The sequence below is a fragment of the Collimonas sp. OK607 genome (assembly GCF_900111995.1).
Lineage (GTDB): Bacteria > Pseudomonadota > Gammaproteobacteria > Burkholderiales > Burkholderiaceae_D > Collimonas.
This window is the reverse complement of record NZ_FOKF01000028.1, coordinates 1-55,995: the sequence shown is the minus strand read 5'-3', so window position 1 is coordinate 55,995 and position 55,995 is coordinate 1. Positions and strand designations below refer to the sequence as shown.

Here is a 55,995-nt window from a genome sequence, read left to right as displayed (position 1 = left end):
TTATTTTTTAGGCGCACCGGTTGCATTGCTGCGCAGTCCTGGCAGCGGACTGGCCTTGCTTCAACGTAGTACGCGCACGGGCCTAGGCGGTCAGCGCGACGACAACGCGCGTTTGTCCTTGCTGATTGTGGTGAATCAAGATCTGTATCAAACCTGGCAAGGCGATGTCGACGATATTTTTAACCATGTCGACGGCTACGTTGCCCAGGCCGATTTGTCGGATTGGAACGAAGGCCGGGAGGCGGCATTCTCTCTGCCGCAAGGCCCGTTGTTGCTGGAGGCTGCCGAGATCAAGCTATGGCTGGCGCGGGCCGCACCGTCGGGCATCGGTTGTGTCGACGGTGGCGATAGTCGGCAAGCGGCATAAGGATTTCAGACGAGCTTCAGGAAATTACACCGCGGTCCGGTGTTTTCGTTGAGAAGCGCAATCAGTTGGTCGGTATTCAGGCGGCCTTTCCCTATCAGCTTTTGCAGCGACTCGAAGGCTCGCACCATGCGCCGATAGATGGAAATCGACGGCAGGTGCGAATGGATGTCGCGTCCCGCGAATTTGGGAAAACGCTGCATATCCTTGATCAGGAATGACGCTATGTTGGCGTGTTCAAATTCGGTATCGCTATCGAATCCCAAGAATTTTACTTCGCACTGACGCGGGGAAATGCTGGCGGCGACCCGGTCCTTGTCCAGCGACTGTAACGCATCGTAGCCGTCTTCGATTGCCGACCACATGTCAAGAATGCGGACGACTTCTTTCACGATAGGCGGATCCGATCTGGCGTTACCGTCATACAGCGCGCCATATTTCCAGCGCAAGCCCCAGGTATTGCCGCTATGCAGTGCGGACTGGACAAACTTCGGATCAACCGCGCCCGCAATGTCCAAGTGCTGATGCACTTCGCACAGCATGGTCAATATCAATTTTTCAGCATCGCTTAATTCCATTGCAATTCCCGTTCAGACTCCTGCATTCGGATTCGTATATACTACAGAATAACTGTACGTTTATACAGTGTTAAAATAAATAAACTCGTAAATAAACTCGTCAATTAAGGTAACTGCCAGTTATTCCGGCGGCGTTGTGCCCCCGTTGTACCCTGTATTCCGACCATGAACAAAACGCTGGAAAACCGTTTCTACTATCTGGACAACTTCGTCACTGTTGTCGAGTCGGTTCGCGCCCGTTATCGCCATTTTCTGAGCAGCGAGGAACAGGCATTCGTCGATGGCTTCGGCAGTTTGCCGCAATCCTCCGCGGCATTGCTGGTGCGGATGGTGATGCGCAAAGGCGAGCTGTTTCGGCTTGGCAAGCTGCGTTACGACGAAATCGGCTGCACGGGAAATGCGGCGGCGCCATTGGTGCAGGCTGGCTGGATAAGCCAGCAGCCGCTGGTGGATATCGAACAGCTTTTCGGCGTGCTCACTAAAGTCGAAATCGCTGCGGCTTTTCCGCTGTTGAGGCATAGCAAAGTAACTCGCAAGAGTGAACAGTTGGCCTTCCTGCGCGAGGCAGGGGATGCGGGGGACGATACAGCGCGCATGCGCAGCCTGGCCGAATGGTGGCCTGATGCCGGCGATAGTTTGTTGCAGTTGTCCAGGCCGATTGCCGCGTTATGCGATCGCCTGCGCCTGATGTTCTTCGGTAATTTATATCAGGACTGGTCCGAGTTCGTGCTTTCCGAGCTGGGCATTTTCAAATATGAACAGTTTGATTTATCTCCCGCCATGCAAGGTTTCAGCAGCCGCCAGGATCTTGACGATTACCTGCACTTGCATGTTTGCCGCGAACGGTTTCTGAACGGCGAGGCGCCACATGCGGTGGTGGCTGAAATCGCCGCCAGTCCATATCCGAACGCCTGGCTGGAAGAGCGCCGCGGCAAGCTGCTGTTCCAGATTGCCCAGTACCATGAACGCAATGGCGAGTTGCCGCAGGCGCTGCGGCTGTATGCCGACAGCAGCCGGCCCGGAGCACGCTTGCGGGTGATCAGGGTGCTGGAGCGTTGGGGCCAGCTTGCCGTCGCGTTTGAGTTGGCGCAGCAGGCTGAACTGCAGGCTGAAAGCGAAGCCGAACAACAGCAGCTGCTGCGCGTCATGCCGCGTCTGCGGCGCGCGCTAGGCTACCCAAAGTTGCCGAAGTCTTCTACCGCAAGCATCATCCAGCACGAGGTCGCCTTGCCACGACCCGATCCCGGCATGTCGGTCGAGACTGCGCTCGGCCAGCACCTTGGCCGTGCAGACGCACCCGCACTCTATGTCGAAAATGCATTGATCAATTCGCTGTTCGGCCTGTTGTTCTGGGATGCCGTGTTCGCGCCGGTGCCGGGCGCTTTTTTCCATCCGTTCCAGAGCGGTCCGGCAGACCTGCACAGTGCCGATTTTCGATTGCGCCGGGCGCAGCAGTTTGAAGATGGGTTTGCCTTGCTTCACAATGGCGGCTACCGAGAGACCATCCGGCGGAATTTTCGGATCAAGGAAAATATCCAGTCGCCATTCGTGTTCTGGGGTGCGATCGACGATGATTTGCTTACCATGACGCTGGAATGCCTGCCGCCATTACATCTGGAAAAGTGTTTTGAGCGGATCCTGCAGGACATCAAGAGCAACCGTTCCGGTTTGCCTGACCTGATCCAGTTCTGGCCGGCAGAAAAGCGCTATCAGATGATTGAAGTCAAAGGGCCGGGCGACCGCTTGCAAGACAACCAGATCCGCTGGCTGGATTACTTCGCCAGCCATGAAATCCCGGTAGCAGTGTATTACGTGCAATGGGCCGGGGAAAGCGTGTGATGGCGCCAGATGCTTCCCCTGCTCGTTACGTGGTCGCGGTACGCGCTCTGTGTGAATTCACCGCAAAGCAGGGCGATCTCGACCTGCGCTTCACACCGTCGCCGACTGCGCAGGAAGGCATCACCGGCCATGCTGTAGTGGCGTCGCGCCGCTCCTCTTCTTATGAGTCGGAAGTCAGCCTGAGCGGCAGCTTCGGCCCGTTGCTGGTGCGCGGGCGCGCCGACGGTTACGATCCGCAGCTGAACCGGCTGGAGGAGGTCAAGACTTATCGCGGCGACCTCAGCCGTATGCCGGATAACCATCGTCATCTGCATTGGGCGCAGGTCCGGATCTATGGCCACCTGCTTTGCCAGAGCAGGCAGCTGGATGAACTGCAGCTGGCGTTGGTCTATTACGATATCGGCAGCCAGAAGGAAACCTTACTGACTGAACATCTGACCGCTGAGCTGTTAAAGCAGTTCTTCGAAGATCATTGCCAGCGCTTCCTGGCATGGGCCGAACAGGAAATGGCGCATCGTGCCGAGCGCGATGTGCAACTGACAGCCTTGCAGTTCCCGCACGCCGATTTCCGTCCGGGCCAGCGCGTGATGGCTGAAGCGGTCTACAAAAGCGCCGTTAGCGGCCGTTGCCTGCTGGCGCAGGCTCCCACCGGTATCGGCAAGACCATCGGCAGTTTGTTCCCGATGCTCAAGGCGAGCCCGGGCCAGGCGCTGGACAAGATCTTTTTCCTCGCAGCCAAGACCTCGGGCCGGGCGCTGGCGCTGGAAGCTGTGACGCGGATCAGGCAAAGTGCGCCGGCGCTACCTTTGCGGGTGCTGGAACTGGTAGCGCGCGACAAGGCTTGCGAACATCCCGACAAAGCTTGTCATGGCGAATCCTGTCCTTTGGCACAAGGATTTTATGACCGCTTACCGCAGGCGCGCAGTGCCGCGATCGAAGCCGGCGCGATGGATCGGGAAAGCCTGCGCCGAGTCGCCGCCGCGTATCAGGTCTGCCCCTATTATCTGAGCCAGGAGATGGCCAACTGGTCGGATGTGATCGTTGGCGACTACAATTACTATTTCGATGTGAGCGCCATGCTGTACGGCATGGCCAACGCCAACCAGTGGCGGGTGGGCGTGCTGGTTGACGAGGCGCACAACATGGTCGACCGCGCGCGCAAGATGTATTCCGCTGAAATGGAATACATCCACCTCAAAGTCTTGCGAAAAACCGCACCGCCGGCGCTCAAGCGCGGACTGGACCGGGTTAGCCGCCAATGGGGTGTTTTGAGCAAGGAACAGGAAGGCGAATACCAGCATTACGCCGAAATACCGGAGGCGTTTGTCGAGGCATTGCTGAGGGCGGTGGCCGATATCACTGACTATATGGTGGAGCATCCGGCCGCCATGGACAGCAACTTGCAGCAATTCTATTTTGACGCCTTGCACTTCACGCGCATGGCCGAGCTGTTTGGCCCGCATTCGCTATTCGATATCACCCTGCAGGGTGCGCACGGCAGTACTGGCAGTACTGTATGCATCCGCAATATCGTGCCGGCGCCTTTTCTTACGCCACGCTTTGCTGCCGCCCGTAGCACGGTGCTGTTTTCGGCAACGTTAAGTCCCTGGCATTTTTACAGCGATACGCTGGGCATGCCGGCCGACACGGCCTGGATCGACGTGCCGTCGCCTTTCACCGCGGATCAGTTGACGGTGCAACTGGTGACCGGTATCTCGACGCGTTTCCTGCATCGGGAGCGTTCGCTGTCGCCCATCGTCGATCTGATCGCGCGCCAGTATCAGCAGCAATCCGGTAATTACCTGATGTTTTTCAGCAGTTACGATTATCTGCAAAAGGTCGCTTCGTTGTTCGCCGAACGTTATCCTGAGATTCTGTTGTGGCTGCAGGCACGCCGCATGGATGAACGGGAAAGGGAAGATTTTCTGGCGCGCTTTACCGAGACTTCGCAAGGCGTTGGCTTTGCCGTGCTGGGCGGTTCGTTCGCCGAAGGCATCGATCTCCCGGGCGCACGCCTGATCGGTGCTTTCATCGCGACGCTAGGGCTGCCGCAGATCAATCCGGTGAACGAACAGATCATGCGGCGCATGGGCGAGACTTTCGGCAACGGCTATGACTATACCTATCTTTATCCCGGCATGCAGAAAGTGGTGCAGGCCGCGGGCAGGGTGATCCGCACGCAGCAGGACCGTGGCGTGGTGTATCTGATCGACGATCGTTTTGCGCGGCCGGAAATCAAGCAGTTGCTGCCGGCGTGGTGGCAAGTTGCATGAGTCAGTCGAATAGCTCTTGCCAGAAACTTTCCTTTTTCTTGGGACGGCGATAGTCGTTGTAATGCGAACCTTGCTGTGGCGCGTGGTACTCGGGCCGCGGTTGTTGCTGTCGTGGCGCAGGCGCCTGCGCGCTGGCCAATTCCTGCGTCGATTGCTGAATGATCTTGTCCAGTTCGCCACGATCCAGCCAAACGCCGCGGCAGCCGGGGCAATAGTCGATCTCGATGCTTTGGCGCTCGCTCATGACGAGCTCTTTGTCTTTACATACAGGGCAGTACATGGGCACTCTCCATATCGTTGAATTTTGGACCGGCAGGTCGTACCGACCCTGCCATGGGGGTTACTCTTTGTTGGCAAAACCCAGCAACTGCAGCAAGCTGGTGAACAGGTTGAATATCGAGACGAACAGGCTGACGGTGGCCATCACATAATTGGTTTCGCCGCCGCGCACGATATTGTTGGTTTCGAACAGGATCATGCCCGACATCAGCAGCACGAACACTGCCGATACGGTCAGCGACAAGGCCGGAATACTGAAGAAAATTGCCGCCAGTCCGGCCACGAAAGCGACCAGCACGCCGACTGTCAACATGCCGCCCATGAAGGACAGGTCACGCTTGGTGACCAGCGCATAAGCGGACATTCCCAGGAAAATGACAGCAGTGCCGGCCAGCGCCATCATCACCGTCAAGCCACCGTTTGGCAGATTCAGGTAATGGCTGATGATCGGTCCCAGGGTGTAGTCCATGAAACCGGTCAGCGCAAATACCAGCCCGACGCCGAGACCGCGGTCGCGGTATTTCGTCACCATGAACAGCAGGCCGAAATAGCCCGCCAGGGTAACGATGATGCCAGGGCTCGGCAAACTGAAAGCTACCGAAGCACCGGCGACGATGGCGCTGAAACCCAGGCACAGCGATAGCAACAGATAAGTGTTGCGCAAGACCTGGCGTGCCGCGCCATCCATCACCGTGGAGGTCGAATATCTGGCGTTGCTGCTTCTGTTTCGGAGAGTGTTGTAATGGTTGTTCATGATGGTCTTTCGTAATTTATTTACGTAAATTCGTTCGTAAAATCAGATCAGAGCGGCTTCAGTTACCGGTACCGTGTACTTGGTATGCCGGATCGATTTCGCTCGCGACAACAGACGGTCTATCGCCTGTGCGGCGCGATGCGCAGCCTGGTCGACCATGGCTGCGATATCGTCTCCTTTTTCGGTGACGACCACGGTCGGCAGACCGGGCAAAGTCAGGTGAAGCTGGCAATGTTTGTCGATGCCGCCCTTAGGTCCGTTCTGGTCGCTGATGCGCACCTTCATTGCCTGGATGCTGTAGTGTTTTCTGTCGAGCGTAAGGCTCAGGCGATGGATTACATACTCGCGCAGTCTGCGGCTGAGTTTTACACCTTTTGCAACGATTGTCGGTTTCATCAAAGACTCCAGTTCGTTTCAGGAGAAATCATCATATAGTCGCGACATATTTTTAAAAAGCGAAGATAATCGAATAATTACTTCTGAAAAACAGAACAATGAAATCATCGGGACTGAATTTTCGGCACCTGCATTATTTTTGGGTTGTGGCCAAGGAGGGCAGCGTCACGCGCGCTGCCGAGCGTTTGGGACTGGCTGTACAGACTGTCAGCACCCAGATTTCGTTGCTGGAGCAAGCGATAGGGAAGTCGCTGCTGGCGCCGCAAGGGCGGCGCCTGGTGCTGACCGAGGCGGGGCGTCTGGCGCTGGGCTACGCCGACCAGATTTTCCTGCTGGGCGAGCAGATGCAGGAAGCACTTGCCGCAGCTGAAGATGAGCCCACCATGCGGCTGGCAGTCGGCATTTCCGATTCGCTGCCGAAACTGATTTCTTCACGCCTGCTGGAAGCGGCGTTGCGGCTGCCGCAGCGGGTAAAACTGGTGTGTTACGAAGATAAGTTCGAATCGCTACTGGGCGACCTGACCCTGCATAAGCTGGACGTAGTGCTGACTGACCGCCCGGCGCCTTCCGGCACGGCATTGCGCGTATTCAGCCATTTGCTGGGCGAAAGCGACATCGCGCTGTTTGGCAGCAAAGAACTGGCGAAGCGTTGTCGCGCAACATTCCCGGCCAGCCTGAACGGCGCGCCGTTGCTGCTGCCTACGCGCAATAACGTGATTCGCGGGCGCATCGACCACTGGTTCGAGTCGCGCGATCTGCGGCCCGACGTGGTAGGAGAATTCGATGACAATGCGTTGCTAAATACCTTCGGCCGTAGCGGCCTTGGGTTATTTCCGGCGCCGTCCGCGCTCGCGGCAGACGTCGAGGAACAGTTTGGCGCGGTGCCGATTGGCGAGCTGGATCAGGTGCACGAACAATTTTATGCAGTTTCGAATGAACGCAAGATCAAGCATCCGGCGGTTGAGGCGATTTTATCGGCTATACATGGGAAAGTTTTTATTCCCGTCAAACGCAAGTGAATAGTAAATGAGCAATGACAAGCGAGCTATAACGTCGCTGACAGAGCACGCCGATGTTCGCCCGGACTGCTCCCGGTCCATTTCTTGAACGCCCGATGAAAAGCACTGGAATCGGCAAAACCAAGACTGATCGCAATATCTTCAATGCTCCTGGTCGAGCCGCTTAAATAGTTGATCGCCAGGTCGCGCCGCAGATTGTCTTTGATCGCCTGGTACGATTGTCCTTCCTGGCTAAGCTTACGGCGCAGGGTCGAGGCCGGCGTACGCAAATGTTTCGACATGTTGTCGAAGTCTGGCCACTCGGCCAGCGGCAGCCTGCGCAAACGGCGTCGAATGGTGGCCGCCAGGCTATCGTGATTGCTATATTTGACCAACAGATTGCCGGGTGCTTCGCGCAGGAAAGGTTGCAGCGAACGCTGGCTTTGCACTATCGGCAAAGCCAGGTACGCGGCATCGAATGTGATGCTGGTTTGCGCCTGGCCGAAGCGTGCCTGGTCGCAAAGCCGAATCCTGTAATCCAGACTGGCGGGGGTTTCCTCGCAACGGAAATCTGCCGACAACAACTGGATGCGGCGTCCGATCAGCCAACTGCCGACGCCATGCACGATCATCAGGAAGGTACCGTAGGCAAACATGCGGCGCGGGCTACCGGTTTCATTGATAACGATGCGGGCCAGGCCGTCTTGTTGCGAAAGCGTTGCCGACATATCGTCCAGCACCAGCCGCAGGAAATCTAGCATGCGCTCCAGGCCTTTGCCGAGGCTGGCGCTATGCAGGGCGCTGCGACATAGCATGTTGAAGCTGCCAACGCGCATCGGATGGGTATCCATGCCGAAAAATTCGTCATCCATGGCGTGCGCGATCAGGTACCACAGCCGGCCGTAATTGGCTGCGGCGACCCGTGCGTGCGGCGTACTCAGCCAGCGCGGAGAAATGCCGGCCTGGAGCAGCAGCGATTCAGTATCCATGCCGCGTTCGCGCATGCTGTGCAGCGCTTCGTCGACAAAACTGATGGCGATAGTCCCTTTTTCCCAGTCGTTCATAAATCCAATTAACAAACTATCGCTAGGTATTGCAATTTCGATCAATCCTGTTGATCGCTTTTAACATGGCTACCAGTCGCCAAGTATTCTAGACTTAGTGGTAGCAGTTCCATTTCTGATAACAACAAGAGCTGATTAAACCCGCCATTCTAGGTTAGAGGAGAACACTCATGTCATCTGCTTTGTCAGCCGATGCCGCAACCGCGGCTGCCGGTATTCCGGATTATGCCCAGTTTTATGCGGATTTCAGCGCCGACAGCATTGCCGCCGAGCTGTCCGGAAATTTGCAAACCGGCATCAATGCCTGCATTGAGTGCTGTGATCGTCACGCTACGCCAGGTCGCATCGCGCTGTTTTGGGAGGGCAAGAATGGCCGTAGCGCCACTTATACTTTTGCCCAGCTGAAAGAATTGTCAGGCCGTTTTGCCAATTTCCTGAAAGCGCAGGGCGTCCAGCCCGGCGATCGTGTAGCCGGATTGTTGCCGCGCACGCCGGAATTGCTGATTGCGATTCTCGGCACCTGGCGTGCCGGTGCGGTGTATCAACCCTTGTTCACCGCCTTCGGTTCGAAATCGATTGAATATCGGGTGGCCGCCAGCGAGGCCAGGCTGATCGTTACCGATGCCGATAACCGTTACAAGCTGGCAGAAGTGCCGGATTGCCCGCCCATCATGACCGTCGCCGGTGATAATCAAGCGCAAGCGGCCGATTTAGGTTTTGATTTCAATTTTTGGGCTGAGATGGAACGCCAGCCGACCGAGTTCGCGCCGGTAATGCGCAAGGCTGACGACGCTTTCATCATGTTGTTTACGTCGGGCACGACCGGGCCGGCCAAAGGCGTCGCGGTGCCGTTGCGGGCGATGCTAGCGTTTTACGTCTACACGCGGTATGCGATGGACGTGCGGCCGGAAGACGCTTTCTGGAATATCGCCGATCCAGGCTGGGCCTATGGTTTGTATTATTGCGTAACGGGGCCCTTGCTGATGGGGCACGCCATCACCTTCTATGAGGGGTCGTTCACGGTCGAAAGCACCTACCGGATCATCGATAAATACAAGATTACCAATCTGGCAGGTTCGCCCACCGCGTATCGGATGCTGATTGCCGGCGGCGAAGCGGCAGCCGCGCCGGTCAAAGGCCGTTTGCGCGCTGTCAGCAGCGCCGGCGAGCCATTAAATCCTGAAGTGATTCGCTGGTTCCGCGAGCATCTCGCTTGCCTTATCAATGATCACTACGGCCAGACCGAAACGGGTATGGTGTTGTGTAATCATCATGGTTTGAAGCATGAGGTGCATATGGGTTCGGCCGGCCTCGCAATGCCAGGTTACCGGCTGGCGGTGCTGGATGATGACCAAAATGAACTGGGAGTTGGTGAGCCGGGCGTGCTGGCAGTGGATCGCCGCCATTCTCCGGTGTACTGGTTCCAGGGTTATTGGCAGCAGGATGCCGACAACGGTGATTACTACATCACCGGCGATACAGTGGAGAAAAACCAGGATGGCAGCATCAGCTTTATCGGACGCGGCGACGATATCATCACCTCGTCGGGCTATCGTATCGGACCTTTCGACGTCGAAAGCGCATTGCTGGAACATCCTGCGGTGGTCGAGGCGGCGGTGGTCGGCAAGCCGGATCCCGAGCGCACCGAGCTGGTCAAGGCTTTTGTCGTCTTAAGCAAGGATTATCAAGTCAGTGAGGAACTGATCGCCGAGCTGCAGCAATACGTCAAGCGTCGCCTGGCCGCGCATTCCTATCCGCGCGAAATTGAATTTTTAACAGAATTACCCAAAACCCCAAGCGGCAAACTGCAGCGCTTCATCTTGCGCAATCAGGAAGTCGCCAAATCTAAAATGTAAAGAAGAGAAAAACATGCAAATTGAAAATAATGTATTCCTGATCAGCGGCGGCGGTTCCGGCCTGGGGGCGGCAACCGCCGCCATGCTGGTGCAGGGTGGTGCCAAGGTGGTGATCGCCGATATCAACCAGGAAGCCGGCGCCGCATTGGCGACGCAGCTGGGCGCCAACGCCCGCTTTGTGGCTACCGATGTGTGCAGCGAAGCCAGCGCGACGGCAGCGGTCAACACCGCTCTCACCGTATTTGGCGGCTTGCACGGATTGATCAACTGCGCCGGCGTGGCGCCGGCCAAGCGTATCGTCGGCAAGGAAGGGCCGCATGCGCTGGAAGATTTCAGCCGCGTGGTCCAGATCAATCTGATCGGCACGTTCAACATGATGCGCCTGGCCGCAGACGCAATGAGCAAGGGCGAGCCTAATGCAGATGGCGAGCGCGGCGTGATCATCAACACCGCTTCGGTAGCTGCATTTGATGGCCAGATCGGCCAGGCCGCCTACGCTTCGTCCAAGGGCGGGGTAGTGGCCTTGACCTTGCCGGCAGCGCGTGAACTGGCGCGCCACGGCATCCGCGTGATGACGATTGCGCCTGGCATCATGGAAACGCCAATGTTGCTGGGCATGCCGGAAGAAGTCCAGGATGCACTTGGGAAAATGGTGCCGTTCCCGTCGCGCCTGGGTAAGCCTGCTGAATTCGCCGCATTGGCGAAAACCATCGTCGAGACGGCCTACCTGAACGGCGAAGTGATTCGTCTCGACGGCGGGATCCGGATGGCGCCTAAGTAATTAACGGCGAATGGCGCCGTAGTGCTTGAGCAGTAATTGAGCAATTATTGAAATACAGAGCGGAAATACAGGGCGGCTGAACGCAGGTTTAGCCGCCTTGTCGTTTTACGATCTCTTTATTGAAGAAATCGTAGATGCCGTTCTCGCCCATGCGACGGGCGTCCGCCAGCTCGCCGGCCTTGGTCGAGTACAGTATCTGGTTGTCCGGGTTGAGCAGTACGGCGGCAGGAATACCCTTTTTGATCGGGTTGCCGTAAGACTGGGCGACGTCGAGATTTTTGTCGAAATTGCCGACGTCGACTTTCACCAGGATGAACTTGCCGTCGATCAGCGCCGCGCTTTTGCCGTGTATCGCTTTGTCCAGCTCGCGGCAATCGGTGCACCAGTTGGCGCCAAATACCAATATCACCTTCTTGTGGCTGCTCTTGGCCTGGCTTAATGCCTGGCTCACGTCGGTTTTGGCGTCAGCCTTTTCGTCATAGGGAAGCGGGGCAGCGGCTACCGCTTGCGCCAATAACAGCCCCAGGCATAGGGCGAAGAATTTTTTCATCTGCAATCCTGTTCAGGTTGGGTCTTTATCCGGAATTTGCCGAAGCCAGCTGCCGGATATTTTACGAATCCGGGCGTGTACCGAATAGTATATTTCGTTTTGGCAATCGGTGGGCCACCCTGGCTGACAGCGTGATTACGCAGTTTCGGGTTGTTTTGATATTGAACGATAGTGCCCGCTTTCGATCAGAGTAGGCGCAATAAGTTGTAAAGCCCCGTAAGTTTTGCCAAATTATGGCAAACTGCGGGCTGATTTCGGGAGCCCCGTGTTGAGCATCTTAAAAAATTTACCGTTCGAGTGGCTAGTCGGCATTCGCTATACCCGTGCGGGTAAGCGCAGTGGCCGTAACAGCTTTATTTCCTTCATCTCGCTGATATCGATGGCCGGTATTGCTCTGGGCGTGGCTGCGCTGATCGTGGTGCTGTCCGTGATGAACGGCTTCCAGAAAGACGTGCGCGACCGCATGTTGTCGGTGCTGGCGCACATCGAAGTGTTCGATGCGTCCGGCTCCATGCCGAACTGGGAAGAAGTCGCCAAACAAGCGTTCAAGAACAAGGAAGTGATCGGCGCCGCGCCCTATGTCGATGCACAGGCCATGCTGGTACGCGAGGGCGTGCTGCGCGGCGTCGCGGTACGCGGCGTCCTGCCGTCTGAGGAACCGAAGGTGTCGGATGTGGCCAGCAAGGTCAAGCAAGGCAGCTTCAATGACCTGAAGCCGGGCGAGTTCAATATTGTGCTTGGGATTGAGTTGGCACACGCTTTGAGCGTCGGCATCGGCGACAAGGTGACGTTGATGGCGGCGCAGGGGCAGGTGACACCGGCAGGCGTGATTCCTCGCCTGCGGCAATTCACCGTGGCCGGGATTTTCGAGGCCGGTCATTTTGAATACGATTCGACCCTGGCTTTCATCCATCTCGAGGATGCGGAAAAGATGTTCCGTCAGGATTCGCCGTCCGGCGTACGCCTGAAGGTTACCGACATGCTGCAGGCGCCGCAGATCGTGCAGCAGCTGGCGACCACGCTGCCGCCCAATTTGTATCTGCGTGACTGGACCCAGCAGAACAGCAACTGGTTCGCGGCAGTCAAGACTGAGAAACGCATGATGTTCATCATCCTCACCCTGATCATCGCGGTGGCGGCCTTCAATCTGGTGTCGACGCTGGTAATGACGGTGACCGACAAGCAGGCCGATATTGCAATCCTGCGTACGCTGGGCGCATCGCCAGGTTCAATCATGAAGATTTTCATGATCCAGGGCGCGCTGGTAGGCTTGATCGGCACTGCCATCGGGGTCGGGGCCGGCGTGCTGGTGGCCCTGAACATCGATGTCATCGTGCCATTTATCGAAAACCTGCTGCACGTGCAGTTCCTGCCGAAGAGCGTGTATGTGATTACCGAATTGCCGTCGGACTTGCGCTGGCCGGATGTCTGGACTATCGGCGGTGTCGCCGTGGTGCTGGCCTTCCTGGCGACTTTGTATCCGAGCTGGTGGGCTGCCCGGGTGAAACCTGCTGAGGCATTGCGCTATGAGTAATCCAAATAATCAGACCAACAATCAAACCGGCAATCAAATCGTCCTGTCCTGCCGTGGTTTGGGGAAAACCTTCACCCAGGGCAGTTATTCGGTGAAGGTGTTGAACGGCATCGATATCGATGTCTCCAAGGGCGAACAAGTGGCGATTGTCGGTGCTTCCGGCTCGGGCAAATCGACTCTGCTGCATTTGCTGGGCGGCCTGGATGCCCCGACCGCCGGCAACGTCAGCCTGCTCGGCAAGGACTTTACGACGCTGGGAGAAAAGACGCGTGGCGACTTGCGTAATAACGCGCTCGGCTTCGTCTATCAGTTCCATCATCTGCTGCCGGAGTTTTCGGCGCTGGATAATGTCGCCATGCCGTTGATGATTCGCCGCCTCAAGCGTAGCGATGCGCAACAGCAGGCGCGCGACATTCTGGCGCGGGTCGGCCTGGCGGAGCGTGTGATTCACGTGCCGGGCGAGTTGTCCGGCGGCGAGCGCCAGCGGGTGGCGCTGGCCCGGGCGCTGGTTACCAACCCGGCGTGCGTGCTGGCCGACGAGCCAACCGGCAACCTGGACCGCGCCACTGCGCAGATGACTTTCGACCTGATGCTGGAATTGTCGCAAACCTTGGGTACGGCGTTCGTCATCGTGACCCATGACATCGAACTGGCGCGCCGTTGCGGCCGTATCCTGCGGCTTTCAGAGCGCGGGCTGGAACCGTATCAGGACTGAAGTAGGACTGAAGCAGGATTGAGATGACGATGCCGGCGTCGCACGACTGCCGGCATCGCCGTCAAGGAAGGCCGTTACATGCCGAACCTGGTGTGTTCGTAGCGTGGATCAGGGCCGTTTTCGAGTTTGCGCACAATCCCGCTGTCGTCGAAATAAACCGTCATCATCGAATTCCAGACGCCGCTTTCCTTGTAACCGTAGTTCCAGCCGTTCAATTTCACGCGGCTGTAGTAGATGGTTTCGATCGGCTTGCCGATGGTCCGCAAGACATCGTTCTCGTTAAACTGATTCACTTTGATGGTGGCGAATTTTTCCAGGGTCAGTACTTGCTCATAGGAAACCAACTTGCGATCCGGGCCGATTTTTGCCATGTAGGTCGCCTGGCCAAACGGGCCGCGTGAATACTCCAGTAATACATCATTGCCGTCTTGATAAGTTCCGGTCGGTTTCCCCAGGCGGGCCAGCACCTGCGCCTCAGGTTCGCCGGGATTGACGGGCGGTGCCAGGAGAGAGGCGCAGCCGCCAAGGCTCAGCAGCAAACTGGCTAAAAGGGTGGGAAAAAGGTGCTTCATGGCAATGCTCCAATATTGATTGTTGTCGGGTGCGCTAACTATTTGAATCAGCAGGATTTTTGCTATATACTGCGCGTCTGGTCATTTGACCGGATTCTTTAATTGTTTGTTCACGGTGCATAGGGTTACGTACTCTGTACACCGCTTGTGAAAGGTAAAGCATGACTATCGAAAAAACTGCCAAGGCCGCTATTATCACTGATAATGCGCGCGGTCAAAACGACACCGGCTCCCCAGAAGTGCAAGTTGCGCTGCTGACAGCCCGTATCAACGACTTGAACGGTCACTTCAAAGCCCACGCTAAGGATCATCATTCCCGCCGCGGCCTGATCATGATGGTTAACCGTCGTAAAAGCCTGCTGTCCTACCTCAAAGGTAAGGACCTGAACCGTTACCGCTCGCTGATCGAAAAACTCGGCTTGCGTAAGTAATAGTCAGTGCGCGACTCGTCGTCGGCCTCCGATATTTTTAGCGACATCCAGTTTCGATATTTCGTGACGATGTCCGTGGTCCGTCGATAAGTTGAAAAAAAATGCCTGTATCAGTCTCTGATGCGGGCATTTTTGCTTTTGCGGCAGATTTATCTCTGCACGAGTTTGAAAAAGTTAAGAAGTTTAGAAGTTAGTGTTAAAGGCAAGGAGACGGCAATTCATTGGCAACAGCCAGCGATGAATCGTCTGTGGTGAGGTGAACGACAGCGCCTGAAAATCTGTCGGCAAAATGAAAGGATATATTGTGTTTAATAAAGTTACGAAGACATTCCAGTATGGTCAACATCAGGTTACCCTGGAAACCGGCGAGATCGCTCGCCAAGCCTCCGGCGCAGTGCTGGTATCGATCGAAGATACCGTTGTGCTGGCTACCGTTGTGGCACGCAAAGATGCCAAGCCAGGTCAGGATTTTTTCCCGTTGACCGTTGATTATGTTGAAAAGACTTACGCTGCTGGCCGTATCCCAGGCGGTTTCTTCAAGCGCGAAGGCCGTCCTTCCGAAAAAGAAACCCTGACATCGCGCCTGATCGATCGTCCGATCCGCCCGTTGTTCCCAGAAGGTTACCTGAATGAAGTGCAAGTCATCATTCACGTGTTGTCGGTCAATCCTGAAATCGATCCTGATATCGCTGCAATGATCGGCGCTTCGGCTGCATTGTCGGTTGCCGGTATTCCTTTCGCCGGCCCGGTTGGCGCTGCGCGCGTTGGTTATATCGACGGCCAGTACGTCTTGAACCCGACCACTTCGCAACTGGCCAAGTCGGCCATGGATCTGGTGGTTGCCGGTACTGAAACCGCAGTGCTGATGGTGGAATCCGAAGCCAAGCAATTGTCGGAAGAAATCATGTTGGGTGCGGTTGTTTTCGGCCACGAGCAATCGAAGGCTGTTATCAACGCGATCCACGAACTGGTACGCGACGGCGGCAAGCCTGAAGTTGAATGGAGCCCGGCGCCAAAGAACGAGGCACTGATCGCTCGCGTTGCACATTTCGGCGAAGCCAAACTGCGTGAAGCCTATCAAACCAAAGACAAGCAAGCTCGTACTGCCAAGTTGAAAGATGCTTTCGCTGAAGTCAACACAGCACTGGCTGCTGAAGCTGCATCGATCAGCGCTGCTGCGCCTGACTCTTCGGAAGTCAGCGGCATCCTGTTCGATCTGGAAGCCAAGATCGTCCGTTCACAGATCCTCGAAGGCGAACCACGTATCGACGGCCGCGACACCCGCACCGTGCGTCCGATCACGATCCGTACCGGCGTTTTGCCGCGTACCCACGGTTCGGCACTGTTCACCCGCGGTGAAACTCAAGCGCTGGTAATCGCAACGCTGGGTACCGCACGCGACGAACAAAAGATCGACGCGTTGATGGGCGAGTACTCGGACCGCTTCATGCTGCATTACAACATGCCACCGTTCGCAACCGGCGAAACCGGCCGCGTCGGTACGCCTAAGCGCCGTGAAATCGGCCATGGCCGTCTGGCTAAGCGCGCACTGCAAGCAGCATTGCCGGCACCGGAAGATTTCAGCTACTCGGTACGCCTGGTTTCGGAAATCACCGAATCCAACGGTTCGTCGTCGATGGCTTCGGTCTGCGGCGGCTGCCTGGCATTGATGGATGCCGGTGTGCCGATGCAAGCACACGTTGCCGGTATCGCCATGGGCCTGATCAAGGAAGGCAGCAAGTTCGCCGTCCTGACCGACATCCTGGGCGATGAAGATCACCTGGGCGACATGGACTTCAAGGTAGCGGGTACTGCCAACGGTATCACTGCTTTGCAGATGGATATCAAGATCCAGGGCATCACCAAGGAAATCATGCAGGTCGCATTGGCGCAAGCTAAAGAAGGCCGCATCCATATCCTCGGCAAAATGCAAGAAGCGGTACCGCACGGTAAAACCGAGCTGTCCGATTTCGCACCACGCCTGATCACCGTCAAGATCAATCCGGAAAAAATCCGTGACGTGATCGGCAAGGGCGGCGCTGTGATCCGTGCGCTGACTGAAGAAACCGGCACCCAGATCGATATCAGCGACGAAGGCGTCGTGACTATCGCTTCGGTAGATGCTGCTGCAGGCCAGGAAGCCAAGCGTCGTATCGAAGAACTGACGGCTTCAGTTGAAGTCGGCAAGGTCTACGAAGGTACAGTCTTGAAGCTGTTGGACTTCGGCGCAATCGTGCAAGTATTGCCGGGCAAAGACGGTCTGCTGCACATCAGCCAGATCGCCAATGAGCGCGTGAATGCGGTTGCCGACTACCTGAAAGAAGGCCAGCAAGTGCGCGTCAAGGTTCTCGAAACCGATGACCGCGGCCGTTTGAAACTGTCGATGAAGGCAGCTCAGTCTGACGAAGGCGGCGAAGCTGCTCCGGCAGCGGCGCAGTAAATCCACAGTAACTTAGCTGTTAAAAAATGCCCGGGATGCAGATGCATCCCGGGCATTTTTACGTTTACAGATACAAAGGAAGTAGGGTGGGCAGGATGTTCTGCCCACGCTGAAGCGCAACCGTCCGCGTGGGCATGGGTGCCCACGCTACGCGAAAAAAAGCCGCCGGAGAGAAAACTCTCAGGCGGCTTTTTGTCGTTGAAGCGAGATTTAATCGAACACAGGCGATTCCACACCCAGAATCTTGTGCAGCTTCGGCGATGTGGTGGTGTACTGCATATGGATCTTCTTGTCCGGGAAGATGTACGGCGCAGCGCCGAAAGCAGCCAACGCAGCTTCATGGAAGCCCGACAGGATCAATTTCTTCTTGCCTGGGTAGGTGTTGATATCGCCGACCGCGAAAATGCCCGGCACATTGGTTTCGAATTTCTCGGTATCGACCACGCGCAATTGCTTGCGCTCGATATCCAGGCCCCATTCAGCTATCGGGCCGAGTTTTGGCGACAGGCCGAAGAATACCAGCAGGGTATCCAGCGGCAGGCGGCGGGTGACGCCATCCGGGCCGGTGACCTTGATTTCGCTGAGTTTGCCGTCCTTGACTTCGTGACCGGTGACCTGGCCAACCAGGAATTGCATTTCGTAAGCTTCGCACAAGGCTTTCATCTTGGCGACCGAAGCCGGCGCCGCGCGGAATTCTTCGCGACGGTGCAGCAGTACGACCGATTCCGCCTTGCCGACCAGATCCAGCGCCCAGTCCAGCGCCGAATCGCCGCCGCCGCAGATCACCAGGTTCTTGCCGTGGAACTGGACCGGATCCTTGACCCGGTAGAACAGTTGCGTATTGTCGAACTGGTCGATGCCGTCGACCTTGATGGTGCGTGGCTGGAACGAGCCGACGCCGGCCGCGATGAAGATGGTTTTGGTGATGAAGCGAGTGCCGGCCGAAGTTTCCAGATCGAAGCGATTGTCTTCGCGGCGCGCCACCAGCGTCACTTCCTGGTTCAGGTGGAAGGTCGGTTCGAACGGCTCGATCTGCTTGAGCAGGTTATCGGTCAGTTCCTGGCCGGTGCAGACCGGGACTGCCGGAATGTCGTAAATCGGCTTGTCAGGATACAGTTCCACGCACTGGCCGCCGACCACCGGCAAGGAGTCGATGACATGAGCCTTGATTTCCAGCAGGCCGAGTTCGAAGACCTGGAACAGGCCGACCGGACCGGCGCCGACGATGACGGCATCGGTCTCGATCGGTGTGCTGTTGGCGGAGTTGAGTGCTGCTGCAAGCTTGACGTTGGTATCCATAACGACGATCTGATTCCTGTTTCAGTTGGGTCCCCCAAAACGCCGTGGCGGTGTGCTAACGATGGCTGCGACGGCGATTGGATTAAAATTTCGCGAATTTCAGTCTGACGGCGAATAAATGCTGCGCTGTGGCTGGGGGCAATGGCCTGGCTTAAATTGGTGGCTTGAATGGTGGCCACCACTGCACTTGGCCGCCATGCAAACGGCGGCAGACAGGCAACTTAGCGTTGCAAAAATTCCAGCTTTTCTTTTACATCTTTCCATTCCTCTGCTTCGCCAAGGGGTGCAATGGTCTTGGTGATCGATGGCCAATGGCGCGACAGGTCTTCATTCAGTTTGATGAAATGCAGCTGATCGGCAGGCACATCTTCTTCTGCGTAGATGGCATTCACCGGGCACTCGGCGACGCAAACTGCGCAGTCGATGCACTCGTCGGGGTCGATCGACAGGAAATTCGGGCCTTGGCGGAAGCAATCAACCGGGCATACATCCACGCAGTCGGTATAGCGGCAGCGAATGCAGGATTCGGTCACAACGTGGGTCATAACAACAGTCCTATCTGTAAATGGTCTTGAAGCGGGTCTTGAGGCGGCGGCAGGGGTTTCCCAGCAAGCGGCGCTGTTCTACGCACCCTGTCGCAAAGCCTTGTATTTTAAGGTAATTCGAGGTTTCCCACAAACAGCTGTTATATAGAATCCATATAAGCAAATGTGAAATTCACATTAGCCGCAAATGCCGTTGTATCCGCAGTTTTACCATATCTGTCCAAGGTTTTTTGAGGCGACCGCTGGATTACTTGCGCGAACTTGGCAAAATGGCTATCGTGAACGTCTTTGTTGCTATGGAATAATTATGTCATCGTCCACGGAAGGCTCCACCAAAGCCATATTTTATGCGTTGGGCGCCAATGGCGGGATTGCGCTGGCCAAGTTTGCCGCGTCGATCTATACCGGTTCCGGCGCGATGCTGGCGGAAGCCATTCATTCGCTGGCCGATTGCACCAACCAGGTATTTTTGCTGATCGGCCTGAAAGAAGCCCGGAAACCGGCCAACTCATCCCATCCCATGGGTTATGCGCGCGTGGTTTATTTCTGGGCGATGATGGTGGCGCTGCTGTTGTTTTTTGTCGGCGGCGCGTTTTCGGTCATGGAAGGCATTGAGCATTTCAAGCATCCGCAGCCGATCAGCGCTCCTTGGGTGGCGTTGGGCGTGCTAGGGGTGTCGGTAGTGCTGGAAGCATTTTCCCTGCGCGGAGCGATGGTGGAAATCCGCAAGATTTCGCAGGGCAAGTCATTCATGCGGTGGTTTCGCGAAACCCGGCAGTCCGAACTGATGGTGGTGGCAGGTGAGGATATCGCCGCGCTGGCGGGTCTGGCGTTGGCATTTGTTGCGGTGCTGATGACCGTGATCACCGGTAACCCGCTGTGGGATGCCTGCGGAACGATTGCGGTAGGCGTGTTGCTGATGGTGGTCGCAGTAATGGTGATACGCGAAGTGAAAGCTATGGTTACCGGGGAGTCCGCCGCACCTGAAGTGCATGCCGCCATCAAGGCGCATATTGAAGCCGACGCCGATGTGGCGAGCATCAGGAATCTGATTTCGATGCAATGGGGCGAGCAAGTCATGATCGCGGTGCAAGCCGTGATGCGGCCCCAGTCTTCCGATGTGGCGCTGATCGATGCGATCAACCGCATCGAGGCCGGGATCCAGGAACGCTGGCCGCAGGTGCACTGGTGTTTCTTCGAACCGGACCATGCGTTGTTGAAAGCGGCCGCCGCCGGAGCAGAATAAACAAACCACATTATTTTTATCATCAGGGAGCATTGCCATGAGCCAGCATCTGTCGCAGCTTTTTCCGCAGTCTCGTCAGCAATTTCGTCTCTTGTCGCTGATGCTCCTGTTCGCCTTCCCGGCCTTGTCGACCTATGCCGCGGGACCGGTCACATCGCCAAATCCAGTGATCCAGTCGATCCCTGCCAGTTCTGGGGGGAGTTCCAACAACTTGTCAACGGAAGATAAAAAGAAATTGCTGGCTGCACCTGAAACGGACGCGCAGGCAAACCCGGCCGGTAGCGGCGTGATTTTCCAAGGTGGCAATTATTGCGACGATTTACAGCAGCAGATCAAGCGTACCCAACCGGCCACTGGCAGCTTGAATCAAACCGCGAACGGCAAGGTTCCGCAATACGACGAGCGCAGCAAGCTGGAAGCGCGCTATCGCAGCGAATGCGTCAAATAAGCTGCTTGCAGTCGCTTTGCCTGGCTGCTGTTGTAAGATGCGAAAACGATTCCAGGCAGTCCGGCAGCAGCCATTCTCTCAGTCATCACCGTCCCGCATTCACATACCATGATCATTACTTCGCTGCTTGACACAGATTTGTATAAATTCACGATGATGCAGGTGGTATTGCATCATTTTCCGGCTGCAGATGTGGAGTATCGCTACAAATGCCGCAATAAGGGAGTCGACCTGCGGCCCTATGTCGATGAAATCCGCGATGAAATCGCCGGTCTGTGCCGTTTGCGCTTCCAGGAGCAGGAACTGGCTTATCTCGGCGGTTTGCGTTTCATGAAGAGCGACTTCATCGAATTCCTGAGCCTGTTTCATCTGCAGCAAAAATATATCAGCGTGCAGCCGTCGGCGGCGGATAACGGCGAAATCGATATCGTGATCAAAGGGCCGTGGCTGCATACGATTCTGTTTGAAGTGCCGGTGCTGGCGATCGTCAATGAAGTCTATTTCCGTGCCACTGAGACTGCGCCGGATTATCTGGAAGGGCGCAAGCGCCTGCAAAGCAAGATGGCGCTGATTCGCGACGATGCCGCCATGGCCGGTTGCAAAATAGCCGATTACGGCACGCGCCGCCGCTTTTCCCGTACCTGGCACGAAGAAGTGGTGCAGACCTTGCAGCGCGATTTCGCGCAACATCTGGTCGGTACCTCCAACGTCTATTTCGCCATGAAATACGGTATGACCCCGCTGGGCACCATGGCGCACGAGTATTTGCAAGCCTGCCAGTCGCTCGGTCCGCGCTTGCGCGACTCGCAGATTTTCGGGTTTGAAATGTGGGCCAAGGAATATCGCGGCGATCTCGGTATTGCCTTGTCCGATGTTTACGGCATGGCGGCATTTCTGCGCGACTTCGATTTGTATTTCTGTAAATTGTTTGATGGCGCCCGCCATGACTCCGGCGATCCGTTCGAATGGGGCGAGCGCCTGATCAAACATTACCAGGACAATCGTGTCGATCCGTCGACCAAGTCCCTGGTGTTTTCCGATAGCCTCGATTTCGGCAAGGTCAACGCGTTGTACCTGCGTTTCAAGGACCGGACCCGGGTGGCGTTTGGCGTGGGCACCAATCTGACCAATGACCTGGGTTACACGCCATTGCAAATCGTCATAAAGATGGTGCGCTGTAACGGCCAGCCGGTCGCCAAGTTGTCGGATACACCATCCAAGAACATGTGCGATGACCAGGCTTATCTGAACTACCTGCGCCAGGTTTTCGAGATCGCCGACCCTGTTGCCGTAGCAACATAGTGCAGCACATTTGTTATTTATTTGATATCTATTTTGTGCTAAAATACCCCGCGCCTTGATCAAGCACCGATCAATTGCCGATTGATCACCTTATCCGGAAGACTACATTGCATAAAAAAATCCTAGCTATCTTGATTGCCTTCCTGCCTGTAGCCGCGCAGGCAGCAGAACTGGACGGCGCGCAGCTGTCGGTCTGGTGGGGCGTGCCTTTCATGGGCTTGCTACTGTCGATCGCGCTCGGGCCCTTGTTGGCGCCGACCTTCTGGCACCATCATTTTGGCAAGATCACGGTAGTCTGGTCGGTGGCTTTCCTGATTCCATGCGCACTGGTGTTTGGCGTGCCGACAGCCGCCGCCGGCGTGGTGCATGCCTTCATGGCAGAGTATTTTCCCTTCATTATTTTGTTGCTCGCCTTGTTCGTGGTGGCTGGCGGCATTTGCCTGCGCGGCAATCTGCATGGGACGCCGGCGCTGAATACCGGCCTGCTGGCAATCGGTACTCTGTTGGCGAGTTTGATGGGTACCACCGGCGCTTCAATGCTGCTGATCAGGCCATTGATCCGCGCCAACGACAATCGCAAACATGTGGTGCATATCGTCGTGTTCTTCATCTTCCTGGTAGCCAATGCCGGCGGCGCCTTGACGCCGCTTGGCGATCCGCCTTTGTTCCTGGGATTCCTGAAGGGCGTGGATTTTACCTGGACCCTCAAGAACATCTTTGGCGAAACCATGTTCATGTGGGGTTCGCTGCTGGTAATTTTCTATTGTCTCGACCGCTTTTATTTCCATAAGCGCGAAGAAGAGTTTGCGCCGTCGCTGGATCCGACGCCGGACGATGCCAAACTGCGCTTCGAAGGAAAATTCAACTTTGTGCTGCTGGCCGTGGTGGTCCTGCTGGTGCTGATGAGCGGCTTCTGGAAGCCAGGAATCACCTACGACATCTACGGCACGCCCGTGGAACTGCAGAATCTGCTGCGGGACGGTTTGCTGGTCGTGGTGATCCTGGTCTCGCTCTGGCTGACGCCGAAAATCGCCCGTGAAGGCAATGATTTCAGCTGGGGACCGATTCTTGAGGTTGCCAAATTGTTTGCCGGGATTTTCGTCACCATCGCACCGGTGATCGCCATGCTGCGCGCCGGCGAGCACGGCGCTTTCGGTATGGTGGTCAGCGCTGTCACCGGCGCCGACGGCCAGCCCAATAACATCATGTATTTCTGGGCCACCGGCATACTGTCTTCCTTCCTCGACAATGCGCCGACCTACCTGGTGTTCTTTAACACAGCCTCCGGCGACGCTGCTGAACTGATGACCAGACTGGCGGCGACTCTGGCGGCGATTTCCTGCGGCGCGGTGTTCATGGGCGCCAACAGCTACATCGGCAATGCGCCGAACCTGATGGTGAAAGCCATCGCGGAAGAACGCGGCATCCGCATGCCGTCCTTCTTCGGTTACGTGGGCTGGGCTTGTGTAGTATTGTTGCCGTTGTTTGTGATAATGACGTTTATTTTCTTCTGATGGTGGCAGAACGATGAAACCAAAGATATTGATGGCGCGTGCGGTGTTTCCAGATGTGATCGCAAGGTTGCAGCAGTACTTCGAAGTGGAAAGCAATCAGGAAGACCGCATCTTCAGCGCCGCGGAGCTGGCTGAAAAATTGCACGACAAGGATGGCGTGATAGCCACCGCCAGCGAACGTATCTCAGCTGAATTGCTGCAAGCCAGTCCGCGTCTGAAGGCGGTATGCAACCAGGCTGTCGGTTACAACAATATCGACGTCGTCGCGGCCACCAAGGCCGGGGTGATGGTGACTAATACGCCGGACGTGTTGAACGAGACCACGGCCGATTTCGGCTGGGCTCTGCTGATGGCTACCGCGCGCCGAGTCACCGAGGCAGAGCACTGGCTGCGAGCCGGACATTGGAAACAATGGCGCTACGACAGTTTCCTCGGTGCAGACGTGCATGGCGCCACGCTGGGCATCATCGGCATGGGACGTATCGGCCAGGCGATTGCGCGGCGTTCAATGGGCTTCGACATGCAGGTGCTGTATCACAATCGTTCGCGCCTGGCGCCAGAGCAGGAGGCGCGCGCAAACAATGCGCGTTATGTCAGCAAGGAAGAGTTGTTGGCCACTGCCGACCATGTAATCCTGGTGCTGCCGTATTCGAAAGAATCGCATCACACCATCGGTCCTGCCGAACTGGCGTTAATGAAGCCCGGTGCGACCCTGGTCAATCTGGCGCGCGGCGGCATTGTCGACGACCTGGCGCTGATTGCCGCTTTGCGCGACAAGAAAATTGCGGCTGCCGGGCTGGATGTGTTCGAGAACGAACCAGCTTTGCATCCTGATTTTCTGGAATTGTCGAATGTGGTGTTGACGCCGCATATTGCCAGCGCTTCGGAGCCTACGCGGCGGGCGATGGCAGATTGCGCGGCGGATAACCTGCTGGCGGCATTGTTGCCGACGACAGAGCGGAAATGGCCGCCGAACCTGCTCAATCCGGAAGTGCTGGGCCGGGTAACTCTTAGCTAGTCCGGCCCGGATTCTGCTTTTGTCGTAGGGTGGGCACCTGTGCACACGCGTTACCGTGATATCCGGAGTGCGAGCTCAAGCGATACCGAAGTAGACATCTGCGCGTAGTCAGTCCACGCGTGGGCACGATGTGCCCACCCTACGCGACTGCTTTAATTTTTTAATCTTTCAGGCCTTCGACCAGATCGATATATTGCTGTTGGGCGTCGGTCTGGCTGGCGCCTTTCAGCTCATTCCATGCATCCCATTTGGCGCGGCCGACAAAATCCGTCATGCCAGGGCGCTCGCCCTGGACGTCGCCGCTGCTGCCTTGTTTAAACAACGAATACATTTTCAACATGGTCATGTTGTCAGGGCGCTCGCTCAATGTCTTTGAGTCGGCCTGGGCTTGTTCGAACTGGGCTTGGAGGGTCATAAGGGTCTCGTAAGGGTAGAGGGAGAAAGTCGAATCAAACGAATCAATCGGTAACGGCGCCAACTACTGCAGAACCCGCTTTCACGGTGCCTTCTACCACGGTAGCACCAACGCTGACAGCGGCGCTGCCAACGCTGATGCCGGCGCCGACCACGCTGGTTGTGACACTGACGACGGTACAGCCGGCAAACAGCGGCAACGTCACCAGCAATGAGGCGATGCGGCGAACATTCAGAACGGCATCAGGCAAACTGAATTTTTTCATTGAGCGGCCGTTGCGATTGTCGGGTGAGACGAACTTACACGCCCAGTAGTTCAACTTCAAAAATCAGGGTAGCGTTTGGCGGAATAACGCCACCGGCGCCGCGTGGGCCATAACCCAGCGCTGCCGGAATGATCAGCGTGCGCACGCCGCCGATTTTCATGCCTTGTACGCCTTCATCCCAACCTTTGATGACATGGCCGGCGCCCAGCGGGAATTCGAACGGGTCGCCGCGATCCTTGCTGGAGTCGAATTTCTTGCCGGCGCTGCCGTCGGAGTTTTGCAGCCAGCCGGTGTAATGCACGGTCACATGATCGCCTGCTTTGGCTTCAGCGCCTTGGCCAACGGTGACATCTTCATACTGCAGGCCAGAAACGGTAGTGGTGGTCGACATGGGAATCCTTTAAAAGTAGTCAATAATTGCCAGGCGGCGCAAGAGTTTACGCTCGAGCCAGCTGCCCTGCCAAGTGGAGCAGTGTAAACCAAAATTCAGCCAGCAATCCATGCGGCGAGGCAAACTAGTGGGTTGCCTCGGCACGCCGGCAAAAGTCATTTAAATCTATAGGCAGCATTCATGCACGGTAAAATAGTCGTTTTTGCTTCTCAGAGTTCCTTATGTTCGTTGTTACGTCTGTTTTTGTTCGTCGTTCTGTTGTAGCCGCTTGCGGCTTGCTGACCGCATTTTCCACTTTCGCGGCAGCACCTGTCGCTGCAACGGCCGTTCTTCCTGCTACTGCCAACAACAATACAGTGGTCGTGCTGAATTCGCGCGACGCCACCATTACTTTGCTGGACCAGACAACTTACAAGGAAATCGGTACATTTCCAGTCGGCAAGGAGCCGCATCACCTGATGCCGACGCCAGACAATAAATCGCTGATCGTGGCCGCCGCCACCGGTAACTCGCTGTTGTTCCTGGACCCCAAAAGCGGGCAGATCCAGAACCAGGTGAAGGATATTGTCGATCCTTACCAAATCGGTTTTTCGCCTAATCAGAAATGGTTTATTGCCAACGGCCTGCGCCTTGACCGTATCGATATTTATGGTTACGACGGCAAGAGTTTGAAACTGGCCAAGCGCCTGCCGCTGCCGGCCATGCCTAGCCATATGGCATTCACCGCCGACAGCTCACTGGCTTTCATCAGCCTGCAAGGCAGCGACGAACTGGCCGCTGTCGATCTGGCAACGCAAAAAGTGAAATGGACCATACCTGTCGGCAAGCAGCCGGCTGGCGTGTACATGACGCCGGATAATAAATATCTGTTGGTTGGCGTGATGGGCAGCGACTACGTTGCCGTGATCGACTGGCGCACCCAGAAGATCATCAAGAAAATCAAGACCGGCGACGGCGCACATAATTTCCGTCCGCAAGGCGATAATCGCCATCTGTTCGTTTCCAACCGGGTCGCCGGCACCATCAATGTGCTCGATCTGAACACGCTGGAAAGCGTTGGCAGCATCACCGTTCCCGGCGGGCCGGATTGTATGGAAGTGACAGCAGACGGCAAGACCATGTGGGTCACCCAGCGCTGGCTCAAGCGGGTTTCGGTGGTCGATTTGACAATGCGCAAAGTGATCAAGTCGATTCCGGTCGGGCGCTCGCCGCACGGCATCTATTTTCATAACCGTGCTTCTGAAGTGTGAAGCATATGTTTTCCTGCAGGTTTCCCGCAACCCGGCATAGTTTATTGGCAGCAGCCGTGGCGTTGGCAACATTGGCGCCGGCCACGCTGTCACTGGCGCAGTCAACCAAGGCATGCAGCAGCGGTATGCTTTATCTGAGTTTCGATACTGGCAGCCAGTCGCAGGCCGAGTACATCGCCCAGACCCTGAGGCGGCATCACATCAAGGCCACTTTTTTCATGGCCAATGAAAAAACCGTGAATGGCGATTACACGCTGGATCCTGCCTGGGCGCCATTCTGGAAATCGCTGGTGGCTGACGGCCATGCCTTCGGTACCCATACTTTCGACCATGTTTACGCCAAGCGCGACCTGGCCGATGGCAAGATTGAAGTGAAACCGCAGTTCGGCGCCAATGGCGGCAAGCTGCTGGCATGGACGCCGCAACAATATTGCGATGAACTCAATCGCGTCGACCAGCGTTTCCAAACTCTGACGGGTAGCCATATCGACCGTTTCTGGCGCACGCCCGGCGGCCATCTGACGCCGCACACGCTGGCGGCAGGGGAAGCCTGCGGGTACAAGCACGTGGCTTGGGCCGAAGCCGGTTTTTCCGGTGACGAGCTACCCAGCGATAAATGGCCAAATCAGATGTTGCTGGAGCGCATGCTGAAAAATCTCAAGGATGGTGATATCGTCATGGCGCATCTGGGAATCTGGTCACGCAAGGATCCTTGGGCGCCGGCGGTGCTGGAACCCTTGATCGGCGGCCTGGAAAAAAAGGGTTTCTGTTTTGCGACGCTGCGCGACCATCCCGCCTACAACGGCAACTTGAAAGGGCCGGTCGCCGAGACTAAAGCTGGAAAGGTTCATAAGGCATCATGATCAATACCTTGGTGGACTGGTTTGCAAGCGCCCAGGCCTGGCTGTTCCAGGCCGTGGTGCAGCCGCTCATGTTCCATGCAGGATTTAGCGAATATCTGGAAGACGCTTTCGACGGCACTGAATGGTTCCTGATCGGCGTCTGCGAGTTGATCGTCCTGTTCCTTATCCTGCGACCGCTGGAAGCAGTGATTCCAGTGCATGCTTTTACCGACCGCCGCGCACGCTTGACCGATTTCATTTATACCGTGTTGTACCGTCTCGGTGCTTTTTCGATGCTGGTGTTCTTCCTGGTCGATCCACTGATGGCAAAGGTCACTGAGTTGCTGCATCTGCAAGGACTCAATCCATTTAACCTGGAAAACCTGTTGCCTGGTTTTACCGACCAGCCTTTGATTACCTTCCTGATGTATCTGCTGGTGCTTGACCTGTGCGAGTACTGGTATCACCGTGCGCAGCACAATGTCGGCTGGTTATGGGGTTTGCACAGCTTGCATCACAGCCAGCAAAACATGAACCTGTGGAGCGATGATCGCAATCACCTGCTGGACGGCTTGATTCACGATGTCATGCTGGCCCTGGTAGCGCTGGCGATCGGCGTCGAGCCAACACAGTACGTGCTGCTGGTGTCAGTCACCCGCATGTTGCAAAGCCTGCAACACGCCAATGTACGCATTCACTTTGGTCGCCTGGGCGATGCCATTGTCGTCTCGCCGCGCTTTCATCGCTGGCACCATGCGATCGGCATCGGCCATGAAAGCAAAGGGCACGGCACTATGGGCGGCCATAATTTCGGCGTGCTGTTTGCATTCTGGGATATCTTGTTTCGCAGTGCCTGGTTCGGCAAGACCTTCGAACATACCGGAGTGCGCGACCAGTTGCCGACGGCAAGCCGGCCGGCCCGCGACTATGGCCAGGGTTTCTGGTCGCAGCAATGGCTGGGGCTGAAGCGCATGGTTGAATTTGCCAGAAGGTCGTCCCGCTGATGCGCCCGGTACTGGTAGCCTTCGGCCGGGCTTTATTGTCGCAGCTGCATTACCGCATGCTGATGCTGACTTTCCTGCCATTTGTATTATCCGTACTGGTCTGGGGTCTGGCCCTGTGGTGGGGTTTGCAACCGATGATCGACTGGCTGCAAAAGAATTATTTTGCCGGTAACGATGGCTGGGGCATAGCCAACTACGTGCCCGCCTGGCTCGGTCTGGGCGCGCTCAAGACTGTCATCGTTCCATGGCTGGCATTGTGGGCTCTGCTACCGTTGATGATTCTGACCGCCTTGCTGTTCGTCGGCGCGTTTGCCTTGCCGGCAACTGCGCGTCACATCGGTCGTCGCCACTTCCCGGATCTGGAGCTGCGCAAGGGCGGCTCGCTGCTCGGCGGTATGTGGACTTCGTTTAGCGCCTTCCTGCTGTTTTGTGTATTGTGGCTGGTGACGTTGCCGCTATGGTTGATTCCACCGTTCGCCTTCCTGATCCCGCTGGTATTGTGGGGCTGGCTGACGTATCGGGTGTTCGCTTATGAAGCCTTGGCGGCGCATGCCGACAAGGAAGAAATGCGGGCGCTGCTGCGGATTCATCGCTGGCCGTTGCTGCTGATCGGCGTGATTGCCGGCGCCATGGGGGCGGCGCCAACCATATTGTGGCTGGGCGGCGCCTTGTGGCTGGTGATTTTCCCGTTGCTGGCCGCCGGTTCGATCTGGCTGTACGTCCTGGTGTTTGTGTTCACCGGTTTGTGGTTTGAGTATTATTGCCTGGCGGCGCTGGCCAAATATCGGGCGGCGGGCCAGGCTGCTATCATTATTGCTGAACGTCACGACAGCCGGGTGATTCATCAATTGTCCGATGTTACAGATACATCGTCGCCGGATCAGGCTTGATGTGCCGGTTAGGATTCGGAGTTAAGATTTGATTTGTATAGAATACCTTAGCGTTATTCCTTGATTCATTGTCTTTCTACTCATCTTCAGCTCATCTTCAAATAAGCGGCGATCCCCATGGCAATCGGACTTATCATCATCGGCGACGAAATCCTGTCAGGCAGGCGAGTCGATAAGCATTTTCCGAAAATACTGGAAATGCTTTCCACCCGCGGGTTAAGCCTGGACTGGGCAGAATACATAGGCGACGATCCGGCCCGCATTACGGCGACACTGAAACGTACATTCGCCAGCGACGACATCGTGTTTTGTACCGGCGGCATCGGCGCCACGCCAGACGATCACACACGCCAGTGTGCAGCGGCGGCGCTTGGCGTGCCACTGGTGTTGCATCCGCAAGCGCGTGAGAAAATCCGTGAACGGATAGCCGACACCGCGCGCGACGCCGGTTTGGAAGTTGACTACGACACGCCTGATAACCTGCACCGGCTGAAGATGGGCGAGTTTCCGCAGGGCGCCGCCATCATCCCCAACCCGTTTAACAAGATTCCTGGTTTTTCAGTACCGCACCAGGGCGCGGGCGCACATTCGGGCGCACACTATTTCGCGCCGGGTTTCCCTGTGATGGCGTGGCCCATGTTCGAGTGGGTACTGGATACGTATTACGCAGACCGATTCCATCAGAATCCACAGCTGGAGCAATCGGTGCTGGTGTTTGGAGCGATGGAATCGACGTTGACGCCGCTGATGGAAGCCATCGAGACGGAGTTTCCCTTGGTTAAGGTATTCAGCCTGCCGCATGTTGGCGATGGCAACACACGGCGCCACATCGATCTCGGCGTAAAGGGCGAACCGGTGCAGAGCGCAGCGGCATTCAAGAAAATGCTGGCCGGCCTCGATCAGATCAAGGCAGAGTATCGGCCGGCTTAGTTGCGGGGCCGAGACATTTTCCATCCTTACTTATTTCATCGCTTATTTCCCCATTAATTTCCCCCGCTTATTTCTCAACTTATTTTTCAACTTATTTCTCCACTTATTTCTCCACTTAACCAAAGCGTTTGCCGCTAGAGACTAGCGGCAATCTGCTTCCATCTGATTGATATCACATGTTCGGATTCCTCTTTAAACGCGCTGATCGTAAAGCGCCACAACCGGTCGTTGCTCCTCAGGCTGCATTGCGTACCGAAGCCAAACAAGTGTCCGACCAGGCCAGGCAGCAAGCGCTGCAACAGGCACAGGCTTTGCCGGATGAAGCTGCTGCAGTCGCGTTCATTTTGCAATCGACGTTTGCCGACGCCCGCTTGTGCGCGGCACAGCGGGTGCAGTCGCGCGCAGCTTTGGAACAAGTACTGCAGGCATGCCGCAATACCGACAGGCGGGTTGCCAAATTAATGCAAGGACGGCTGGACAGTGGGCGTCAGCAGCAATTGATCGCCGACAAGGCGGCCGCATCCGTGGCGCAGGCGCAACGCTTGCAGCAAGAACTGCAACTGATGCCGAATCAGGTTGCAGAACTGGACCGTGGCTGGGACGCCAAGGATGTGCCCGCCGAATTACTGCAGCAATTCACGCAACTGCGTGCCGCACTTGCCGAGCGTTTGACGGCCCAGGCCGACTTGCAACGCAGCGCCATCGCTTCATTGAACAGTGTGCGCACGTTGCACTCACAGGCTAAAACGACAATGTCCAGTGCGCTGCAGCTCGAGCAGGAGCTGGATGCATTGGAATCGCAAATGGCAGTCTGCGCAGGTCATGCGGAAGCGTTGAGTTTGCCGCGCCATCTGGCTGCAGAATTCGCACAGGAAACCCAGGCATTACGCAAGTTGCTGTCGACTTTGCAGCAGCATCAATCGGCTCTGCAGGCGCGTAACGACGCGTTGGCAAACTGGGAAGCGGCCTCCGAAGCGCTGGATCCGGATACGCTGAAAGCCAGCTGGTCGGCATTGCCAAAATTGCCGGCGGCGTTACTTGACGACGGTTTGGAGCAACGCTATCAGGCGCTGTTGAAGCAACATGCGGTAGTGCCCGTCAAACCGCAAAAGATTCATGCTCCGGCGGCATCGCCCGAAGTGACCGAAGCGAACGAAGTATCGGGAGCAACCGCACGTCCGCAAATTGCCGAAGCTTTGGATGGCCTTGAAAAAGCCCTGGAAGACGGCGCATTGCAAGTGGCGATGGATTTCGACAAGGTGTTGCGCGCGATCGATTTCAAGTTGTACAAGCCGAACGCAAGCCAAAACACGCGTCTGGCGCAAGCACGTAGCGAGTTGACCCGGTTACAAGGCTGGGCGCGCTGGGGCGGCAATGTCTCGCGCGAAGAATTGACCAAGGCCGCGCAGGAATTGACGCTGCAGGAACTGGCGCCAGCCGAGCTGGCAAAAAAAATCGGCAGCCTGCGGGCACGCTGGAAGTCGCTGGATGGCAATTCGGGACCGGCGCCGAAAATCCTGTGGGAAGGATTTGACACAGCTTGCACCAACGCTTATACGCCAGTCGCTGCACATTTCCAGCAACAGGCGGAACAGCGGCAAGCCAATCAAGCCAATGCACGTACCTTGATCGATGAAGTGCTGCAGCATGCACAAGCGATGCTGCCGACGGAGGTGGCGCCGGACTGGAAAGCCGTCGCCCAGTATTGCCAGCAAAAACAACAGGCATGGAAAAACCTGGGGCCGATCAATCGTAGTGAAAAAAAGGCACTCGATAACAGTTTTGCCGCCGCGATCGACACCTTGCTGGCGCCGTTGGCGCAGCAACAAGATATCGAAATCGCCCGGCGAGAAAAATTGATCACCGAAGCGGCGCAGCTACCCGCCAACCAACGCGATACCGCCGAACGTGTGAAAGAATTGCAACAGCGCTGGCAAGAGCAAGCAAAGGCGCTGCCTTTGCCACGGCAGCATGAGCAGGAGCTGTGGGTGCGTTTCCGCAGCGCATGCGACGCCATCTTTGCTCAACGCAAGGAGGCCGCATCAAGCGCCGACGCAGAACGCCGCGACAATCTGCATCTGCGCGAAGAGCAATGCGCGTTGCTGGAAGCAGCGCTTGAGCGGACGGAAGAGGAATTGCCGAAAATTCTGCAACAAGCCCAGCAAGAGTGGGCGCGCAGCGGACAAGTGCCGCGTGCGGTTCAGGCGCAGATTGATGGGCGTTTCCAGGCCGCGCTCGGTGCTCTGCAAGCGCGGCTCGACCAGAGTCGGCAGCAGGCGGCGCTGGCGCAAGCCGACGCCCTGCGCGACAAACTGATTTTGTGTCAGCAAGTTGAAGCAAGCATCGTCCATGCGGATACAGGCTCTGCAGGAACCCGGGCCGAATCCGACTGGCGCAATAGCTGGCAAGCATTGCCGAAGCTGGCGCCGGTATTTGAAAAAGTCATCACGGCACGTTTCGAACGAGCGTTGCAGAATAGCGACAATTACGCCGCTACTCTTGCAACCCGGAGCCCTGTGTTACAACAAGAGTTGTTGCGTGCTGAAATCCTGGCCGGAATCGAGAGCCCTGCAGCGCTTTCGCGTGAACGTTTGCAATTGCAGGTCGAGGTGTTGCAAGCGTCATTGAAAGCGGGCGGCTCAGCGAGAAATATCGAGCAGCAACTGTTGCATATTTGCGACTTGCCAGCCTTGATGGATGAACCGACGCTGCAACGGCTGTTGAAACTGGTAGCCCAGGTCAAACCATAAACCTCTCTGGCACAACAACTGCGTAGGGTAGGGTGGGCAGTTTTCTTGCCCACGCGGCTGCCCCGGCGCAATGGATAAACCTTCCAGGCAAAAAAATACCCCGGTGAACCGGGGTAAATAACGATACCGGCGCTGCCGGGTACCTAGGAGATTCAGACAGGCGCGCCAGGCACGCCTGTTTTACAAATTACTTCTTGGTCGAACGAGCTGTAGTCTTGGTAGCAGCCTGGGACAGTTGGTCGACAGCGTTGTTGACGTTGGTTTCCAGAGTTTCAACAGCTTGCTTGGTGCTCTTGGCGAACTGTTCGTAACCGGCGTTGGCGCTGCCGATTGCCGATTTGACGAAAGCAACTGCGCCTTCTGCGCCTGGCGGCACGTTTTTCGATGCCTGGTCAACGAACTCGATGACTTTACGCTTGGTTTCTGCAACTTGCGCTTCTGCCGACTTGGTCAGTTCAGCTTGTGTGCTGGAAGCGATGCTGGCGAAATGACGACCGTAAGCAATGGCTTTTTCAGTGTTCGGCTGGGCCAGGGCTGCGCTCAGCGTGAAAAATTCTTGTGGGTCTTTAGCGGCAAACAATTTCTGGGTAGTGGCGTTCGACTCTTCCAGCGAAGCCTTGGCGGCGCTCAGGTTGAGGTCGATCAGCTTTTCCACGCCGGCAAATGCCTTGGTAGTGAAATCGGTGAACAGGGCCAGATTAGCTTCGAAATTGGCTTTGGTAGCGGCTGAAAATTGTTCTGCAACGGTAGACATGGCTTCTCCTAGGATTCGATACTGCAAAAAATGACAAATAGAACGATAGAGTGACTTAGGGGTGGCTAAGATCTAGCCGTTGATTGCGTCTGCCAATGGCCTTAAATGAACATTGTGCGTCGCAACAATTTCATTCTAAATTATTCTGAAACGGTGTCAAGAGAATTTTTGTGCGCTGCAATATATTGTTTATATCGTTTAAACAAAAGCTTATAAAGTCAAAGTATTAGCGTGAGGAAACATTGTTTTTTTGAGCATTATTCGGCTACTAGTACCTGATGGTAAACTGGCCGTTCTACTTGTTTCTTTACCTGCTTTTTACCTAACCTCAGTGCCTATCTTGAAAGCTTTCTACAGCGACCATTTCGTGTTGCCTTTGCCGACTGGCCATCGCTTCCCGATGCAAAAGTACCGGCTCATCCACGAAGGCGTGCTGGCGACTGTCAGCGATATCGACTTTCACGAGGCGCCGACTACCAGCGACGGCGTGCTGGCCCTGGCCCATCATCCACACTATATTGCCGCAGTCAGCGACGGCACGTTGACCGAAAGTGTGCAAAAAGCTATCGGTTTCCCGTGGTCGCCGCAGATGGTGGAGCGTTCGCGGCGTTCAGCCGGCGCCACCATTGCCGCTTGTCGTGCGGCGCTGACGGAGCCTGAACGGATTGCGGTCAACCTGGCAGGAGGCACCCATCACGCGTTTGCCGATCAGGGCGCCGGCTTTTGTGTCTTCAACGACGCTGCGATTGCCGCCCGGCTGATGCAGGCGGAGCGCCGGGTGCAGCGGGTCGCCATCGTCGACCTTGACGTCCATCAAGGTAACGGCACGGCATCGATCCTGGCCAACGATGAGTCGATTTTCACCCTGTCGTTGCATGGCGCCCGTAATTATCCGTTCGACAAGGAGAGCAGCGACCTGGATGTGGCGCTGGCGGATGGCACCGGCGACGAGGCTTATCTGAGTGCGCTGCAGGATGCGCTGGCAACCATGATGGCGCGTTTCTCGCCGCAGCTGATTATTTTCCTGGCGGGCGCCGATCCGCATGAAGGCGATCGGCTAGGGCGTCTGAAACTGAGCTTCGACGGCCTGGCCCGGCGCGACGCCATGCTGCTGGAGACCGCCAGCCAACATGCCATACCGGTGGCAATCGCCATGGCCGGCGGCTATGGCAAGAATATACAAGACACGGTAGCAATCCACCTGCAAACTATCTCGCTTGCGGCGCATTTCGCGCGTCGGCACGGTGCAGAGCAACTGCCTGCATAACACTGATCAAACACGGATCCAAGACGATCCCATACGGATAATTCATGCAATCAGCCAGCCTCCCGACCGCATCGCGGCCGGCACATCGTTTGTTAGCGGCCATGCCAATGGTGTTCGTGCTGCTCTGGAGCACCGGCTTTGTGGTTGCCAAATTCGGCTTGCCTTATGCACCGCCGCTGACGTTTCTGTTGTTGCGGTTTGTCGGTGTGCTGCTGGTCTTGTTACCTCTGGTGTTATTAATGCGGGCACCGTGGCCGACCGGGCAGATCCGCCACATCGCGTTTGCCGGAATCTTGTTGCAAGGCGGTTACCTGGCCGGCGTCTGGTGCGCCATCAAACTCGGCATGCCGGCCGGCGTGTCGGCGCTGATTGTCGGCATGCAGCCTATCCTGACCGCATTTGCCGCACCCTTGATCGGCGAGTCGGTGCGGCCACGGCAATGGTTGGGCCTGCTGCTTGGCATTTGCGGAGTAGGGCTGGTAGTGGCCGCCAAAATCAGCCTGGTCGGTTTGTCCTGGCAAAGTATTACGCTGTGCCTGCTGGCCTTGGTATCGATCACACTTGGTACGCTGTATCAGAAACGCAACTGCTCGCATTTCGATTTGCGCACCGGCACCATCATCCAGTTTGCCGCCTCGATAGTCGTGCTGCTGCCATTCGCGATTTACTATGAGCACCTGGGACCAAGTCTGGACACGGTGCAATGGACCCCGCGTTTCATCGGCGCGCTGTTGTGGTCGATACTGGCTTTGTCGATAGGCGCGATCTTCCTGCTGTTCGCACTGATACGCAAGAGCGCGGCAACCCGCGTCACCAGCTTGCTCTACCTGACGCCGCCGACCACCGCGTTGATGGCCTGGCTGATATTTGGCGAAGTCTTCAATTTACTTGGCATCATCGGCATGGCAGTGGCGATATTGGGCGTCGTGTTCGTCATGAAAAAGTAACGGGCTCAACTCAAACCGGCAGCAACATCACCAGCTTCAGCTCAGGCCGGTTGGCGACCCGCAGATTGACTTGCCGATACGCCAGCTGGCCCAGTGTCGGATGACTGAAGCGGCGCTCCCCGCCTTCTTTTTCAACCACGTCGTGCAGATTCCAGGCGCGCTTGAAAGCAACGCTGGCGGCGCTCAAGCGCGTTACCAGCGTGGCGATCTCCGGCTCGTCCAGGTACATGCCGCAATCGGCGCGAAACTCTGCCGCCAGCCGGCTTGCGCGCTGCTCCCAGTCGCTGATCAAGGTGGCAGCTTCAGGCCGGCAGTAAGTGTACTCAAGCAGATTCCTGCTGGCGCCTTTCTTGTCCAGCCAGCCGACGAACAAGGTTTTGGCAGCGCGGTTCCAGGCGACGGCATTCCAATGACGATCCAGCAGATAAGCCGGGGTCTTGATGGCGTCGGTGGCCGCCAGTATTTCATCGGGAATTTCCTGGGCCAGCGCATCCTGTGCCTGCGGATCTTTTTTGCCGGACAATTCGAACAGATAAGCACGCTTGGCACGCGACAACTGTAAAGCCTCGGCAATTCTTGCCAACGCCGCCGCCGATACCGAGACAGTGCGACCCTGTTCTATCCAGGTGTACCAGGTAACGCTGATGTCGCACAGCTGGGCTATTTCCTCGCGTCGCAAACCGGGAGTCCGACGGCGCGTACTGCCGCCCAGGCGCAATGCCGCGGTAGGGATCTGGGTGCGCTGGGTTTTGATGAATTCGCCAAGTGCTTTGCGTTTTCCGGCCTGGTCCATGCTGGTCCGTGTTTATCCTGTTATTGGTAGTACTAGTATAAACACTAGTCTTGTAACAGGATAAAAAATAATTACACTGGACTCTGTCGCAAACGCTATTGCTTTGCTTTGATTCATTGCTGAGGAGAAAACTGATGATCGTCGCCCGCAATCACGATAAAGTGGTTTCCGAACAATTCGGCAGCACCGCTGCCGCTTACCTGACCAGCACCGTCCACGCCCAAGGCGCCGATTTACAGCAACTGGCGGCCTATGCCAGCCGTTTTCCCCAAGGCAAAGCGCTCGATGTCGGTTGTGGAGCAGGGCATGCCGCTTTCGCCATTGCGCCGCATATCGGCACCGTAATCGCGTATGACCTGGCTACTGAAATGCTGGACGTGGTGCAGCACGCGGCTGCCGAGCGTGGTTTGAAAAATCTGCACGTGCAGCAGGGCAGTTCCGAGCGCATGCCGTTTGCCGACGCCTCTTTCGATCTGGTATGTACACGGTTTAGCGCGCATCACTGGACCCGGCTGCCAGAAGCGCTGGCTGAGATGGCGCGGGTGTTGAAGCCGGGCGGCATGTGCATCGTGATCGATACTGCTTCACCCGAGGATGTCCTGAGCGATACCTACTTCCAGTCGATAGAATTGCTGCGCGACACTTCGCATGTGCGTAATCGCAGCTTGTCCAGCTGGCGCCAGTTGCTGGATCAGGCAGGATTGCACCCGACTGCCGACAAGAGCTGGAAATTGCCGTTGCAGTTCGATACCTGGGTAGCCAGGATGCGCACTCCGGCGGAGCGGGTGGCGGCGATCAAGTCTTTGTGGGATAGCGCGCCGTCAGAGGTAACGACGTATTTCAGCCTGCAAGCTGATTATTCTTTTTCAATTGATGCAATATTGCTTGAATGTCACGTTTAAGTAGCCGATACTAAAGTAAGTGCCAGGCCGACGAGTTGCGGTAAAATCTATCTCGCAAATCGTCGGCCTGACATCGAAAGTCGTTTAATTTAGTGCGCTAACTATCTAATTCTCTTGCGGTTTTTTCGATATTTGCCTACACTGCCACAAAGTTATACATCGCCGCATATTGGAGCCGCAAATGGGCAAATCCGCGTTAATTGTTTTTTTGTCACTCTTCCTCGTGCTCGCGAACGCGCCCGCCGCTCTTGCTTCTGACCAAACCAATCAAAGTACCGCTAAAAAATCCGCTAAAAAATCAGCGGCCGGCACTGCTTCTGCCCACAAGAAAACTGCTGCTGCCAAAACCGGTTCCAGAAAACATGCCGTGATCGCTGCGCGTGGCCGCAGCAATACAGCGTCGTTCAATAAAAATGAAAAGCTGGTGAAGAAAGTCGCGATGGTTAACGGTCGCCGCAAAGTGACTTACCAGCGCGTTGCATTCGCACCGGTCGTACCAGCCTTGCCGCCAGTCCTGTCTGCAGGCGAGCAGGCCGGATTGAATTTGACGCATGATCCGCTCGAGTTGAAATCCAGCGTAGCGTTGGTGCTGGATCAGAATAGTTCGGAAGTACTGCTGGATAAAAATTCCCAGGTTGCATTGCCGATCGCGTCGCTGACCAAGCTGATGACCAGCATGGTGGTGGTCGAATCGAAGCAGGACATGAACGAAGTGCTGGCCGTGACCGATGACGACATCGATCGCGAAAAACACAGCAGCTCGCGTCTGCGCATCGGTTCGCAACTGACCCGCGCCGACATGCTGCACATCGCCTTGATGAGTTCCGAGAATCGCGCCGCATCGGCGCTTGGCCGTAACTACCCAGGCGGCTTGCCGGCCTTTGTGGCTGCCATGAATGCCAAGGCCAAGGCGCTGGGCATGACCGAAACCCATTATGTCGATTCGACCGGACTGTCGCATCTGAATGTCGCCAGCGCCCGCGATTTGTCGCGTCTGGTGATGGCGGCTTATCAGCATCCGGTGATTCGTCAATATTCGACCGATTCAAAATATGTAGTAGAGCCGGGCGGTCGTCCGTTGCAATACTCGACTTCCAATCATCTGGTAGACAAACCTGAGTGGCAGATCGGTTTGCAAAAGACTGGTTACATTAATGAAGCAGGCCGTTGCATGGTCATGCAAACTACCATCGATGGTCGCCAGATCGTGATGGTGTTCCTTGATTCGCGCGGTAAATATTCGCGCCAGGCGGATGCCGATCGGGTCCGAAAATGGCTAGCCGATTCGCATCCTGCAACCCTGACGCGCGTGAAAATCGCTGATGGCCAAACCTAAAGATCGAACGCAATCCAGGTTGTAATCGGGTAGAAAAAAAACAGAGTTTATTCGTCAGGAAACTGATGAATAAACTCTGTTTTTTTGCGCCGGTTGCTGATAACGGAGGGCGTAGGGTGGTCACGAAGTGCCCACGCGGTATCTCAAACTCTCATTGTGATTGGCAAGTCACGCGTGGGCAAAAATTCTTGCCCACCCTACGACGTATAGCCCAGTACCGCGGAAATCTGATTCGCCGTGCTGATCAGATCATCGACCCATTCCTCTTGCAGGCGATCGGCCGGCGCGGAGATCGACAAGCCGGCGACCATCTTGCCTGAATCGTCGCGGATGCCGGCGGCCATGCAGCGTACGCCGAGTTCGAGTTCTTCGTTATCGCGAGCGTAACCCAGTGCACGCACCAGGCTCAATTCGCGCTCCAGCTTGCTCAGGTCGGTGATGGAATTCTTGTTGTGTCCGGCCAGCCCGGTGCGGGTAGCGTAGGCACGGACCATTTTCGGATCGTCGATGGATAAAAATAATTTGCCGGTAGATGTCAGGTGCAATGGCGCCCGGCCACCGATGGCGCGCACCACCTGCATGCCCGAACGTTCTGAAAACGCGCGGTCGATATAGACGATTTCATCGCTCTGGCGCACCGACAGGTTGACGGTCTGGTTGGTCTTGCGATGCAGCCCGCGCATGAAATCGAGAGCCGCTTCGCGCACGTTCAACCGGCTTTTAACGACGTTGCCCAATTCCAGCAGGCGCATGCCAAGCCGGTAACTGCCCGGTTCGGAGCGGTCGACGAAGCGTTTTACCACCAGGTCGTTGAGAATCCGATGTGCCGTCGAAGGATGCAAGCCGGTGACTGCCGATAACTCTTTCAGGCTGACCGGATCAGGGTAGAGCGCCAGGGTATCGAGTAGCGAAATCATGCGCTCTATGACCTGGATCGAAATTTTATCGGTGTCGTCGGTAGTGGCTGTTTTCATTGGAGTAATGGTGCATTGCAATGGAATGTTTATATCATAATGTGAAAAGTTGTGCTTCGCTATCGTCATCGATTAGAGTGTGGGCACGAGCTCGCGCAACTGCCGCAGTGTGTAAAAAAGCATTTAGCGTGCGGCGCAACAAGGCTGTTAAAATTCGCAAACGCAAACCTGCGTTTCCATCAAGGCAAGCCTGGCAATCCCGGCTTGCCATCAGAACCAGCACAGCATGAGCGAAAACAAGCAATCACCGCAATCGCAGCAGCCGCAACAGCAGCCGATCAGCGAATTCAAAAGCACCAGCGGATTCAAGAGGATTTTTTCAGCTTTCTTTTATTCGGCGGAAGGCTTTAAATCAGCCTGGAAAAACGAGCATGCATTCCGCCAGGAATTGATGATTGTTATTCCCGGCATCATTGTCGCCTTGCTGTTACCGGTCTCTGCGGTGCAAAAGCTGATGCTGATTGCAGTGCTGGTCTGGATCATCATCATCGAGCTGATCAATTCGGCAATCGAAGCGGTGGTAGACCGGGTCTCGCTGGAGCGCAATCCGCTCTCCAAGAACGCCAAGGATTTCGGCAGCGCAGCAGTGCTGCTGACTTGCGTGCTTGCTGTCGCCACCTGGGCTGTCATTCTCTATCCGGTCCTGACGCAAGCGTAAAAACCGCCGCAAAAGACCTTTTGCGGTTTTCTGTTGATCATGTTTACACGTTTGTGTATATTTGTACTTGTTTATGCATGTTATGAATCGATATAAATTGATATGAGCGCCACCAATCTCCTTCTCAAAGAACGTCACGCGTTCATCCGGCAACGCCTGCAGGCAGACGGCCGGGTATTGGCGCTGGATCTGGCACAGCAGCTGAGCGTTTCGGACGATACCATCCGGCGTGACCTGCGCGATCTGGCTGCGGCCGGCTGGTGCACGCGGGTGTATGGCGGCGCGTTACCGCCTTCTCCTGCGACAGGATCATTGGCTGAGCGGCGTACCTTGGCGCCGGAGCGCAAAGCACTGCTGGCGCAGGCGGCAGTATCGCTGGTGGTTGCCGACAGCGTGCTGTTCATCGATGCGGGTTCGACCAACCTGGCGATTGCCGCGGCTTTACCTGAATTGCCGCTCACCGTCGTCACCAACGCCGCCGCAGTGGCGCTGGCGTTGCAGGATCGGCCGGCAATTGAATTGATCATGATCGGCGGCCGCTTCGATCGTCGAACCGGCGCTAACCTGGGCGCAACTGCGCTGCGCGACGCCGAGCGCATACGGCCCGACATTTTCTTTCTGGGCGGCTGCGGTGTTGATATCGACGCCGGCATTACCTGCTTTAACTACGACGAAGCTGAATTCAAACGCAGCCTGGCAGCGGTCAGCAAATCAATACTGGTTGCCGCCACCAGTGAAAAGTTCGGCACCGCCGCAAACTACGCGGTACTACCCGTAGCGCATCTTACCCATCTGGTGCTCGAAGCCGACGCAAATAGCAACCAGGCCGATGGCTTTGCCCGGCAGGGCGTGCAACTGATATATGCAAAGGCTGAATGAGGCCAGATACGGAGAGCATGTAATGAACAATATCGGCCCTAAACAACGCTTGTCGACGCGTTTAGCGTTCCTTACTGCAGGGCTGGCCATGGCGGCCTGGGCGCCGCTGGTCCCGTATGTCAAAGCGCGGCTGGGACTGGGGGAAGCTGAGCTTGGACTTCTTTTACTGTGCCTGGGCGTCGGCTCACTGCTCGCCATGCCGCTGACCGGCGTGTTGGCTGCGCGCCTGGGTTGCCGGCGTGTGGTTCTGATTGCCGGTGGCCTGGCTACCGTGCTGCTTCCCTGTCTGTCGCTGGCGGCCAGTTCGTGGCAGCTGGCGATCGCTCTGTTCCTGTTCGGGGCCGCCATCGGTACCCTCGACGTCGCCATGAATATCCAGGCTGTGATGGTTGAAAAAGCTAGCGGTGGCGCGCTCATGTCCGGTTTCCACGGAATGTTCAGTGTCGGCGGCTTTGTCGGCGCCGGCGGCATGGCATTGCTGCTTTGGAGTGGCTTGAGTCCATACTGGGCTAGCGTGGCGGCAGCAGTTATCGTGGCGACGGTGTTGGCGGCAGCTAGCCCGCACTTGCTGCGCGAGCCGGAACCGCGCACCGGCGGCGCATTATTCGTGCTGCCGCATGGCGCAGTGATTTTTATCGGCGTGTTGTGCTTTATCGTATTCCTGGTGGAGGGCGCCATCCTCGACTGGAGCGCCTTGTTCCTGACCGCCACGCGCGGCCTGGACGCCAGCCAGGGCGGACTCGGCTACGCCGCTTTCGCCATCGCCATGACAAGCGGCCGTCTGACCGGTGACCGCATCGTCAGGCGTTTCGGCGGCAAGCGCGTGCTGCTGCTGGGAGGCTTGTTTGCCGCCGGCGGTTTTTTTGTGGCGATCTTTGCGCCGACCGCTAGCATCGCGCTGCTCGGGTTTGTGCTGGTCGGGCTGGGCGCATCCAACATCGTGCCGATTCTGTTTTCTGCCGCCGGCAGCCAGACGGCAATGCCGGCCAGCCTGGCGATTGCAGCCATCACCACCATCGGCTATGCCGGCATCCTGGCCGGTCCAGCCCTGATCGGCTTTGTGGCCCACGCTACCAGTTTGAGCGTCGCCTTCGCCGGATTGGGTTGCGCGTTGCTGCTGGTCGGTGCCAGCGCCCATCTTCGCGGCTTTATGCCAATTCAACAGGAATAAGCCTCATCCTTATTCATCCGGGCAATCCATGCATATCTGTTTTTAGCATAAGGAGAGAAGAAAGAATTCGTTCTGTTTTCCAGGCGCCCTCATTAATCTGTACTCCTCAAAACAAAAAAACATTTACGAGGGAAGCAGAACATGTTGAAGAAAATCGTTCGTTCGGTGATCGCCATCGCCTTGGTAGCGCAGAGTGCACAGATTGTGCATGCAGCGGATTTTTCGTTGCTCAATGTTTCTTACGATCCTACGCGTGAGCTTTATCAAGAGTACAACAAGGCTTTTGCCAAGTACTGGAAAGAAAAGACTGGCGACAACCTGACCTTGAAGGCGTCGCATGGCGGTTCGGGCAAGCAGGGGCGTTCCGTGATCGACGGCCTGGATGCCGACGTGGTGACGCTGGCGCTGGCTTACGATATCGATGAAATTTCTGAAAAGGCCAAGTTGTTGCCTGCCGACTGGCAAAAACGCCTGCCGCATAACAGCACGCCATACACCTCGACCATCGTGTTGTTGGTGCGTAAGGGTAATCCCAAGGGCATCAAGGACTGGGACGATCTGGTCAAGCCCGGCGTATCGGTGGTGGTGGCAAATCCAAAGACTTCAGGCGGCGCGCGTTGGGCTTATCTGGCAGCTTACGGTTATGCACTGAAGAAAAACAATAACGACGATGTCAAAGCCCGCGATTTCATTTCGCGTCTGTACAAGAACGTACCTGTGCTGGATTCCGGCGCGCGCGGTTCGACTGTCACCTTTGCCGAACGCGGTGTAGGCGATGTATTGCTGTCGTGGGAAAACGAGGCTTACCTGGTCGAGGCGGAATTCGGCAAAGGCAAGTTCGATACCGTGTTCCCATCATTGAGCATCCTGGCTGAACCGCCGGTGGCGGTGGTCGATAAGGTGGTCGACAAGCGCGGCACACGCAAGATTGCGCAAGCTTATCTGGAGTACTTGTACTCGCCGGAAGGGCAGGAAATCGCTGCTCACAATTACTATCGTCCTATCGATCCTAAAGTCGCCGCCAAGTATGCGACTAAATTTCCGAAGCTGAGTCTGTTCACCATTGACGATACTTTCGGCGGTTGGAAAAATGCGCAGAAAGTTCACTTCAGCGATGGCGGCGTGTTCGACAAGATTTATCAGCCTGGCGTGAAATAAGCCGCCTGATCGAACTGAGCGAATTGATCGTAAAGACTCAACGGCCCTCCCTGGCAGGGCCGTCTCAAGATTGCAACAGATGACTATTTTGTTATTGGCTGGCAGCCCGTCAGCACCCTCGCGTTCTACCCGATTGCTGCATTACACAGGTGAAAAATTGGCGTTGCTTGGACATCGATACAGCAAACTGGATGTGCGGGATCTGCCGGGCGACGCATTGCTCCGCGCCGATTTCAGCAACACGCTGATCCAGGCCGCGCTGGCGCAAGTGGCGCAAGCGACGGCGGTAGTGGTGGCAACGCCGGTCTACAAGGCGGCCTATAGCGGTGCTCTAAAAGCTTTTCTCGATCTGCTGCCGCAGTTTGGCCTGACAGACAAGCTAGTGCTGCCGCTTGCCACCGGTGGTAGCCAATCGCACATGCTGGCGCTGGATTACGCCTTGCGGCCGGTATTGTCGTCGCTAGCCGCCAGGCATGTACTGCCCAGTATCTATGCTACGGAAGCACAGGTGCATTGGTCGGAGCGGGAAGGTTTGAGCCTGGATCAGAATATCTTCCAGCGGATTAACGAAGGCGTGCAGCAGTTATCGGATAGTTTGCTGGCGCTACGCAAGATTAGTGCAAACGATTTCGATCCGATTCCGTTTTCCCAGGTGCGATGTAGCGTGTAGCAGGAAAATCCACGTAGATATCAAATCAACTAAGCAATAATTTACACAGGCGTAGGGTGGGCACTTTGCCCACGCGTGACCGCGATAACCGGAGTGCCGGCCCGCGCAACGCCGGAGCACGACCCAATCCAGAAGTTAAACAGGCATTTACGCACAGTGAATTCACGCGTGGGCAAAGTGCCCACCCTACAAATCAGGAAACCAGCAATGACAGCATCGACCAGAAACAAACACACAAGACGCCATGTGCTGGCGTTGCTCTCCGCGGTCGCCGTCGGCGCGTTTGCAGGTAGCGTGCCGCAGTTGGCGCAGGCGCAGGAAAAACACGTGCAGGAAAAGCAGGTGTTGCGGATCGGTTATCAGAAAGCGGCCAGTACGCTGGTGCTGCTGAAAGCTCATGGCACGTTGGAAAAAATCCTGGCGACCCAGGGCATTGAGGTGAAATGGGCCGAGTTCGCCGCCGGCCCGCAATTGCTGGAAGCCTTGAATGTCGGCTCGGTCGATTTCGGTTATGTCGGTGAAGCGCCGCCCATCATTGCGCAAGCGGCTGGCGCCGATTTTGTGTACAGCGCTTACGAAATCCCGACGCCGGAGGCAGAAAGCATCCTGGTCCAGAAGAACTCGCCGATCACCTCTGTTGCGCAACTGAAGGGCAAGAAAATAGCCTTCAACAAAGGTTCCGATGTGCATTGGCTGGTCATCAGCCTGCTCAAGAAAGGCGGCATCGCCTACAGTGAATTCCAACCCATCTACCTGGCGCCGGCCGATGCCCGCGCAGCTTTCGAGCGCGGTGCGGTTGATGCCTGGGCGATCTGGGATCCATTTCAAACGGCAGCGATCAAACAACTCGACGCCAAGGTCCTGGCAAGCGGCAGTGGCGCCGTCAGCCATCACCAGTTCTTCCTGAGTGCGCGCAAATACGCCGCCAAAAATAGCGTGGTGGTGAACACGGTCTTGGAAGAGGTCGATAAAGAGGGGCGCTGGATCCGTGCCAATTACAAGGAAGCAGCGCTGCAACTGGCGCCAATCCAAGGGTTGGAGCCGGATGTGATCGAAGCCGGCCTCAGGCATTACGCCCACATTTACAAGCCGATTGATAACAAGGTGCTGGACGAACAGCAAAAGATCGCCGATACCTTCTACGAGTTGAAACTGATTCCAAAGAAGATTTCGACGCGTGATGCCGTGTTGTTTCCTCCTAAATCCTGAGAAGGCCGGACATCATGACTATCGCCTTCCTCCATCGCCGCTTGCTGCTGCTGACGCTTCCATTATTAGCAGCTCTGTTGTCGCCAGGTCTGTTGCAAGCGCAGCCGTCGACCGACAAAAAAGAACCTGAGCAGATACGTATCGGTTTTCAAAAAAGTGCGGTCAACCTGGTGGTACTGAAACAACGCAACACGCTGGAACAACGCTTCAAGAATAGCAAAATAGTCTGGCTGGAGTTTCCTGCCGGTCCGCAGTTGCTGGAAGCTTTATCCGCCGGCAGTCTGGATTTCGGCATGACCGGCGATAGCCCGCCGGTGTTTGCCCAGGCCGCCAACAAGGATTTGCTGTACGTCGGCGCCGAGCCGCCGAAACCCGAGAGTTCTGCGATATTGGTGCAGCCCGCGTCGGCGATCAAGACCCTGGCCGATTTGAAAGGTAAGCGGATCGCCTTGCAAAAAGGCTCCAGCGCGCACTTCCTGCTGGTGCAGGCGGTGAAGAAAGCTGGCCTGGCGTGGACCGACATCCAGCCGATTTACCTGGCGCCTGCCGATGCGCGCGCCGCGTTTGAACGTGGCAGCGTCGATGCCTGGGCGATCTGGGATCCGTACTACGGTGCTGCCGAGTTGAGTTTCAAACCGCGAGTCCTGAGCACCGGCCGTGGTTTGTCCAACAATAATTCCTTCTATCTTGCAGCGCGTGGTTTTGCCGAAAACTATCCTGGCACGGTATTGAGTTTGCTGGATGAACTGACCAAGGCCGATCGCTACGTGCAACAGAATCGCAGGGAAGTGGCGCAGTTGATTTCCGATGTCAGCGGCTTGAACCTGGCGACCGTACATTTGTTCTTGAGCCGTCGCGCCAATCCATCGCCGACCGCGGTAATCAGTCCGGCCATGGCGGTCGATCAGCAGCTCGTCGCCGACAGTTTCAAGGAAATCGGCTTGATCCCGCGCGCTGTCAAGGTGGCCGATATCGTCTGGTATCCAAAGAATGCGCCGTTGGCTCAGCAGTGAAGTACAGAATACGAAGCATAAATTATCAACCAATACGGAAGCAGTCATGAACGTTTTCTGGTTTATTCCAACCCACGGCGACAGCCGTTATCTCGGCACTTCCCAAGGGGCGCGCCCGGTCAATTTCGATTACATGAAGCAGATCGCGGTAGCTGCCGATACCCTCGGTTACGACGGTGTCTTGCTGCCGACAGGACGCTCTTGCGAAGATGCCTGGGTGGTCGCATCGAGCTTGCTCGGCTTCACCCAGCGCCTGAAATTCCTGGTGGCGATCCGGCCCGGCTTGAGCACGCCGGGCCTGGCGATCCGCATGGCGTCGACTTTCGATCGTTTGTCCAATGGACGTTTGCTGATCAACGTGGTTACCGGCGGCGACCAGGCTGAGCTGGAAGCCGACGGCTTGTTCGCCGAACATGCCGAACGTTATGAAATTTCTTCGGAATTCCTGAGGGTGTGGCGTGGCGCTTTGTCCGGCGAAGGCGGCGAGTCGGGCTACAACTTCATCGGCAAGCACATCAAGGTCAAGGGTGCAAAGACACTTTATCCGCCGGTGCAGAAACCGTATCCGCCTTTATATTTCGGTGGATCCTCGGAGCCGGCCCATGAACTGGCCGCGGAGCAGGTTGATGTCTACCTGACCTGGGGCGAACCGCCAGCCGCGGTAGCTGAAAAAATTGCCGATATTCGTGCACGCGCCGCCAAACACGGCCGCACCGTGCGCTTCGGGATTCGCCTGCATGTGATTGTGCGCGAAACCAATCAGGCGGCATGGGCGGCGGCGGAGGAATTGATCAGTCATGTCGATGACGATGTCATCGCCCGGGCGCAGGCAGCGTTCTCCAAGATGGATTCAGAGGGACAACGGCGCATGGCGGCTTTGCACGGCGGCCGCCGCGACAAGCTGGAAGTGTCGCCAAACCTGTGGGCCGGCGTTGGCCTGGTACGCGGCGGCGCCGGCACTGCTCTGGTTGGCGATGCGGAAACCGTGGCTGAACGGATGCAGGAATATGCGGCGCTGGGTATCGACACATTCATTCTGTCGGGCTATCCGCATCTGGAAGAGTCTTACCGTTTTGCCGAACTGGTTTTCCCGCTATTGGGAAAAGGGCGTGCGGCTAACGGCGAGCAAGCGCTGACCGGGCCATTCGGCGAAGTGATCGCCAACGGCTTGCTGCCGAAAGCATCGCAAAGTTGAAGGAGTTGATATGAGTGCAATCATTACAGCCGCAGACTCCGCTACAGAACAGCAGTCGCAGCGGCCGCAAGCCGGTACGGCGTATGAAAAATCGAGCCAAGCTGCAATGATCTGGAAAGAGCGCCTGTTGCCGTGGCTGTTGCCAGTGGCGCTGATTTTGGCCTGGGAGTTTGCCGCCAAGGTCGGCTGGCTGTCGAGCCGTATCTTGCCTGAGCCATGGGCCGTGGCGCGCGCCGCATGGTCACTGGCGCTATCCGGCGAACTGTGGACGCATGTGCGGATCAGCGCCTGGCGTGCGATTTCCGGGTTTGCGGTGGGTGGTGGCCTGGGCTTGTTGTTGGGTTTGCTGACGGGGACGTTCAAGCAGGCGGAAACCCTGCTCGATACCAGCATCCAGATGATCCGCAATATTCCGGCGCTGGCCTTGATCCCTTTGGTGATCCTGTGGTTTGGCATCGATGAATCGTCAAAGCTGTTCCTGGTCTCGATAGGCGTATTTTTTCCGGTGTACCTGAATACCTTTCATGGCATCCGCTCGGTAGACAAAGGTTTGATCGAGATGGCGAAGAGTTACGGCTTGTCCGGCTGGCCCTTGTATCGCGACGTGATCTTGCCGGGTGCGTTGCCGTCGATATTGGTCGGTGTGCGTTTCGCACTGGGCCTGGTGTGGGTTCTGTTGATCGTTGCCGAAACCATCTCGGCACAGGCGGGTATAGGCTACATGACCATGAATGCGCGTGAGTTCCTGCAAACCGATGTGGTGCTGGTGGGTATCTTGCTCTACGCGTTGCTGGGCAAGCTGGCCGATATCCTGGCGCGTCTACTGGAGCGTTACTGGCTGCGCTGGCATCCGGGTTACCAGTGAATACGTCGCAAATGAAATTTATCCAAGGTAGGTGGGAAGATGCAAATTGATCCTGTTGAAAATGCCGAAATCAACGCTGCAGTCCAGCTAAATGCCAGACGTGGTGTCGGCGTTCGAGTGCGCTCGGTATCCAAATCCTACGCTGGTCGGCAGGTATTGAAAACGCTCAATGTCGAGATCGCCGCCGGTGAGTTCGTCGCTATCGTCGGTCGTAGCGGTTGCGGTAAAAGTACCTTGTTGCGATTGATCGCCGGGCTGGAACAATCAAGCAGCGGCAATATCGGCTTTGGCGCGCTGTCTGAAAATAAGCCTGAAATTCGCATCATGTTCCAGGATTCGAGGTTGTTGCCGTGGAAGCGCGTATTGAACAATGTCGGCCTGGGTTTGCCACGCGCTTCCCTGGCTTCGATTCGAGCATTGACGCAGGTCGGCCTTGAAGACCGTGCCAGCGAGTGGCCGGCGGTGTTGTCCGGCGGCCAGCGGCAACGGGTAGCGCTGGCGCGGGCGCTGGTGCATGACCCGGAACTGCTGTTGCTGGACGAACCGTTGGGTGCGCTGGATGCGTTGACCCGTATCGAAATGCAGCAACTGATCGAATCGTTATGGAAGGAGCGGGGGTTTACCGCCGTGCTGGTGACGCATGATGTGCAAGAGGCGATTGCCCTGGCAGATCGCGTGCTGCTGATTGAGGACGGTGAAATCACACTGGATGAACGGATCAGCCTGCCGCGTCCACGAGCGCGCGGCAACCTGGCCTTCGCGCAACTGGAGGAACGGATCCTTGCGCGTGTGCTGAAACATCCTGCGCCACAGCTTGATTCGGCGTTGGGCGATATCTCGCTGCAGCGGACAGTAAGCCAGGTTGGCTGGGCTATCTGATCCGGACGTAATTTGGGCGTAATTCTGAAGTTATCTTGACGTCATTTTGATGTAACCGTATCACCAAAGGAGAAACCATGAGCATCCAGGCAATTAACGTCCGCAACCAGTTCCGCGGCAGGGTCCAGAGCATTACCGAGGACGAGGTGTTATCGGCGCTCGACATCGAAACCCCGTCCGGCATCGTTTCCTCGGTCATCACCACCCGTTCGGTACGCGATCTGGGACTGGTGGTCGGATCGGAAGTAGTGGCACTGGTGAAGGCCACTGAAGTATCCATCGCCAAGCTGTAAGTTTTGCAATCGGCACATCGCATTTAATCGTATCTTCACTCGCATCTTTTCAGGAAAAATCATGACTATCCAGGCTATCAACGTACGCAATCAGTTCAAGGGCAAGATCAAGGCAATCATCGAAGGCACCGTGGTGTCGGAAGTCGATGTCGAGACACCGGCCGGCATCGTCACTTCGGTGATCACTACCCGGTCGGTCAAGGACCTGGGACTGGTGATCGGCACCGAAGTGGTGGCGTTGGTCAAAGCCACCGAAGTATCGATCGCGAAGATCTGAATATCTCCCTTCCGACTATTGATGATATCGAGATAAGCCATGGCCTTTCCCGCTCTGGAGCAGTATCTGGCCCGTTTGAACGGCGCCAGGGATGACCCGAACCACGACGAACCCCGTAGCGATTGCCGGGTCTGGCTGGATGGCGACGGACGTGCGCAGGGACGTTATTTCAATACCACGCTGACCAGCGTATTCCAGCCTTTGCGCCGGATTGAAACTGGTGCGGGCAAGGGCGTCATCATCGGGCATGAAGGGTTTGCCCACAGCTATTCTGCCAGCGACAACGGCCTGTATCTTTGGAAATTGCTGGATCATGCGGCTAGCGACGACGAATCGATCGAGCTGGATCGTCTGTGCCGCATGCTGCATTCGATCAATTTCTATCGGCAGGAAGAAGCTGTAGCGGGCGATTTATACCTGAGTGTGCATGCACGCCTGCTGGCGGCGGTCGACAGCAATCACGGCATGGCGTTTCGGCGCATCCTGAATTTGCTCGGTCTGCCGTATGACAGGATAGTGCTGCAGCTACCGACCATTACCGAGAACCAGGGCTGGCTGCTAAACTATGTACTGGACAATTACCGGCGCAATCATTTCCGGCTGGCGGTAAATGCTGACGACGTGGCCCAAGCTGCGATCTTGCTGGAAAGGGTAAAGCCGGATGTGATCAAGATCGATGCGCGCGGCGTCACGCATGATGAGCAGACTATGCGTTTGCTGGAAGATTGCGCGACGCGTGGAATCCGGGTGATTTTCAAGCGTCTGGAAAAGGCGCACGATCTGGAGGTGCTGCAGCAACTGGCAAGGATTAGCGCCCATCCCTTGTATGCGCAAGGTTTTTTGTGGGACCTGCCGCAGGCGGCGCTGCATGCATTTGCCGATTCTGCAGCGTTGCGGCAAGACGGTATATCGACAGAGACACTTGATAGAAGTTAAACATGAATACGCTCTCATCGTTTCGCGTGCTGGTAGTGCCGGGGCTGTATAACAGCGGCCCGCTGCATTGGCAATCGCGATGGCAGCGGCTGTATCCAAGCTTCGAACGGGTTGAGCAAGCGCAGTGGGATGCGCCGGTGCTGGAAGTCTGGTCGGAGCGCTTGCAGCAACAGTTGCGTCAGTCAGAGCAGCCGGTCTTGGCGATCGCCCATAGCTTTGGTTGCCTGACGACGGTGCACAGCGCCCTGAGCGAGATTCCGAATCTGGCGGGGGCCTTGCTGGTGGCGCCGGCTGATCCCGATAAATTCGATGTCAGTGCGGCGGTGAACGGACGCCTGCCGGTGCCATCGATCGTGGTCGGCAGCCTCAACGATCCGTGGATGGAGAGCCGGCGTGCTCGTCATTGGGCAAAAATCTGGGGCGCGGAATTCATCGATGCCGGCGCGCTTGGACATATCAATGCTGAATCCAATCTGGGCGACTGGCTATACGGTCAGTCTCTATTGCAGACTCTGGTGGGGCAGGTGGCTCTGGCCTGATCGCCTGCAGCAATGTCAGACTATGTCAATGCTTGTTTGAGTTTCAATGCCAGACGTATTGCATCCTTTTCATCGATAACATTGGCAAAACCTAGCAGTAATCCGCGCTTCGGCTTCGCATTGATGTACCAGCGCGACAAAGGGTGCAGGGCCAGGCCTGCAGTCCTTGCATAGCCTGCCAGCATGACATCGTCTTCGTGGTCAGCCAGTTTCGCCAGTATGTGCAAACCGCCGGGCTGCAAATCGATCCGTATGCGATCTCCCAATATTTCCTGAAAAACGCGCGACGTCAACGCGCGGCGTTCTGCGTACAACAGGCGCATTTTTTTAAGATGCCTTGAGAAATGACCTTCAGCGATAAAGTCGGAAACGCCTGCCTGAAACAGATATGGACAGCCTGCGTTCAGGTTGTGCGAGGCTGTCTGAAAGTTTGCAATCGCACTGACAGGTGCAACGACATAAGCCAACCTTAATCCCGGAAACATCGCCTTGCTGAAGGTGCCGCTGTAAATGACGCGATCATTGCGATCAAGGCTTTTCAGCGCCGGCAGCGGTCGCCCTTGATAGCGAAACTCACTATCGTAGTCATCTTCGATAATCCAGCTGCCGGCTTTGCTGGCCCATTCCAGAAGCGCCATCCGGCGCTCCAGCGACAGTGTCACGCCAAGCGGGCTTTGGTGAGATGGCGTAACCATTGCGAATTTTGCATACGGGCTGAGTCGTTTGCCTGTCTCGACCATCAATCCATGTTCGTCAACCGGCACCGGCACCACCTTGACCGCGGCATTTTGTAAAAACAGACGCGCAAAAATATAACCGGGATCTTCGAACCAGAACGCATCGCCGACGGTGGAAAGACTGCTTAATGTCAGTTCCATCGTGTTGCGCAAGCCGGTCGTGATGAACACCTGTTCCGGCAGACAAGTCACGCCGCGCGAGACGCCCAGATAAGTTGCAATTTTTTCACGCAAACGGTCATAACCGGCAGGGTCGGGGTAGGCCAGCCGCGCTGGTTCGTTATCACGCAGGTGATGCCCGACCAGCCTGTTCCACACCTTGCGCGGGAATGCATCGAGCGCAGGTAAACCCATCTGCAATGGTTTCGGCGCCTTGCCGTCGTGATCGACGACAGCCGCATGCGCTTGTCCGGCCATTGCTAATTGCGGCTTGAGGACAGCCGGCGGCTGTAAAGACGGCGATACCACAGTGCCTGCCGCGCCCCTGGCCTGCAGATATCCCTCGTCTGTCAGGATGTGATAAGCCATTTCCACTGTGCCGCGTGCGAGATTCAGTTCGGTTGCCAGCGCCCGAGCCGCTGGCACACGATCGCCCGCACGCAGATTTCCCTTCTCGATCGCCGTCTTGAAACGCTGGCATATCTGCAGGTACATGGGCAATTCCAGCGCGCGATCGATGCGTAGATCCAGCTCAGGCTTGGCGTTTATCATGGACTAGTCATTTTCTTATTTCTTGGCCCTTCCAGTATAGCCATGATTTTCTCATACTGCAGTCAGGCAAACGCTAATTTGCTTACTTCTCTCATTTCCATTTACTTGACTCATTTATCTGACCAAGGAGCTTCAAATGCAAACTCGCCTCGATTTCTTCAGTGCCGGCAAAGACGCCATCAAGGCACTGATGGGCGTTGAAAACCAAATCAACAAAGGTACGCTGGACATCCTGCTTAAGGAACTTGTCCGCCTGCGTGCATCGCAAATCAACGGCTGCGCATTCTGCCTCGACATGCATGTGACCGATGCGCGCAAAGCCGGCGAATCAGAACGCCGCATGGCTACCGTCTCTGCATGGCGCGAAACCCCATTCTTCAGCGAACGCGAGCGTGCCGCACTGGAATGGACCGAATCGCTGACGCTGGTCTCGCAAAACCATGTGCCGGATGCAGTGTGGGATGCAGTTCGGCCACATTTCACCGATGCCGAACTGGTTGAACTGACCTTACTCATCACGTCGATCAACAGCTGGAATCGTTTTTCCGTTGCGTTCCGCAAGATGCCGGCGTAATCGTCGTAATTGCCGGCCGTTCCAGTAATCAACGGCGGCGGATAGAGCGACACAAATTTTTGGAGAAATGCATGCAGCCTCAGGTAGAGATAAAACACATCGAAAGCGACACCGATTTGGAAGCGTCGTTCTCGGTTATGAAGGAATTGCGACCGCATCTGAGCGATTGTGCAACATACAAAGCACAGGTCACGCAGCAACGTACACAAGGGTATCGGTTACTTGCGGCATGGCGCGACGGCGCGCTCGCCGGACTTGCAGGCTATCGACTGCAAGACAATTTGATATACGGCCGTTTCATATACGTCGATGACCTGGTGGTAATGGCTTCGTTGCATCGGTCCGGGATCGGCGAACGTCTGTTGCTAGCAGCACGGCGGCAAGCCATCGCGTTGCACTGCAATCATTTTGTGCTAGATACCGGCTTGCATATGGCGTTGGCGCAACGCTTTTACTTCCGGCAGGGGTTGCTTGCAAAGGGCATGCATTTCGTAGAATCGCTTAAACAGGAATCAACGACATGACGCGCATTTTGTTATTGAGCAGCGGCCCGTACAGCGATGTCAGCCATGGTTATCGACTTGCAATGGACGCGATTGCGGCATCAGGCATAGACAACGTACAGATCACCGAACGGGATCTGGTGAGGTCGCCCATTCCGCCGATCGACCGCGATTACGCAATTGCCGTCACGTCGCGAGCGACACCCGATGCAAAAGAATTTGCTTGGTCGGAACGCCTGATCGTCGAACTGGAACAACACGATATGCTGTTCATCGTCACCCCGATGCACAACTTCACCGTGCCCGCTGCGCTCAAACTGTGGATCGATCACGTGATCCGCATTAATCGCAGTTTCCACGCGACGCCGCAAGGCAAAGTCGGACTGCTGAAAGACCGCGCGACCTTTGTACTGGTCAGTTCTGGCGGTTTTTATGTTGGAGAGCGAGCGAAACAGGCTGATTTCCTGACGCCGTACCTACGCTATGCTCTGGCATCAATCGGCATCGACGATGTGCATTTTTTTCCGCTGCAAGGACTGGTCTTCGGCCCGGAAGCAGTGGCGCAGACGGTGCATGAAGCGCGTCAGCAATTGTCTGAAAAATTGCCATTGGCTATTGCAAACCTATAGGCAAAAGAGGCATGTGGCAAGGCTCGATACATACAATCTGTTCATCAGCAGTCGACGAAAGGAGGCTTTCGCAACAACCTGATGCCCGCTTTGGGTCGAGACTTGCCTGCCAGGCTTAGCCTTACTGTTACGTGATCAGGCAAACTCGCCGATCTGCCTGACCACCGCATTGCGCACTGAACCGCTGACCACGAACGACTGCGCCATCACGATATCGTTGTGGAACCAGCGGTCGCCTTCCAGGCAAGCCGGAATCTGGCGACGGATTTCCTGATATGCAGCTTGCGTACCTTTGCCCAGCACGAAACCTGGCAATAAGTCTTCTGTCATGGTCAACGCCTGCGCCGCTAGCAGCATTTCGACACCGATGATGTATTGCGTATTGGCCACCACGGTTGCGGCCTTGCGCGCACACCAGGTCGAGTTCGAGACGTGGTCTTCACTGTTACCTTTGGCTGGAATGCTGTCGACGCTACCCGGCATGCACAGGGTGCGGTTTTCCATCACCAGCGAACTCAGCGAACATTGCACCACCGGATAACCGGTGTTGACGCCACGCACACCGCTCATCAGATTGCGTGGCAAGCCCCACG

Annotated in this window: 59 protein-coding genes (1 of these 59 only partly in view); 42 read left to right on the top strand and 17 right to left on the bottom strand. The window is 56.3% G+C overall.

Translation table 11 applies throughout. The features are described from left to right. Nucleotides 1-367 carry the 3' end of an alpha-amylase family protein gene (locus tag BM029_RS18050; protein ID WP_092438366.1) on the top strand. Its footprint begins 959 nt before the window's first position, so the window shows 367 of its 1,326 coding nt (coding positions 960-1,326); its start codon lies off the left edge, out of view; the stop codon is at nt 365-367. A gap of 5 nt (nt 368-372) precedes the next feature. On the opposite strand, the gene BM029_RS18045 is transcribed toward BM029_RS18050, so the two are convergent. Next, nucleotides 373-942, bottom strand: coding sequence for a YfbU family protein (locus BM029_RS18045; RefSeq protein WP_092438364.1), 570 nt, complete (start codon nt 940-942; stop codon nt 373-375). A gap of 165 nt (nt 943-1,107) precedes the next feature. Here BM029_RS18045 and BM029_RS18040 point away from each other — a divergent pair, with 165 nt between their 5' ends. Next, nucleotides 1,108-2,781, top strand: a complete 1,674-nt coding sequence (locus BM029_RS18040) for a VRR-NUC domain-containing protein (protein WP_092438362.1) — start codon at nt 1,108-1,110, stop codon at nt 2,779-2,781. Further along, complete coding sequence (locus tag BM029_RS18035) at nt 2,781-5,054, top strand: ATP-dependent DNA helicase (RefSeq protein ID WP_244545114.1); 2,274 nt, start codon at nt 2,781-2,783, stop codon at nt 5,052-5,054. Before BM029_RS18040 ends, BM029_RS18035 begins: the two co-directional genes overlap by 1 nt. A 1-nt stretch (nt 5,055) precedes the next feature. On the opposite strand, the gene BM029_RS18030 is transcribed toward BM029_RS18035, so the two are convergent. Genes BM029_RS18030 through BM029_RS18020 form a run of 3 tightly spaced genes read right to left on the bottom strand, consistent with a single transcriptional unit; the run spans nt 5,056 to nt 6,483 of the window. After that, entirely contained in the window at nt 5,056-5,334 is a 279-nt protein-coding gene (locus BM029_RS18030; protein ID WP_092438358.1) for a TFIIB-type zinc ribbon-containing protein, read from the bottom strand. 60 nt (nt 5,335-5,394) lie between these two features. After that, nucleotides 5,395-6,087, bottom strand: coding sequence for a Bax inhibitor-1/YccA family protein (locus BM029_RS18025; protein ID WP_092438356.1), 693 nt, complete (start codon nt 6,085-6,087; stop codon nt 5,395-5,397). Between the two features lie 42 nt (nt 6,088-6,129). Beyond that, a complete protein-coding gene (locus BM029_RS18020; protein ID WP_092415766.1) occupies nt 6,130-6,483 on the bottom strand; it encodes an HPF/RaiA family ribosome-associated protein in 354 nt (117 codons plus the stop codon). A 98-nt stretch (nt 6,484-6,581) separates the two neighbouring features. Between BM029_RS18020 and nhaR the strand changes: the two genes are divergently transcribed. Next, the gene (gene nhaR, locus BM029_RS18015) at nt 6,582-7,502 is read left to right on the top strand and encodes a transcriptional activator NhaR (RefSeq protein ID WP_092438354.1); all 921 of its coding nucleotides are present in this window, start codon (nt 6,582-6,584) and stop codon (nt 7,500-7,502) included. A 26-nt stretch (nt 7,503-7,528) separates the two neighbouring features. On the opposite strand, the gene BM029_RS18010 is transcribed toward nhaR, so the two are convergent. Continuing rightward, nucleotides 7,529-8,545 (bottom strand): AraC family transcriptional regulator, encoded by a 1,017-nt coding sequence (locus BM029_RS18010; protein WP_092438352.1) that lies wholly within the window; start codon nt 8,543-8,545, stop codon nt 7,529-7,531. Nucleotides 8,546-8,715: 170 nt separating this feature from the next. Here BM029_RS18010 and BM029_RS18005 point away from each other — a divergent pair, with 170 nt between their 5' ends. Continuing rightward, a complete protein-coding gene (locus BM029_RS18005; protein WP_092438350.1) occupies nt 8,716-10,401 on the top strand; it encodes an AMP-binding protein in 1,686 nt (561 codons plus the stop codon). A 13-nt stretch (nt 10,402-10,414) separates the two neighbouring features. Then, nucleotides 10,415-11,182 (top strand): SDR family NAD(P)-dependent oxidoreductase, encoded by a 768-nt coding sequence (locus tag BM029_RS18000; protein ID WP_092438348.1) that lies wholly within the window; start codon nt 10,415-10,417, stop codon nt 11,180-11,182. Between the two features lie 88 nt (nt 11,183-11,270). Here the strand turns inward: BM029_RS18000 and BM029_RS17995 are convergent, their stop codons facing one another. Next, nucleotides 11,271-11,732, bottom strand: a complete 462-nt coding sequence (locus tag BM029_RS17995; RefSeq protein ID WP_092438346.1) for a thioredoxin family protein — start codon at nt 11,730-11,732, stop codon at nt 11,271-11,273. A gap of 268 nt (nt 11,733-12,000) precedes the next feature. On the opposite strand from BM029_RS17995, the gene BM029_RS17990 reads away from it, so the two are divergent. Next, nucleotides 12,001-13,266 carry a lipoprotein-releasing ABC transporter permease subunit gene (locus BM029_RS17990; protein WP_092438345.1) on the top strand — a complete coding sequence of 422 codons (1,266 nt, stop codon included), beginning with the start codon at nt 12,001-12,003 and terminating at the stop codon, nt 13,264-13,266. Next, nucleotides 13,259-13,981, top strand: a complete 723-nt coding sequence (gene lolD / locus BM029_RS17985) for a lipoprotein-releasing ABC transporter ATP-binding protein LolD (protein ID WP_092438343.1) — start codon at nt 13,259-13,261, stop codon at nt 13,979-13,981. The genes BM029_RS17990 and lolD overlap by 8 nt, the downstream gene beginning before the upstream one ends. A gap of 74 nt (nt 13,982-14,055) precedes the next feature. Here lolD and BM029_RS17980 read toward each other — a convergent pair whose 3' ends face one another. After that, on the bottom strand, nt 14,056-14,553 hold the full coding sequence (locus BM029_RS17980) for a hypothetical protein (RefSeq protein WP_092438341.1): 498 nt from the start codon (nt 14,551-14,553) through the stop codon (nt 14,056-14,058). A 161-nt stretch (nt 14,554-14,714) separates the two neighbouring features. Here BM029_RS17980 and rpsO point away from each other — a divergent pair, with 161 nt between their 5' ends. Together rpsO and pnp are read left to right on the top strand one after the other, a co-directional pair. Then, nucleotides 14,715-14,984 (top strand): 30S ribosomal protein S15, encoded by a 270-nt coding sequence (rpsO, locus tag BM029_RS17975; RefSeq protein ID WP_014007042.1) that lies wholly within the window; start codon nt 14,715-14,717, stop codon nt 14,982-14,984. 304 nt (nt 14,985-15,288) lie between these two features. After that, nucleotides 15,289-17,424 (top strand): polyribonucleotide nucleotidyltransferase, encoded by a 2,136-nt coding sequence (gene pnp, locus BM029_RS17970; RefSeq protein WP_092438392.1) that lies wholly within the window; start codon nt 15,289-15,291, stop codon nt 17,422-17,424. Nucleotides 17,425-17,634: 210 nt separating this feature from the next. Here the strand turns inward: pnp and BM029_RS17965 are convergent, their stop codons facing one another. Together BM029_RS17965 and fdxA are read right to left on the bottom strand one after the other, a co-directional pair. Next, nucleotides 17,635-18,723, bottom strand: coding sequence for an NAD(P)/FAD-dependent oxidoreductase (locus tag BM029_RS17965; RefSeq protein WP_092415777.1), 1,089 nt, complete (start codon nt 18,721-18,723; stop codon nt 17,635-17,637). Nucleotides 18,724-18,944: 221 nt separating this feature from the next. Continuing rightward, complete coding sequence (gene fdxA, locus BM029_RS17960) at nt 18,945-19,268, bottom strand: ferredoxin FdxA (protein WP_092438339.1); 324 nt, start codon at nt 19,266-19,268, stop codon at nt 18,945-18,947. 307 nt (nt 19,269-19,575) lie between these two features. Between fdxA and BM029_RS17955 the strand changes: the two genes are divergently transcribed. The 5 genes from BM029_RS17955 to BM029_RS17935 all read left to right on the top strand — a co-directional run bounded on the left by BM029_RS17955 (nt 19,576) and on the right by BM029_RS17935 (nt 24,796). Continuing rightward, entirely contained in the window at nt 19,576-20,514 is a 939-nt protein-coding gene (locus BM029_RS17955) for a cation diffusion facilitator family transporter (protein WP_092438337.1), read from the top strand. A gap of 37 nt (nt 20,515-20,551) precedes the next feature. After that, nucleotides 20,552-20,962 carry a hypothetical protein gene (locus tag BM029_RS17950; protein WP_092438335.1) on the top strand — a complete coding sequence of 137 codons (411 nt, stop codon included), beginning with the start codon at nt 20,552-20,554 and terminating at the stop codon, nt 20,960-20,962. A gap of 108 nt (nt 20,963-21,070) precedes the next feature. Continuing rightward, nucleotides 21,071-22,264, top strand: coding sequence for a nicotinate phosphoribosyltransferase (gene pncB / locus BM029_RS17945; protein ID WP_092438333.1), 1,194 nt, complete (start codon nt 21,071-21,073; stop codon nt 22,262-22,264). Nucleotides 22,265-22,371: 107 nt separating this feature from the next. Beyond that, nucleotides 22,372-23,778: a sodium:proton antiporter gene (locus BM029_RS17940; protein WP_092438331.1), complete on the top strand. Its 1,407-nt coding sequence runs from the start codon at nt 22,372-22,374 to the stop codon at nt 23,776-23,778. A gap of 13 nt (nt 23,779-23,791) precedes the next feature. Further along, on the top strand, nt 23,792-24,796 hold the full coding sequence (locus tag BM029_RS17935) for a 2-hydroxyacid dehydrogenase (RefSeq protein ID WP_092438329.1): 1,005 nt from the start codon (nt 23,792-23,794) through the stop codon (nt 24,794-24,796). Nucleotides 24,797-24,956: 160 nt separating this feature from the next. Here BM029_RS17935 and BM029_RS17930 read toward each other — a convergent pair whose 3' ends face one another. From BM029_RS17930 to BM029_RS17920, 3 genes are read right to left on the bottom strand one after another with little or no spacing between them, the layout of a single operon-like run. Further along, entirely contained in the window at nt 24,957-25,211 is a 255-nt protein-coding gene (locus BM029_RS17930) for an acyl-CoA-binding protein (protein ID WP_092438327.1), read from the bottom strand. A gap of 43 nt (nt 25,212-25,254) precedes the next feature. Next, complete coding sequence (locus BM029_RS17925) at nt 25,255-25,476, bottom strand: hypothetical protein (protein WP_092438325.1); 222 nt, start codon at nt 25,474-25,476, stop codon at nt 25,255-25,257. 34 nt (nt 25,477-25,510) lie between these two features. Continuing rightward, on the bottom strand, nt 25,511-25,867 hold the full coding sequence (locus BM029_RS17920; RefSeq protein WP_092438323.1) for an FKBP-type peptidyl-prolyl cis-trans isomerase: 357 nt from the start codon (nt 25,865-25,867) through the stop codon (nt 25,511-25,513). Between the two features lie 221 nt (nt 25,868-26,088). Between BM029_RS17920 and BM029_RS17915 the strand changes: the two genes are divergently transcribed. The 6 genes from BM029_RS17915 (at nt 26,089) to BM029_RS17890 (ending at nt 33,533) form a co-directional block, all read left to right on the top strand. Beyond that, nucleotides 26,089-27,117 (top strand): YVTN family beta-propeller repeat protein, encoded by a 1,029-nt coding sequence (locus BM029_RS17915; protein WP_092438321.1) that lies wholly within the window; start codon nt 26,089-26,091, stop codon nt 27,115-27,117. A 5-nt stretch (nt 27,118-27,122) separates the two neighbouring features. Then, a complete protein-coding gene (locus tag BM029_RS17910) occupies nt 27,123-27,980 on the top strand; it encodes a polysaccharide deacetylase family protein (protein ID WP_092438319.1) in 858 nt (285 codons plus the stop codon). Next, complete coding sequence (locus BM029_RS17905) at nt 27,977-28,963, top strand: sterol desaturase family protein (RefSeq protein WP_092438317.1); 987 nt, start codon at nt 27,977-27,979, stop codon at nt 28,961-28,963. The genes BM029_RS17910 and BM029_RS17905 overlap by 4 nt, the downstream gene beginning before the upstream one ends. Further along, a complete protein-coding gene (locus tag BM029_RS17900; RefSeq protein WP_092438315.1) occupies nt 28,963-29,853 on the top strand; it encodes an EI24 domain-containing protein in 891 nt (296 codons plus the stop codon). The genes BM029_RS17905 and BM029_RS17900 overlap by 1 nt, the downstream gene beginning before the upstream one ends. Before the next feature lie 117 nt (nt 29,854-29,970). Beyond that, a complete protein-coding gene (locus BM029_RS17895; protein ID WP_092438313.1) occupies nt 29,971-30,783 on the top strand; it encodes a competence/damage-inducible protein A in 813 nt (270 codons plus the stop codon). A gap of 176 nt (nt 30,784-30,959) precedes the next feature. Then, a complete protein-coding gene (locus BM029_RS17890; RefSeq protein WP_092438312.1) occupies nt 30,960-33,533 on the top strand; it encodes a DUF349 domain-containing protein in 2,574 nt (857 codons plus the stop codon). Between the two features lie 187 nt (nt 33,534-33,720). On the opposite strand, the gene BM029_RS17885 is transcribed toward BM029_RS17890, so the two are convergent. Beyond that, nucleotides 33,721-34,287: a phasin family protein gene (locus BM029_RS17885; protein WP_092438310.1), complete on the bottom strand. Its 567-nt coding sequence runs from the start codon at nt 34,285-34,287 to the stop codon at nt 33,721-33,723. A gap of 340 nt (nt 34,288-34,627) precedes the next feature. Here BM029_RS17885 and BM029_RS17880 point away from each other — a divergent pair, with 340 nt between their 5' ends. Then, nucleotides 34,628-35,554: a histone deacetylase family protein gene (locus tag BM029_RS17880; RefSeq protein ID WP_092438308.1), complete on the top strand. Its 927-nt coding sequence runs from the start codon at nt 34,628-34,630 to the stop codon at nt 35,552-35,554. A gap of 44 nt (nt 35,555-35,598) precedes the next feature. After that, the gene (locus BM029_RS17875; protein WP_092438306.1) at nt 35,599-36,501 is read left to right on the top strand and encodes a DMT family transporter; all 903 of its coding nucleotides are present in this window, start codon (nt 35,599-35,601) and stop codon (nt 36,499-36,501) included. 10 nt (nt 36,502-36,511) lie between these two features. On the opposite strand, the gene BM029_RS17870 is transcribed toward BM029_RS17875, so the two are convergent. Beyond that, nucleotides 36,512-37,294 carry a helix-turn-helix transcriptional regulator gene (locus tag BM029_RS17870; RefSeq protein ID WP_092438304.1) on the bottom strand — a complete coding sequence of 261 codons (783 nt, stop codon included), beginning with the start codon at nt 37,292-37,294 and terminating at the stop codon, nt 36,512-36,514. A gap of 134 nt (nt 37,295-37,428) precedes the next feature. Here BM029_RS17870 and BM029_RS17865 point away from each other — a divergent pair, with 134 nt between their 5' ends. Beyond that, a complete protein-coding gene (locus BM029_RS17865; protein WP_092438302.1) occupies nt 37,429-38,196 on the top strand; it encodes a class I SAM-dependent methyltransferase in 768 nt (255 codons plus the stop codon). Between the two features lie 181 nt (nt 38,197-38,377). Next, nucleotides 38,378-39,532, top strand: a complete 1,155-nt coding sequence (pbpG, locus tag BM029_RS17860; protein ID WP_092438300.1) for a D-alanyl-D-alanine endopeptidase — start codon at nt 38,378-38,380, stop codon at nt 39,530-39,532. A 197-nt stretch (nt 39,533-39,729) separates the two neighbouring features. On the opposite strand, the gene BM029_RS17855 is transcribed toward pbpG, so the two are convergent. Beyond that, a complete protein-coding gene (locus tag BM029_RS17855; RefSeq protein WP_092415797.1) occupies nt 39,730-40,506 on the bottom strand; it encodes an IclR family transcriptional regulator in 777 nt (258 codons plus the stop codon). Between the two features lie 226 nt (nt 40,507-40,732). Between BM029_RS17855 and BM029_RS17850 the strand changes: the two genes are divergently transcribed. The 14 genes from BM029_RS17850 to BM029_RS17785 all read left to right on the top strand — a co-directional run bounded on the left by BM029_RS17850 (nt 40,733) and on the right by BM029_RS17785 (nt 52,248). Continuing rightward, entirely contained in the window at nt 40,733-41,164 is a 432-nt protein-coding gene (locus tag BM029_RS17850; protein WP_092438299.1) for a diacylglycerol kinase, read from the top strand. Nucleotides 41,165-41,266: 102 nt separating this feature from the next. Continuing rightward, complete coding sequence (locus tag BM029_RS17845; protein ID WP_092438298.1) at nt 41,267-42,043, top strand: DeoR/GlpR family DNA-binding transcription regulator; 777 nt, start codon at nt 41,267-41,269, stop codon at nt 42,041-42,043. Nucleotides 42,044-42,065: 22 nt separating this feature from the next. Next, the gene (locus tag BM029_RS17840; RefSeq protein ID WP_211482505.1) at nt 42,066-43,214 is read left to right on the top strand and encodes an MFS transporter; all 1,149 of its coding nucleotides are present in this window, start codon (nt 42,066-42,068) and stop codon (nt 43,212-43,214) included. 141 nt (nt 43,215-43,355) lie between these two features. Next, nucleotides 43,356-44,372, top strand: coding sequence for a sulfate ABC transporter substrate-binding protein (locus BM029_RS17835; RefSeq protein WP_092438296.1), 1,017 nt, complete (start codon nt 43,356-43,358; stop codon nt 44,370-44,372). A 79-nt stretch (nt 44,373-44,451) separates the two neighbouring features. After that, nucleotides 44,452-45,042 carry an NADPH-dependent FMN reductase gene (ssuE, locus tag BM029_RS17830; RefSeq protein WP_092438294.1) on the top strand — a complete coding sequence of 197 codons (591 nt, stop codon included), beginning with the start codon at nt 44,452-44,454 and terminating at the stop codon, nt 45,040-45,042. 207 nt (nt 45,043-45,249) lie between these two features. Continuing rightward, on the top strand, nt 45,250-46,251 hold the full coding sequence (locus BM029_RS17825; RefSeq protein WP_092438293.1) for a sulfonate ABC transporter substrate-binding protein: 1,002 nt from the start codon (nt 45,250-45,252) through the stop codon (nt 46,249-46,251). Nucleotides 46,252-46,265: 14 nt separating this feature from the next. Continuing rightward, complete coding sequence (locus BM029_RS17820) at nt 46,266-47,264, top strand: aliphatic sulfonate ABC transporter substrate-binding protein (protein ID WP_092438291.1); 999 nt, start codon at nt 46,266-46,268, stop codon at nt 47,262-47,264. Nucleotides 47,265-47,310: 46 nt separating this feature from the next. Next, nucleotides 47,311-48,459, top strand: coding sequence for an FMNH2-dependent alkanesulfonate monooxygenase (gene ssuD, locus BM029_RS17815; RefSeq protein ID WP_092438390.1), 1,149 nt, complete (start codon nt 47,311-47,313; stop codon nt 48,457-48,459). Between the two features lie 10 nt (nt 48,460-48,469). Continuing rightward, complete coding sequence (gene ssuC, locus BM029_RS17810; RefSeq protein WP_371329136.1) at nt 48,470-49,324, top strand: aliphatic sulfonate ABC transporter permease SsuC; 855 nt, start codon at nt 48,470-48,472, stop codon at nt 49,322-49,324. Between the two features lie 39 nt (nt 49,325-49,363). After that, nucleotides 49,364-50,203, top strand: coding sequence for an ATP-binding cassette domain-containing protein (locus BM029_RS17805; RefSeq protein WP_092438289.1), 840 nt, complete (start codon nt 49,364-49,366; stop codon nt 50,201-50,203). A gap of 77 nt (nt 50,204-50,280) precedes the next feature. Beyond that, nucleotides 50,281-50,496, top strand: coding sequence for a TOBE domain-containing protein (locus BM029_RS17800; protein ID WP_092438287.1), 216 nt, complete (start codon nt 50,281-50,283; stop codon nt 50,494-50,496). Nucleotides 50,497-50,557: 61 nt separating this feature from the next. Continuing rightward, complete coding sequence (locus BM029_RS17795; protein WP_014007003.1) at nt 50,558-50,773, top strand: TOBE domain-containing protein; 216 nt, start codon at nt 50,558-50,560, stop codon at nt 50,771-50,773. A 39-nt stretch (nt 50,774-50,812) separates the two neighbouring features. After that, nucleotides 50,813-51,709: an EAL domain-containing protein gene (locus BM029_RS17790; protein ID WP_092438285.1), complete on the top strand. Its 897-nt coding sequence runs from the start codon at nt 50,813-50,815 to the stop codon at nt 51,707-51,709. Between the two features lie 2 nt (nt 51,710-51,711). Then, the gene (locus BM029_RS17785; RefSeq protein ID WP_092438283.1) at nt 51,712-52,248 is read left to right on the top strand and encodes an RBBP9/YdeN family alpha/beta hydrolase; all 537 of its coding nucleotides are present in this window, start codon (nt 51,712-51,714) and stop codon (nt 52,246-52,248) included. A gap of 20 nt (nt 52,249-52,268) precedes the next feature. On the opposite strand, the gene BM029_RS17780 is transcribed toward BM029_RS17785, so the two are convergent. Next, complete coding sequence (locus tag BM029_RS17780) at nt 52,269-53,696, bottom strand: MocR-like pyridoxine biosynthesis transcription factor PdxR (RefSeq protein WP_092438281.1); 1,428 nt, start codon at nt 53,694-53,696, stop codon at nt 52,269-52,271. 136 nt (nt 53,697-53,832) lie between these two features. On the opposite strand from BM029_RS17780, the gene BM029_RS17775 reads away from it, so the two are divergent. The 3 genes from BM029_RS17775 (at nt 53,833) to BM029_RS17765 (ending at nt 55,402) form a co-directional block, all read left to right on the top strand. Next, on the top strand, nt 53,833-54,270 hold the full coding sequence (locus BM029_RS17775; protein WP_092438279.1) for a carboxymuconolactone decarboxylase family protein: 438 nt from the start codon (nt 53,833-53,835) through the stop codon (nt 54,268-54,270). A gap of 71 nt (nt 54,271-54,341) precedes the next feature. After that, a complete protein-coding gene (locus BM029_RS17770; protein ID WP_092438277.1) occupies nt 54,342-54,794 on the top strand; it encodes a GNAT family N-acetyltransferase in 453 nt (150 codons plus the stop codon). Next, nucleotides 54,791-55,402 (top strand): FMN-dependent NADH-azoreductase, encoded by a 612-nt coding sequence (locus BM029_RS17765; protein WP_092438275.1) that lies wholly within the window; start codon nt 54,791-54,793, stop codon nt 55,400-55,402. Before BM029_RS17770 ends, BM029_RS17765 begins: the two co-directional genes overlap by 4 nt. Before the next feature lie 135 nt (nt 55,403-55,537). Here BM029_RS17765 and BM029_RS17760 read toward each other — a convergent pair. Next, a partial coding sequence (locus BM029_RS17760) for an aromatic amino acid lyase (RefSeq protein ID WP_170851129.1) occupies nt 55,538-55,995 on the bottom strand: 458 nt, incomplete at its 5' end.

Bases quoted from the DNA above. Each gene is read 5' to 3' on its own strand.
- BM029_RS17875 (WP_092438306.1), top strand. From the start codon at position 35,599: ATGCAATCAGCCAGCCTCCCGACCGCATCGCGGCCGGCACATCGTTTG.
- BM029_RS17855 (WP_092415797.1), bottom strand. From the start codon at position 40,506: ATGAAAACAGCCACTACCGACGACACCGATAAAATTTCGATCCAGGTC.
- BM029_RS17825 (WP_092438293.1), top strand. From the start codon at position 45,250: ATGACAGCATCGACCAGAAACAAACACACAAGACGCCATGTGCTGGCG.
- BM029_RS17795 (WP_014007003.1), top strand. From the start codon at position 50,558: ATGACTATCCAGGCTATCAACGTACGCAATCAGTTCAAGGGCAAGATC.
- BM029_RS17820 (WP_092438291.1), top strand. From the start codon at position 46,266: ATGACTATCGCCTTCCTCCATCGCCGCTTGCTGCTGCTGACGCTTCCA.
- BM029_RS17925 (WP_092438325.1), bottom strand. From the start codon at position 25,476: ATGAAAAAATTCAGTTTGCCTGATGCCGTTCTGAATGTTCGCCGCATC.
- BM029_RS17775 (WP_092438279.1), top strand. From the start codon at position 53,833: ATGCAAACTCGCCTCGATTTCTTCAGTGCCGGCAAAGACGCCATCAAG.
- BM029_RS17915 (WP_092438321.1), top strand. From the start codon at position 26,089: ATGTTCGTTGTTACGTCTGTTTTTGTTCGTCGTTCTGTTGTAGCCGCT.
- BM029_RS17780 (WP_092438281.1), bottom strand. From the start codon at position 53,696: ATGATAAACGCCAAGCCTGAGCTGGATCTACGCATCGATCGCGCGCTG.
- BM029_RS17980 (WP_092438341.1), bottom strand. From the start codon at position 14,553: ATGAAGCACCTTTTTCCCACCCTTTTAGCCAGTTTGCTGCTGAGCCTT.
- ssuC (WP_371329136.1), top strand. From the start codon at position 48,470: ATGAGTGCAATCATTACAGCCGCAGACTCCGCTACAGAACAGCAGTCG.
- BM029_RS17765 (WP_092438275.1), top strand. From the start codon at position 54,791: ATGACGCGCATTTTGTTATTGAGCAGCGGCCCGTACAGCGATGTCAGC.
- BM029_RS17790 (WP_092438285.1), top strand. From the start codon at position 50,813: ATGGCCTTTCCCGCTCTGGAGCAGTATCTGGCCCGTTTGAACGGCGCC.
- BM029_RS17850 (WP_092438299.1), top strand. From the start codon at position 40,733: ATGAGCGAAAACAAGCAATCACCGCAATCGCAGCAGCCGCAACAGCAG.
- ssuD (WP_092438390.1), top strand. From the start codon at position 47,311: ATGAACGTTTTCTGGTTTATTCCAACCCACGGCGACAGCCGTTATCTC.
- BM029_RS18035 (WP_244545114.1), top strand. From the start codon at position 2,781: ATGGCGCCAGATGCTTCCCCTGCTCGTTACGTGGTCGCGGTACGCGCT.
- BM029_RS17805 (WP_092438289.1), top strand. From the start codon at position 49,364: ATGCAAATTGATCCTGTTGAAAATGCCGAAATCAACGCTGCAGTCCAG.
- BM029_RS17840 (WP_211482505.1), top strand. From the start codon at position 42,066: ATGAACAATATCGGCCCTAAACAACGCTTGTCGACGCGTTTAGCGTTC.
- BM029_RS18000 (WP_092438348.1), top strand. From the start codon at position 10,415: ATGCAAATTGAAAATAATGTATTCCTGATCAGCGGCGGCGGTTCCGGC.
- pncB (WP_092438333.1), top strand. From the start codon at position 21,071: ATGATCATTACTTCGCTGCTTGACACAGATTTGTATAAATTCACGATG.
- BM029_RS17890 (WP_092438312.1), top strand. From the start codon at position 30,960: ATGTTCGGATTCCTCTTTAAACGCGCTGATCGTAAAGCGCCACAACCG.
- BM029_RS17785 (WP_092438283.1), top strand. From the start codon at position 51,712: ATGAATACGCTCTCATCGTTTCGCGTGCTGGTAGTGCCGGGGCTGTAT.
- BM029_RS17865 (WP_092438302.1), top strand. From the start codon at position 37,429: ATGATCGTCGCCCGCAATCACGATAAAGTGGTTTCCGAACAATTCGGC.
- BM029_RS18030 (WP_092438358.1), bottom strand. From the start codon at position 5,334: ATGTACTGCCCTGTATGTAAAGACAAAGAGCTCGTCATGAGCGAGCGC.
- BM029_RS17885 (WP_092438310.1), bottom strand. From the start codon at position 34,287: ATGTCTACCGTTGCAGAACAATTTTCAGCCGCTACCAAAGCCAATTTC.
- BM029_RS17920 (WP_092438323.1), bottom strand. From the start codon at position 25,867: ATGTCGACCACCACTACCGTTTCTGGCCTGCAGTATGAAGATGTCACC.
- BM029_RS17845 (WP_092438298.1), top strand. From the start codon at position 41,267: ATGAGCGCCACCAATCTCCTTCTCAAAGAACGTCACGCGTTCATCCGG.
- rpsO (WP_014007042.1), top strand. From the start codon at position 14,715: ATGACTATCGAAAAAACTGCCAAGGCCGCTATTATCACTGATAATGCG.
- BM029_RS17870 (WP_092438304.1), bottom strand. From the start codon at position 37,294: ATGGACCAGGCCGGAAAACGCAAAGCACTTGGCGAATTCATCAAAACC.
- BM029_RS18025 (WP_092438356.1), bottom strand. From the start codon at position 6,087: ATGAACAACCATTACAACACTCTCCGAAACAGAAGCAGCAACGCCAGA.
- BM029_RS17905 (WP_092438317.1), top strand. From the start codon at position 27,977: ATGATCAATACCTTGGTGGACTGGTTTGCAAGCGCCCAGGCCTGGCTG.
- BM029_RS18040 (WP_092438362.1), top strand. From the start codon at position 1,108: ATGAACAAAACGCTGGAAAACCGTTTCTACTATCTGGACAACTTCGTC.
- BM029_RS17910 (WP_092438319.1), top strand. From the start codon at position 27,123: ATGTTTTCCTGCAGGTTTCCCGCAACCCGGCATAGTTTATTGGCAGCA.
- BM029_RS18020 (WP_092415766.1), bottom strand. From the start codon at position 6,483: ATGAAACCGACAATCGTTGCAAAAGGTGTAAAACTCAGCCGCAGACTG.
- BM029_RS17935 (WP_092438329.1), top strand. From the start codon at position 23,792: ATGAAACCAAAGATATTGATGGCGCGTGCGGTGTTTCCAGATGTGATC.
- BM029_RS18045 (WP_092438364.1), bottom strand. From the start codon at position 942: ATGGAATTAAGCGATGCTGAAAAATTGATATTGACCATGCTGTGCGAA.
- BM029_RS17835 (WP_092438296.1), top strand. From the start codon at position 43,356: ATGTTGAAGAAAATCGTTCGTTCGGTGATCGCCATCGCCTTGGTAGCG.
- BM029_RS17965 (WP_092415777.1), bottom strand. From the start codon at position 18,723: ATGGATACCAACGTCAAGCTTGCAGCAGCACTCAACTCCGCCAACAGC.
- BM029_RS17895 (WP_092438313.1), top strand. From the start codon at position 29,971: ATGGCAATCGGACTTATCATCATCGGCGACGAAATCCTGTCAGGCAGG.
- ssuE (WP_092438294.1), top strand. From the start codon at position 44,452: ATGACTATTTTGTTATTGGCTGGCAGCCCGTCAGCACCCTCGCGTTCT.
- BM029_RS18005 (WP_092438350.1), top strand. From the start codon at position 8,716: ATGTCATCTGCTTTGTCAGCCGATGCCGCAACCGCGGCTGCCGGTATT.
- pbpG (WP_092438300.1), top strand. From the start codon at position 38,378: ATGGGCAAATCCGCGTTAATTGTTTTTTTGTCACTCTTCCTCGTGCTC.
- BM029_RS17930 (WP_092438327.1), bottom strand. From the start codon at position 25,211: ATGACCCTCCAAGCCCAGTTCGAACAAGCCCAGGCCGACTCAAAGACA.
- lolD (WP_092438343.1), top strand. From the start codon at position 13,259: ATGAGTAATCCAAATAATCAGACCAACAATCAAACCGGCAATCAAATC.
- fdxA (WP_092438339.1), bottom strand. From the start codon at position 19,268: ATGACCCACGTTGTGACCGAATCCTGCATTCGCTGCCGCTATACCGAC.
- BM029_RS17950 (WP_092438335.1), top strand. From the start codon at position 20,552: ATGAGCCAGCATCTGTCGCAGCTTTTTCCGCAGTCTCGTCAGCAATTT.
- BM029_RS17900 (WP_092438315.1), top strand. From the start codon at position 28,963: ATGCGCCCGGTACTGGTAGCCTTCGGCCGGGCTTTATTGTCGCAGCTG.
- BM029_RS17995 (WP_092438346.1), bottom strand. From the start codon at position 11,732: ATGAAAAAATTCTTCGCCCTATGCCTGGGGCTGTTATTGGCGCAAGCG.
- BM029_RS17955 (WP_092438337.1), top strand. From the start codon at position 19,576: ATGTCATCGTCCACGGAAGGCTCCACCAAAGCCATATTTTATGCGTTG.
- BM029_RS17800 (WP_092438287.1), top strand. From the start codon at position 50,281: ATGAGCATCCAGGCAATTAACGTCCGCAACCAGTTCCGCGGCAGGGTC.
- BM029_RS17770 (WP_092438277.1), top strand. From the start codon at position 54,342: ATGCAGCCTCAGGTAGAGATAAAACACATCGAAAGCGACACCGATTTG.
- BM029_RS18010 (WP_092438352.1), bottom strand. From the start codon at position 8,545: ATGAACGACTGGGAAAAAGGGACTATCGCCATCAGTTTTGTCGACGAA.
- nhaR (WP_092438354.1), top strand. From the start codon at position 6,582: ATGAAATCATCGGGACTGAATTTTCGGCACCTGCATTATTTTTGGGTT.